48 protein-coding genes (1 of these 48 running past the window's edge) are annotated in these 57,671 nt (G+C 74.0%); 20 read left to right on the top strand and 28 right to left on the bottom strand.

The window, feature by feature from the left end; genetic code table 11:
• The 3 genes from V2S66_RS22855 to V2S66_RS22845 form a co-directional block, all read right to left on the bottom strand.
• Positions 1–328, bottom strand: the 5' portion of a protein-coding gene (locus tag V2S66_RS22855; RefSeq protein ID WP_330797910.1) for an MBL fold metallo-hydrolase. Its footprint begins 302 nt before the window's first position; 328 of the gene's 630 nt are visible here — the first part of the coding sequence; it begins with the start codon at positions 326–328; its stop codon lies beyond the left edge, outside the window.
• Positions 325–1,410 carry an S-(hydroxymethyl)mycothiol dehydrogenase gene (locus tag V2S66_RS22850; protein WP_330797907.1) on the bottom strand — a complete coding sequence of 362 codons (1,086 nt, stop codon included), beginning with the start codon at positions 1,408–1,410 and terminating at the stop codon, positions 325–327. Before V2S66_RS22850 ends, V2S66_RS22855 begins: the two co-directional genes overlap by 4 nt.
• Positions 1,411–1,720: 310 nt before the next feature.
• Positions 1,721–2,389: a Type 1 glutamine amidotransferase-like domain-containing protein gene (locus tag V2S66_RS22845; protein WP_330797905.1), complete on the bottom strand. Its 669-nt coding sequence runs from the start codon at positions 2,387–2,389 to the stop codon at positions 1,721–1,723.
• A 152-nt stretch (positions 2,390–2,541) separates the two neighbouring features.
• Between V2S66_RS22845 and V2S66_RS22840 the strand changes: the two genes are divergently transcribed.
• Positions 2,542–3,882, top strand: coding sequence for a YncE family protein (locus V2S66_RS22840; RefSeq protein WP_330797903.1), 1,341 nt, complete (start codon positions 2,542–2,544; stop codon positions 3,880–3,882).
• Positions 3,883–3,982: 100 nt separating this feature from the next.
• Here V2S66_RS22840 and V2S66_RS22835 read toward each other — a convergent pair whose 3' ends face one another.
• Positions 3,983–5,086 (bottom strand): AI-2E family transporter, encoded by a 1,104-nt coding sequence (locus V2S66_RS22835; protein ID WP_330797901.1) that lies wholly within the window; start codon positions 5,084–5,086, stop codon positions 3,983–3,985.
• A 440-nt stretch (positions 5,087–5,526) separates the two neighbouring features.
• Positions 5,527–5,688 carry an ABC-2 transporter permease gene (locus V2S66_RS22830; protein ID WP_330797899.1) on the bottom strand — a complete coding sequence of 54 codons (162 nt, stop codon included), beginning with the start codon at positions 5,686–5,688 and terminating at the stop codon, positions 5,527–5,529.
• Positions 5,689–5,979: 291 nt separating this feature from the next.
• On the opposite strand from V2S66_RS22830, the gene V2S66_RS22825 reads away from it, so the two are divergent.
• The 4 genes from V2S66_RS22825 (at position 5,980) to V2S66_RS22810 (ending at position 10,807) form a co-directional block, all read left to right on the top strand.
• Positions 5,980–7,833: a glycoside hydrolase family 15 protein gene (locus V2S66_RS22825; protein WP_330797897.1), complete on the top strand. Its 1,854-nt coding sequence runs from the start codon at positions 5,980–5,982 to the stop codon at positions 7,831–7,833.
• Positions 7,834–8,160: 327 nt separating this feature from the next.
• Positions 8,161–8,370, top strand: a complete 210-nt coding sequence (locus V2S66_RS22820) for a ferredoxin (protein ID WP_330797896.1) — start codon at positions 8,161–8,163, stop codon at positions 8,368–8,370.
• Positions 8,367–9,608, top strand: coding sequence for a cytochrome P450 (locus tag V2S66_RS22815; protein ID WP_330797894.1), 1,242 nt, complete (start codon positions 8,367–8,369; stop codon positions 9,606–9,608). Before V2S66_RS22820 ends, V2S66_RS22815 begins: the two co-directional genes overlap by 4 nt.
• Positions 9,605–10,807 (top strand): NAD(P)/FAD-dependent oxidoreductase, encoded by a 1,203-nt coding sequence (locus V2S66_RS22810; RefSeq protein WP_330797892.1) that lies wholly within the window; start codon positions 9,605–9,607, stop codon positions 10,805–10,807. The genes V2S66_RS22815 and V2S66_RS22810 overlap by 4 nt, the downstream gene beginning before the upstream one ends.
• A gap of 123 nt (positions 10,808–10,930) precedes the next feature.
• Here V2S66_RS22810 and V2S66_RS22805 read toward each other — a convergent pair whose 3' ends face one another.
• On the bottom strand, positions 10,931–11,488 hold the full coding sequence (locus tag V2S66_RS22805) for a hypothetical protein (protein ID WP_330797891.1): 558 nt from the start codon (positions 11,486–11,488) through the stop codon (positions 10,931–10,933).
• Positions 11,489–11,935: 447 nt separating this feature from the next.
• On the opposite strand from V2S66_RS22805, the gene V2S66_RS22800 reads away from it, so the two are divergent.
• Positions 11,936–14,455 (top strand): DUF7617 domain-containing protein, encoded by a 2,520-nt coding sequence (locus V2S66_RS22800; RefSeq protein ID WP_330797889.1) that lies wholly within the window; start codon positions 11,936–11,938, stop codon positions 14,453–14,455.
• Between the two features lie 90 nt (positions 14,456–14,545).
• Here the strand turns inward: V2S66_RS22800 and V2S66_RS22795 are convergent, their stop codons facing one another.
• From V2S66_RS22795 to V2S66_RS22775, 5 genes are all read right to left on the bottom strand, one after another.
• Positions 14,546–14,893, bottom strand: a complete 348-nt coding sequence (locus V2S66_RS22795; protein ID WP_330797887.1) for a hypothetical protein — start codon at positions 14,891–14,893, stop codon at positions 14,546–14,548.
• 54 nt (positions 14,894–14,947) lie between these two features.
• Positions 14,948–15,505: a telomere-protecting terminal protein Tpg gene (tpg, locus tag V2S66_RS22790; protein ID WP_330797885.1), complete on the bottom strand. Its 558-nt coding sequence runs from the start codon at positions 15,503–15,505 to the stop codon at positions 14,948–14,950.
• A gap of 6 nt (positions 15,506–15,511) precedes the next feature.
• Complete coding sequence (gene tap, locus V2S66_RS22785; protein ID WP_330797884.1) at positions 15,512–17,785, bottom strand: telomere-associated protein Tap; 2,274 nt, start codon at positions 17,783–17,785, stop codon at positions 15,512–15,514.
• Positions 17,786–17,896: 111 nt separating this feature from the next.
• Positions 17,897–19,324 carry a DUF2252 domain-containing protein gene (locus tag V2S66_RS22780; protein WP_330797882.1) on the bottom strand — a complete coding sequence of 476 codons (1,428 nt, stop codon included), beginning with the start codon at positions 19,322–19,324 and terminating at the stop codon, positions 17,897–17,899.
• A 15-nt stretch (positions 19,325–19,339) separates the two neighbouring features.
• On the bottom strand, positions 19,340–19,771 hold the full coding sequence (locus V2S66_RS22775; RefSeq protein WP_330797880.1) for a DUF7144 family membrane protein: 432 nt from the start codon (positions 19,769–19,771) through the stop codon (positions 19,340–19,342).
• 588 nt (positions 19,772–20,359) lie between these two features.
• Between V2S66_RS22775 and V2S66_RS22770 the strand changes: the two genes are divergently transcribed.
• From V2S66_RS22770 to V2S66_RS22755, 4 genes are all read left to right on the top strand, one after another.
• Complete coding sequence (locus tag V2S66_RS22770; protein WP_330797878.1) at positions 20,360–20,791, top strand: Asp23/Gls24 family envelope stress response protein; 432 nt, start codon at positions 20,360–20,362, stop codon at positions 20,789–20,791.
• A 153-nt stretch (positions 20,792–20,944) separates the two neighbouring features.
• Complete coding sequence (locus tag V2S66_RS22765) at positions 20,945–21,193, top strand: hypothetical protein (protein WP_330797875.1); 249 nt, start codon at positions 20,945–20,947, stop codon at positions 21,191–21,193.
• 234 nt (positions 21,194–21,427) lie between these two features.
• Positions 21,428–23,440 (top strand): serine/threonine-protein kinase, encoded by a 2,013-nt coding sequence (locus tag V2S66_RS22760; RefSeq protein WP_330797874.1) that lies wholly within the window; start codon positions 21,428–21,430, stop codon positions 23,438–23,440.
• A gap of 378 nt (positions 23,441–23,818) precedes the next feature.
• Positions 23,819–24,664, top strand: coding sequence for a transglycosylase SLT domain-containing protein (locus V2S66_RS22755; RefSeq protein WP_330797873.1), 846 nt, complete (start codon positions 23,819–23,821; stop codon positions 24,662–24,664).
• A 195-nt stretch (positions 24,665–24,859) separates the two neighbouring features.
• Here V2S66_RS22755 and V2S66_RS22750 read toward each other — a convergent pair whose 3' ends face one another.
• The 5 genes from V2S66_RS22750 to V2S66_RS22730 all read right to left on the bottom strand — a co-directional run bounded on the left by V2S66_RS22750 (position 24,860) and on the right by V2S66_RS22730 (position 30,803).
• Positions 24,860–25,351, bottom strand: a complete 492-nt coding sequence (locus V2S66_RS22750; RefSeq protein WP_330797871.1) for a peptidylprolyl isomerase — start codon at positions 25,349–25,351, stop codon at positions 24,860–24,862.
• Positions 25,352–25,472: 121 nt separating this feature from the next.
• Positions 25,473–27,152, bottom strand: coding sequence for an IPT/TIG domain-containing protein (locus V2S66_RS22745; RefSeq protein ID WP_330797869.1), 1,680 nt, complete (start codon positions 27,150–27,152; stop codon positions 25,473–25,475).
• A 178-nt stretch (positions 27,153–27,330) separates the two neighbouring features.
• Positions 27,331–28,353: a TolB family protein gene (locus tag V2S66_RS22740; RefSeq protein WP_330797867.1), complete on the bottom strand. Its 1,023-nt coding sequence runs from the start codon at positions 28,351–28,353 to the stop codon at positions 27,331–27,333.
• Positions 28,350–29,762 (bottom strand): MFS transporter, encoded by a 1,413-nt coding sequence (locus V2S66_RS22735; protein ID WP_330797864.1) that lies wholly within the window; start codon positions 29,760–29,762, stop codon positions 28,350–28,352. Before V2S66_RS22735 ends, V2S66_RS22740 begins: the two co-directional genes overlap by 4 nt.
• Positions 29,763–29,915: 153 nt before the next feature.
• Positions 29,916–30,803 (bottom strand): glycosyltransferase family 2 protein, encoded by an 888-nt coding sequence (locus tag V2S66_RS22730; RefSeq protein ID WP_330797863.1) that lies wholly within the window; start codon positions 30,801–30,803, stop codon positions 29,916–29,918.
• Positions 30,804–31,210: 407 nt separating this feature from the next.
• Between V2S66_RS22730 and V2S66_RS22725 the strand changes: the two genes are divergently transcribed.
• The 7 genes from V2S66_RS22725 (at position 31,211) to V2S66_RS22695 (ending at position 41,104) form a co-directional block, all read left to right on the top strand.
• On the top strand, positions 31,211–32,284 hold the full coding sequence (locus V2S66_RS22725) for a Gfo/Idh/MocA family protein (protein ID WP_330797861.1): 1,074 nt from the start codon (positions 31,211–31,213) through the stop codon (positions 32,282–32,284).
• A gap of 156 nt (positions 32,285–32,440) precedes the next feature.
• Positions 32,441–33,442 (top strand): NAD-dependent epimerase/dehydratase family protein, encoded by a 1,002-nt coding sequence (locus V2S66_RS22720; RefSeq protein WP_330797859.1) that lies wholly within the window; start codon positions 32,441–32,443, stop codon positions 33,440–33,442.
• Positions 33,385–34,596: a DegT/DnrJ/EryC1/StrS family aminotransferase gene (locus V2S66_RS22715; protein WP_330797857.1), complete on the top strand. Its 1,212-nt coding sequence runs from the start codon at positions 33,385–33,387 to the stop codon at positions 34,594–34,596. The genes V2S66_RS22720 and V2S66_RS22715 overlap by 58 nt, the downstream gene beginning before the upstream one ends.
• The gene (locus V2S66_RS22710) at positions 34,593–35,465 is read left to right on the top strand and encodes a NeuD/PglB/VioB family sugar acetyltransferase (RefSeq protein WP_330797855.1); all 873 of its coding nucleotides are present in this window, start codon (positions 34,593–34,595) and stop codon (positions 35,463–35,465) included. The genes V2S66_RS22715 and V2S66_RS22710 overlap by 4 nt, the downstream gene beginning before the upstream one ends.
• Positions 35,462–36,577, top strand: a complete 1,116-nt coding sequence (locus V2S66_RS22705) for a DegT/DnrJ/EryC1/StrS family aminotransferase (RefSeq protein WP_330797853.1) — start codon at positions 35,462–35,464, stop codon at positions 36,575–36,577. The genes V2S66_RS22710 and V2S66_RS22705 overlap by 4 nt, the downstream gene beginning before the upstream one ends.
• A 106-nt stretch (positions 36,578–36,683) precedes the next feature.
• Positions 36,684–40,034: a DUF4082 domain-containing protein gene (locus tag V2S66_RS22700; protein ID WP_330797850.1), complete on the top strand. Its 3,351-nt coding sequence runs from the start codon at positions 36,684–36,686 to the stop codon at positions 40,032–40,034.
• A 23-nt stretch (positions 40,035–40,057) separates the two neighbouring features.
• Complete coding sequence (locus tag V2S66_RS22695) at positions 40,058–41,104, top strand: glycosyltransferase family 2 protein (protein ID WP_330797848.1); 1,047 nt, start codon at positions 40,058–40,060, stop codon at positions 41,102–41,104.
• Between the two features lie 38 nt (positions 41,105–41,142).
• On the opposite strand, the gene V2S66_RS22690 is transcribed toward V2S66_RS22695, so the two are convergent.
• Positions 41,143–41,859 (bottom strand): hypothetical protein, encoded by a 717-nt coding sequence (locus tag V2S66_RS22690; protein ID WP_330797847.1) that lies wholly within the window; start codon positions 41,857–41,859, stop codon positions 41,143–41,145.
• A gap of 107 nt (positions 41,860–41,966) precedes the next feature.
• Between V2S66_RS22690 and V2S66_RS22685 the strand changes: the two genes are divergently transcribed.
• Positions 41,967–44,009, top strand: coding sequence for an O-antigen ligase family protein (locus V2S66_RS22685; protein ID WP_330797845.1), 2,043 nt, complete (start codon positions 41,967–41,969; stop codon positions 44,007–44,009).
• The gene (locus V2S66_RS22680) at positions 44,009–44,989 is read left to right on the top strand and encodes a glycosyltransferase family 2 protein (protein WP_330797843.1); all 981 of its coding nucleotides are present in this window, start codon (positions 44,009–44,011) and stop codon (positions 44,987–44,989) included. Before V2S66_RS22685 ends, V2S66_RS22680 begins: the two co-directional genes overlap by 1 nt.
• Here the strand turns inward: V2S66_RS22680 and V2S66_RS22675 are convergent.
• From V2S66_RS22675 to V2S66_RS22630, 10 genes are all read right to left on the bottom strand, one after another.
• The gene (locus V2S66_RS22675; protein WP_330797841.1) at positions 44,922–45,614 is read right to left on the bottom strand and encodes a class I SAM-dependent methyltransferase; all 693 of its coding nucleotides are present in this window, start codon (positions 45,612–45,614) and stop codon (positions 44,922–44,924) included. The genes V2S66_RS22680 and V2S66_RS22675 overlap by 68 nt on opposite strands.
• Before the next feature lie 116 nt (positions 45,615–45,730).
• Positions 45,731–46,552 (bottom strand): glycosyltransferase family 2 protein, encoded by an 822-nt coding sequence (locus tag V2S66_RS22670; RefSeq protein WP_330797839.1) that lies wholly within the window; start codon positions 46,550–46,552, stop codon positions 45,731–45,733.
• Positions 46,549–47,748 (bottom strand): right-handed parallel beta-helix repeat-containing protein, encoded by a 1,200-nt coding sequence (locus V2S66_RS22665; RefSeq protein ID WP_330797838.1) that lies wholly within the window; start codon positions 47,746–47,748, stop codon positions 46,549–46,551. Before V2S66_RS22665 ends, V2S66_RS22670 begins: the two co-directional genes overlap by 4 nt.
• Before the next feature lie 15 nt (positions 47,749–47,763).
• Entirely contained in the window at positions 47,764–49,404 is a 1,641-nt protein-coding gene (locus V2S66_RS22660; protein ID WP_330797836.1) for an oligosaccharide flippase family protein, read from the bottom strand.
• 38 nt (positions 49,405–49,442) lie between these two features.
• Positions 49,443–50,441 carry a YveK family protein gene (locus V2S66_RS22655; RefSeq protein WP_330797834.1) on the bottom strand — a complete coding sequence of 333 codons (999 nt, stop codon included), beginning with the start codon at positions 50,439–50,441 and terminating at the stop codon, positions 49,443–49,445.
• Positions 50,442–50,533: 92 nt separating this feature from the next.
• Complete coding sequence (wecB, locus tag V2S66_RS22650; RefSeq protein WP_330797832.1) at positions 50,534–51,748, bottom strand: non-hydrolyzing UDP-N-acetylglucosamine 2-epimerase; 1,215 nt, start codon at positions 51,746–51,748, stop codon at positions 50,534–50,536.
• 3 nt (positions 51,749–51,751) lie between these two features.
• Entirely contained in the window at positions 51,752–53,008 is a 1,257-nt protein-coding gene (locus V2S66_RS22645; protein WP_330797830.1) for a nucleotide sugar dehydrogenase, read from the bottom strand.
• Positions 53,008–53,778 carry a WecB/TagA/CpsF family glycosyltransferase gene (locus tag V2S66_RS22640; RefSeq protein WP_330797828.1) on the bottom strand — a complete coding sequence of 257 codons (771 nt, stop codon included), beginning with the start codon at positions 53,776–53,778 and terminating at the stop codon, positions 53,008–53,010. Before V2S66_RS22640 ends, V2S66_RS22645 begins: the two co-directional genes overlap by 1 nt.
• Positions 53,775–55,004 (bottom strand): hypothetical protein, encoded by a 1,230-nt coding sequence (locus tag V2S66_RS22635; protein WP_330797826.1) that lies wholly within the window; start codon positions 55,002–55,004, stop codon positions 53,775–53,777. The genes V2S66_RS22640 and V2S66_RS22635 overlap by 4 nt, the downstream gene beginning before the upstream one ends.
• 408 nt (positions 55,005–55,412) lie before the next feature.
• Positions 55,413–56,012: an acyltransferase gene (locus V2S66_RS22630; RefSeq protein ID WP_330797824.1), complete on the bottom strand. Its 600-nt coding sequence runs from the start codon at positions 56,010–56,012 to the stop codon at positions 55,413–55,415.
• Between the two features lie 170 nt (positions 56,013–56,182).
• Here V2S66_RS22630 and V2S66_RS22625 point away from each other — a divergent pair, with 170 nt between their 5' ends.
• On the top strand, positions 56,183–56,785 hold the full coding sequence (locus V2S66_RS22625) for a dTDP-4-dehydrorhamnose 3,5-epimerase family protein (RefSeq protein WP_330797987.1): 603 nt from the start codon (positions 56,183–56,185) through the stop codon (positions 56,783–56,785).
• On the opposite strand, the gene rfbA is transcribed toward V2S66_RS22625, so the two are convergent.
• The gene (rfbA, locus tag V2S66_RS22620; protein ID WP_330797822.1) at positions 56,755–57,669 is read right to left on the bottom strand and encodes a glucose-1-phosphate thymidylyltransferase RfbA; all 915 of its coding nucleotides are present in this window, start codon (positions 57,667–57,669) and stop codon (positions 56,755–56,757) included. The genes V2S66_RS22625 and rfbA overlap by 31 nt on opposite strands.
• Positions 57,670–57,671: the final 2 nt, after the last annotated feature.

The following is a 57,671-nucleotide window of genomic DNA, read 5'->3' as shown; positions in this document are numbered from 1 at the left end:
CGTCCGCCAGTTCGCCGTCGGGCGACCGCTGCGGGTGCGTGAGCCTCCACAGCGGCAGGTCCTCCGGGTGCAGCAGGATCGGCGCCCCGGTGCGGGCGGCGAGGGCGGGCGCGGCGCCGATGTGGTCGTCGTGGGCGTGCGTGCACACCACGGCCCGCACGGTGCGGCCGCCGACGGCGGCCGCGACGGCGTCGGCGTCGTGCGCCGCGTCGACGACCAGCACCTCGCGGTCGTCGCCGACGATCCACACGTTGTTCTCGACGTCCCAGGTCCCGCCGTCGAGCGAGAACGTGCCGGTGGTGACGAGGTGTTCGACGCGGGCGCTCACAGCAGCACCACCGACCGCAGCACGTCCCCGTCGTGCATCCGCTGGAACGCCTTCTCGATGTCGTCCAGTTCGATCGTCTCGGTGACGAAGGACTCCAGGTCGAGCCGCCCCTGCAGGTACAGGTCGATCAGCATCGGGAAGTCGCGGCTGGGCAGGCAGTCGCCGTACCAGGAGGACTTCAGCGCGCCGCCGCGGCCGAAGACGTCCAGCAGCGGCAGTTCGAGGGTCATCTCCGGGGTGGGGACTCCGACGAGCACGACGGTGCCGGCCAGGTCGCGGGCGTAGAACGCCTGCCGGTACGTCTCCGGGCGGCCGACCGCCTCGATCACCACGTCGGCGCCGAACCCGCCGGTCAGCTCCCTGACGGCCTCGACCGGGTCGCTCTCGCCGGAGTTCACGGTGTGGGTGGCGCCGACGCGCACCGCCGTCTCGAGCTTGCGGGCGTCGATGTCGACGGCGATGATCCGGCCGGCGCCGGCCAGCCGCGCCCCGGCGATCGCCGCGTCGCCGACGCCGCCGCAGCCGATCACCGCGACGGAGTCGCCGCGGCTGACGTTGCCGGTGTTCAGGGCGGCGCCGATGCCCGCCATCACGCCGCATCCGAGCAGCCCGGCGACCTGCGGCGGGGCGGCCGCGTCGACCTTGGTGCACTGCCCGGCGGCCACCAGCGTCTTCTCCGCGAAGGCGCCGATCCCCAGCGCCGGGGAGAGCGGGGTGCCGTCGGCGAGGGTCATCTTCTGCGTGGCGTTGTGGGTGTCGAAGCAGTACCAGGGCCGGCCGCGCCGGCAGGCCCGGCAGCGGCCGCACACCGCACGCCAGTTGAGGACGACGAAGTCGCCCGGCGCGACCTCCTCGACGCCGGGGCCGACCTCCTCGACGACGCCGGCGGCCTCGTGGCCGAGGAGGAACGGGAACGCGTCGCTGATGCCGCCCTGCTTGTAGTGCAGGTCGGTGTGGCACACCCCGCACGCCTGGACCCGCACCACCGCCTCCCCCGGCCCCGGGTCGGGAATGACGACGGTCTCGATCCTCACGCGCTCGTTCCTGCCCGGCGCGACGACGCCGCGTACTTCCTGAGTCATGGGCCGCTCACCTCTCTGTGACGTTCCGTGATCTCGTCATCATCCCCCAGCAGGGGTGCGTTCCGCCCCGGGACGCACCCCGGACGCGCCGCCGGCGTTCAGCGCCGCGGCAGCCTCGCGGTCAGCGCGTACCGGGTGGTCTGGGTGGCGCCCTGGCTGTCGTCGCTGACCGGCAGCTGGCGCAGCCGGCTGCCGGGGGTGCGGTCGCCCCGGGGAGGGGCGGTCCGCGGCGGCGGCGAAGGTGAGGTTGGCGGTGGCGCGGCCGCCGGGCGCCACGCGCAGGGCGGCGGGCAGACGGCCTGGTCCCGCCTCACGGGTGGAACCGCCACCTGCCTTCGGAGAGGACCTCCTGGGTGTCGCCGCTGATCCGGATGGCCGTCTCGTCGTCGAGGAAGTAGATCGGGAAGTCGGCCCGTTCGACGATGCGGTCGGCCCAGGCGTCGTCGCGTTCCGCGAAGTGCGGCGAGTACAGGTGGGGTTTGAGGTACCAGTCGAAGAGCCCGAGCGGCGGTTCCACGGTGGTCGCGCCCAGCCGGTGCAGATCCTCGGTGTCCCCGATGACCTCGGCGGAGCGCTCCGTGAGGTTCCGGCTGAAGATCATCGCCCCCGCGCTGACCCCGACGTAGACACGGCTCTCCAGCGCGTCGAGGAAGCCGTCCCGCAGGCCGTTCCGGGTGATGCTGCGCGCGAGGTGGTAGTGGCTGCCGCCCTCGACGTAGATCACGTCGGCGTGCCGCAGCCGCTCCAGCACCAGCTGCGGCGGCAGGCCGTTGAGCTCCAGCACGTCGAACTCCTGCCAGCCCAGGCCGTGCAGGCGGCCCATGCCCTCGACGAGCCAGCTGTGGTCCCCGGGCTCGGCGACGGACGCCGTGGTGACGTACACGATCCTCGCCGCCCCGAAGGGTCTGCCCAGCATGTCCCGGGCGGCGCCCAGCAGGGTCTCGTTGCTCAGCCCGGTGGAAGTCAGCAGTAGGTTCACCAGGAGAGCCAACCACGACCCGCCCGTCCGGACAATGCACACCCGGCCGGCCGGCCCGGCAGCGTTGTCAGTGCTCCCCCGTAGTCTTCTGATCACGCGGGGGGACCGCCCTCCGCGGCATTCGTTCGAGGGGGTACAGGACACCTATGTCCATGCAACGGACATTACTGGGGGCCTCGTTCGCGGTCGTCGTGGCGACGGGATCGCTGCTGGCGGCGGGGGCGGCGCCGGCGGCTGCCGACGGGACGGCGGCATTGCCGCTGAGCTCGTACGGGAACGTCGTCGTCGACGGCGTGCACCGCCACTTGCTCATCAGCGACCCGCAGAGCAGCAAGATCGTGGTGACGGACTACTCGGGCACGGTCGTCGGTCAGGTCACCGGCGAGCCAGGCGCGCAGGGCCTCGCGCTGTCGCCGGACTCCGGCACGCTCTTCGCCGCGCTGCACAGCGGTGACGCGATCGCCGCGATCGACACGGCGACACTCACCGAGTCCGCGCGCTACGCCACCGGCGCGGGCACCGATCCGGCCCACCTGGCCATGGTGGGAAGCACCCTGTGGTTCGGCTACGGCGACGGCGGCGCCGGCCGGATCGGCTCGCTCGACCTGTCCGCGGCCGAGCCGCACGTCACGCTCGACCCGTCCACGGGCTACCAGTTCTACGCGGCGCCGGTGCTGGCGTCCTCGCCGTCCGCGCCGGGCGTCCTGGTCGCCGCGGACGCCGACAGCAGCCCGCCGACCGTCACCGTCTACGACGTCTCCTCGGGCACGGCGGTCACGAAGGTGTCGGTGCACGATCCCGGTTCCTCCCCGAGCGGGACCGGCGACATCTCCGACATGGCCATCACCCCTGACGGCAAGGAGCTGGTCACCGCCAGCGGCGCGCCGTACTTCCTGCAGGTCTTCAAGCTCGCGGACCTGTCGGCGGACGGCACCTATCCGACCGGCCCCTATCCCGACGCGGTGGCCATCGCCCCGGACGGCACCGTGGCGGCGGGCGTGGACGCGTCGTACGACGACGACGTCTACACCTTCGCCCAGGGCCAGGGCACCCCGGAGCACGGCTACGAACTGGGGCAGTTGCTGCTGCCGGCCGGCCTCGCCTGGGACCCGAGCGGCACCGCCCTGTTCGCCCTCACCGCGGACGGCTACGGCGGGCCGATCTCGCTCCAGGTGATCGGCGCGCCCGACTCGCCGAGCACGGTGACGATCACCGCCCCGGCCACCGCCAGGAAGGGCCACGCCCTGACCCTCAAGGGCAGGCTCACCTCGCAGCTCCCGGTATCGGCGGGCAGCAGGGTGACGCTCACCCGGACCGACTCCGCGAACCCCGGGGGCACGGTCGTCACCACGGTTCCGGTGAACGCCGCCGGCGCCTGGAAGGCAGCCGACATACCGCTGGTCAGGGGGACCGCGGTGTACCGGATCGACTACGCGGGCGACGCCACGCACGGCGCGGCCTCGGCCACCGTGGCGGTCACGATCACCAAGTGAGCGCCGGCGTCCCGCCGCCCGGGGCCGGGCGGCGGGACGTCGCCGGGGAGGGTTGCGCCCCACCGTGGGCGTCAGGAGCCTCGGCCGTGACGCGGCGGCGTCAGGAGGCGTCGGTGCGCGGGAAGACGTACTCGTCGAGCAGGATGCCGAGGGCGACGGCCGCGGGGATGGCCACCAGGCCGCCGATGATGCCGAGCAGCGAACCGCCGGCGAGCACCGCCACCACCGTCACGACCGGGTGCACGTCCACGGCGAACCGCATGGCCCGCGGCATGATCAGGTAGTCCTCGGCCACCCGGAAGCCGATGTAGAAGGCGGCGGTGGCGACGGCCACCGGCAGGGAGGCGGTCAGCGCCACCAGGCTGACCACGATGCCGCCGACGGTCGAACCGACCACCGGCACCATGTCCATCACCGCCACGAAGAAGCCGAGCGCCGCCGCGTAGGGCACGCCGATGACCTCGCACCACACGAAGGTGGCGACACCGGCGATCACCGAGGTCGCGATGTTGCCGAGCATGTACCGGCCGACGCGGCTGAGGATGGCCTCGGTGACGGTCTCCACCCGGGGCCGCTTGGTGCCGGGGACGAAGCGGTAGAAGAACTGCTTGATCGTGGGCAGCGCGGCCATCACGTACAGCGTGACGGTGATCACGATCACGGCGGAGGTGATGAGGCTGACCACCAGCTGGCCGGCGCCCAGCACGCCGCCGGCCAGCTGCGAGGCGCCTCCGGAGCTGAGCTTCGACTGCGCCTTCTCGATGACGTGGTAACGGTCCTCCAGCCGGCCCAGCGTGGAGTGGTGGTCGTGCAGCTGCTGTCGCCAGCGGGGCACGGCGTCGCTGAGCGCGTTCACCGCGTCGGTCACCGGCGGGACCATCAGGGCAAGGAACCCGGCGAGCAGCCCGGCGAACCCGGCCACCACCACCAGCACCGACCAGCCGCGGCGCAGCCCCCGGCGGCCCAGCCAGGCGACGACCGGTTCCAGACTGACCGCGATGAACACGGCGAGCATCAGGAGGGTCAGCAGCGCGCTGAGCTTGAGCACGGTCTGCACCAGGAGCCACGCCAGGGTCCCGCCGAGGGCGAGCCCGAAACCGATCTGGAACCAGGACCGCTGGCCTGCGGCCGCCCTGACGACAGCGGGCACCCGTGGCGCGCGCGCGGCGCGGTCGGCGTCCGGCCCGGAGGGCCCGACCTGCACGGACGGCGCCGACTGCCGGTTTCGCCCGGCCGGCGCAGCGGGCTCGCGCGGTTCGGCGGGTGCCGGCGGACCCGCCGGCTCCGACCGCTCCGTCGGCGCGACAGGCCCCGACCGCTCGGCCGTCTCAGCCGCCGGCAGGAACGGTCCGTCCTGCGAGGACGGTCCGGATCTCGCCGACGACGACCTCGGCACCGCGTTGGCCGGCGTGTCGGACATGGCCCTCCCCTTCACGATGGTGTGCGTCCGAGCCGGTCCACGATGCGGAGCCCGGGGCCCTGCGGCCGACAGCACGGCGTCGCGTGCCGTCTACCCCCGCCCGCGACGCCGACGCAGACTGATCGACGCTGCCCGATGCGGTGCGCCGCGCGGGGCGGCGTGCGGCACCGCGCGGCGCGCCGCCTGCGGTCACAGTGCCACGTCGGAGTGCAGCCGGGCGGCCGTCACACCCGCATCCGGCGCACCGCGAGCGCGGTGCAGCCGAGGAAGAGCGGCGCGACGCCCGCCGGCACGCCCACGTGGGTGAGCAGCCGGCCGGACGAGTCGCCGGAGATCGCCACCCGCGGGCCGTCGACGAGATACGTCATCGGCAGCAGCGGGTGCACCGCCCGGCCATACCGGCGGCTCCGCAGGCCAGGGGGCCGCCGCCCGGTTCCGCTCGCCGCGGCTCGGCGCGTCAGCCGCACCGTACGGGCGTACGCTCGAAGCAGAGGCGATCCACGACCGCGCGCGAGGGTGCGCTGCGGGGAGGGAGCGGGCCATGCGGCTGTTCGACGGTGAGGTGGCGCGGACCGCGCCCCGGTACGGGGACGACGAGGGCACGGACAGCCGGTCCGCCGGGGTGCGCGCGGGTGCGGCGGCGAGAGGCAGGAGGCGGGGCTGACCCGGGCGACGCCATGGCCTTCGAGCCCATCGGACCCGGCGGAGCGGGAGGCGAGCCGTCCAGCCGCTATCTCCCGGTCGCCGAGCACGGCCTGATCGGTGACCTGAGGACGGCCGCGCTGGTCGGCACCGACGGCACCGTCGACTGGTACTGCTGCCCCCGCTTCGACTCGCCCAGCGTCTTCGGCGCCATCCTCGACGCGGACCGCGGCGGCCGGTTCGAACTCGCCGCGGACACGCCGGCCAGGACCCGGCAGTTCTACTTCCCCGACACGAACGTGCTGATCACCCGGTTCTTCGCGGCCGACGGCGTCGCCGAGATCCAGGACTTCATGCCGGTCGTGGACGAGGCGCGGCAGGGTGGCAGGCACCGGCTGATCCGGCGGGTCATCTGCGTACGCGGCACCCTGCCGTTCCGGGCGCGGGTGGCGCCGCGGTTCGGCTACGGAGCCGACCGGCACACGGCGGAACTGCGGGACCACGCCGCGGTGTTCCGCTCGCCGTCGCTCACGCTGGCGCTCACCTCGACGGTGCCGATGGAGTGCGACGGACAGGACGTCACCTCCCGGTTCAAGCTCCTCGAAGGCGAGTCCGCGGTGTTCGCGCTCGACCACTCCGGGGCCGGCGACGAGGACTGCGTCCCGCGGGACTGCCCGCAGTCCGAGGCGGAGGACGAGTTCGAGTCGACCGTGCGGTTCTGGCGGACCTGGCTGCACCAGTCGAAGTACCACGGCCGGTGGCGGGAGATGGTGCACCGTTCGGCGCTGCTGCTGAAGCTGCTCACCTACGCGCCCACCGGCGCCTTCGTCGCCGCGCCGACGACCAGCCTGCCCGAGGGGATCGGCGGCGAGCGCAACTGGGACTACCGGTACGTGTGGGTGCGTGACGCCGCCTTCTGCGTCTACGCGATGCTGCGGCTCGGCTTCACCGACGAGGCCGCGGCGTTCATGACCTTCCTCGCCGAGCGCGGCAAGGGCGCTCCCCACCCGGCGGAGGGTCCGCTGCAGATCATGTACGGCATCGACGGCCGCAGCGAGCTGCCCGAGACGGAACTGCCGCACCTGGAGGGGTACATGGGCTCGGCGCCGGTACGGATCGGCAACGCCGCCACCGGCCAGCTGCAACTCGACATCTACGGCGCGCTGATCGACTCGGTCTATCTCTACGACAAGTGGGGCAGCCCGATCAGCAGCGCCCACTGGGACCAGGTCGCGAGCATGGTGGACTGGCTGTGCGACCACTGGGACCAGCCGGACGAGGGCATCTGGGAGTCCCGCAGCGGCCGCCGGGACTTCGTGTACGCGCGGCTGATGTGCTGGGTGGCGATCGAGCGCGCGATCCGGTTGGCCAACCGCCGCGGCCTGCCCGCGGATCTGACCCGCTGGCAGCGCAACCGCGACGAGATCTACCGGCAGATCATGCGGCGCGGCTGGTCCGCGGAGCGCGGCGCGTTCGTGCAGCAGCTCGACGGCGACGTCCTGGACGCCTCGGTGCTGATGATGCCGCTGGCCAAGTTCGTCTCGCCCAACGACCCCAAGTGGCTGGCCACGCTGGACGCGCTCAGCTCGGACCTGGTCTCCGACTCGCTGGTGTACCGGTACGACCCGGGCGTCAGCCCGGACGGTCTGCGCGGCACCGAGGGCACCTTCTCCATCTGCTCCTTCTGGTACGTCGAGGCGCTCACCCGGGCCGGCCGCACCGAGCAGGCCCGGCTGGCCTTCGAGAAGATGCTGACGTACGCCAACCATGTCGGCCTCTACGCCGAGGAGATCGGCCGCACCGGGGAGCAACTCGGCAACTTCCCGCAGGCGTTCACCCATCTGTCGCTGATCAGCGCCGCCTTCAACCTCGACCGCGCGCTGGGCTGAGCCAGGGTCGCGCGCCGACTTCCGGCGGGAGCCCGCCGGGATTCGGCCGACCTGTCGCGCGCCGCGGCGACCCCGCGGCCCCGCCCGCCGGGCCGACCGGCCGCGCCGTGCGCCGGCGCACCCTCGGTTCCGCCCTGATCAGGGGGTGCGGGAAGGCTCCGCCGGGCGCGTCCGCGAGCTGCGGGCGGCGGTTCCTCGGCGTGGCCGGAAAGGTGGCCTTTACATCCATCAACCACGCGCCCTCGCGCACCGCAGCGTTAGCGTTGCTCACGGTTACTTACCTCAGGCAAGTATCCGCCCGTCCATCCCGCCCCCAGGGAGGAACCCATGCGGATAACCGTGGACACCGACAAGTGCTGCGGAGCCGGCCAGTGCGTCCTGGCCGCACCGGAGATCTTCGACCAGCGCGAGGACGACGGCATCGTCGTCCTGCTCACCGAACATCCGCCGCAGCACCTGCGAGCGGCGGCCGAGGAGGCCGCGCAGGTCTGCCCGGCCGGCGCGATCACCCTGGCACTCCAGGAGGCGCACTCATGACCGCGCCCGCCACGCACGAGACCGAGGACGCCACGCCGTTCACCGCCCGGCGCGCGCCCGGCTGCCCCTTCGACCCACCGCCCGCCCATCGCGCGCTGCTGCCGGACGGCGACCGCCCGGCCGCGCCGCCCACCCGCGTCAGGCTCTGGGACGACAGCACCGCCTGGCTGGTGGCCCGGCACAACGACCAGGTCGCGCTGTTGCGCGACGAGCGGATCAGCGCCGACAGCCGGCGCCCCGGGTACCCCTCGGTGAGCGAGGCGAGCCTGGCCACCCGGGCGCACAACCGCACCTTCATCACCATGGACGAGCCGGAGCACAACGAGGAGCGGCTCCGCTTCACCGGCGCCTTCACCGTGCGCCGCATCGAGGGCTTGCGTCCGCGGGTGACCGCGCTCGTCGACGGCCTGCTCGACGCCATGGCGGCCGCCGGGCCGCCCGCGGACCTCGTGCAGGCGTTCGCGCTGCCGCTGCCCTCGCTCGTCATCTGCGAGCTGCTGGGCGTCCCCTACGCCGACCACGGCTTCTTCCAGCGCTGCAGCCGGGTGCTGATCGACATGCGCAGCACCCCGGAACAGGCGCTCGACGCCTCGCAGGAGCTGGTCGACTACCTCACCGGCCTCCTCGCCGCCAAGCAGCGGAACCCCGCGGACGACCTGCTGAGCCGGCTGGCGACCGAGTACGTCGCCACCGGGATCGCCACCCGCGACGAGTGCGCCAAGCAGGCCAGGCTGCTGCTCATCGCGGGGCACGAGACGACCGCCAACATGATCGCGCTGGGCACCTGCGCGCTGCTGCGCCACCCCGAGCAGCTCGCCGCCGTACGGGACGGCGACGAGCAGCAGGTGGCGGGCTCCGTCGAGGAGTTGCTCCGCTACCTGACCATCGTGCACCTGGGCCGGCGGCGCACCGCGCTCGCCGACATCGAGGTGGGCGGGGTGACCATCCGCGCCGGCGACGGGGTGATCTGCGCGAACGACCTCGCCAACCGCGACCCCGAGGTGTTCCCCGACCCCGACCGGCTCGACGTCGGACGGCCCGCACGCCGCCACCTGGCCTTCGGGTCGGGCCCGCACCAGTGCCTGGGGCAGAACCTGGCCCGGCTCGAACTGCGCCTCGCCTACCCGGCGTTGCTCCGGCGCTTCCCCGGTCTGCGGCTGGACCAGGAGTTCGCCGAGATCGCCTTCCGCGACGAGATGCTGGTCTACGGCGTGCACGCGCTGCCGGTCGCCTGGTGACCGGCCGGACCGCGTATCCGGCCCGGGTGGCGGTCGTCGGTGCCTCGGCGGCGGGTCTGGCCTGCGCGGAGGGCCTGCGCCGCCAGGGCTTCGACGGCAGGGTGACGCTCGTCGGCGAGGAGCGCGAGCCGCCGTACGACCGCCCGCCGCTGTCCAAGCAGCTGCTGTCGGGCGCCTGGCCGGCCGACCGGCTGCTGCTGCGCGACGCCGCCGCACTGGACGCCCTCGGTCTCGAACTGATGCTGGGCCGGCGGGCCGTGGCCCTCGACACGCGCCGGCGGGAGGTGGTGCTCGACGGCGGCCGCAGGATCGGCTGCGACGCGGTGGTGGTCGCCACCGGGCTGCGGCCCCGGTGGCTGCCCGGCGCCCAGGGGGTGCACGGCGTCCATGTGCTGCGCACCCTCGCCGACGCGGTCGCGCTGCGCGCGGCGCTGTCCGGCGGCGGACGCCTCGTGGTGGCGGGCGGCGGGTTCATCGGCGCGGAGGTGGCGGCCGCCGCGCGCTCGTCGGGGTGCGAGACGACCGTCGTGACGCCCGCGGAGGCGCTGCTCGCCGACGCCGTCGGCCCGCGGATCGGCGCGCTGCTCACCGCGGTGCACCGGGAGCACGGGGTGCGCGTGGTGACCGGCGCGCGGGCCGGCGCGCTGATCGTGAGATCCGGCCGGGTCACCGGTGTGCGGCTGGGCGACGGCCGCAGGCTGCCCGCGGACACCGTGCTGCTGGGCGTCGGCGGCACTCCGAACGCCGAGTGGCTGGCGGGCAGTTCGGTGCCCACCGGCGACGGCGTGGTCTGCGACGAGGCGCTGCGCGCCGCGCCCGGCGTCTGGGCCTGCGGCGACGTGGCGGCCTGGCCCGATCCGTACGGCGGCGCACCGCGGCGCGTCGAGCACCGCACCAACGCCTCCGAGCAGGGACTCGCGGTGGCCAGGGCGCTGCTGGCCGGCGACGGCCCGGTCACGCCGTTCCGCTCGGTGCCGTACCTGTGGTCCGACCAGTACGGGCTGCGGCTCCAGGTCTACGGCCGGCCGCGCGGCGCCGACCGGTTCCGGGTGGTCGACGGCGACCCGGCCGAGCACCGGTTCACCGCGCTGTTCGGCCGCGGCGGCCGGGTCTGCGCGGCAGCGGGGATGGGCCTGCCGGGTCCGCTGCGCGCACTGCGCGCCCTGGTCGCCGAGCGTGCGGCCTGGCCCGCCCGCTGACCGCCGGCCGACCGTCCCCGCCGGGCGCCCGGCCTCGGGCGTCGTCCGGCGGAAACGGGCCGCGGCCGCCACCGTCGTGGTGGCGGCCGCGGCCCGCGGCTTCCGTGGCGCCGCGCCGACGCGCTACTTGCCCACGCGCGGCAGGTCGTTGAGCCGGCCGGGCAGCGCGGTGCCCGTCTGCTGGGCCCGCATGAGCGCGACGACCGCGCCCGCTCCGGCGAGGACCAGGCTGAGCCAGAAACTGAAGCCGTGGCTGCCGGCCGGTCCGAAGTCGGAGTGCGCGAAGATCGCGATCAGGTAGAGCACGAACCCGGCCGCGAAGGCCAGGAACGCCAGCACCCGGGCGGGGGCGGGCAGGTTGACCGTCGGCGCGAAGAGGCCGACGGCCAGTGCGACCGCTCCCAGCACGGTGAGGACCATCGCGAACCACGCGATGAACAGGCCGTGGTCGAAGTGCCAGGCGCTCCGGGTCACGGTGCCCAGATCCATGCCCAGCACCTTGCCCAGGTCCCAGGAGTAGTAGTCGAAGAACGAGAAGACGAACACGACGAACCCGATGCCGAGGAGCACCCAGTCCAGCGGGTTGACCGTCGCCGGGTCGAATGAACTCCGGGACGCACCGCGCGGGTCGGGCACCGGAGTCGGCGCACCGGGTGGTGGCGGCGGCACTTCGTGCGACATGGTGGATCGTCCCCCTCTTGACACTGCGCGACATACCTGCGAGGGCCCGAGAGTAGCGCCAAGTCGCCTGGTGCGTAAGCGTTTTGGCCGGTCATGCTGCCAGTGGGTCACCATGTCCGTTCCGGTGCGCGGGCGCGCTCGCGTGGCACGAGTCGGCCACGCGGACGGGCGGGACACGCGGGTGGTGAACGGCCGCCGGTGCGGCGTGGGGAAGGGTGCGCCCCGCGTGCGCGGCGGAGCGCGGGAGCAGAACCGGACGACGGGCGATCGGCGCCGGCCGCGAAGGCGGCAGGAAACCGTCACATCGGACCAGTTCGCCTCATCGGCTCACTGATTCGGCGCAATAGGATGATCTGCCCACCGCGCGTCCCTACGGTGTTCCGGCGGACTCGCCGAGACGTCCGCACGTCCGAGACGAAGGTGGGGACCTCCTTGTTCAGATCCCTCTTGTCCGACACCCGACGCCGGCCGCCGCTGCTCCGGGCGGCCGTCGCCGTGGGCGCCGTCCTGATGGCCGTCGCCGCCGGTTCCGTGCAACCCGTCGCCGCCCGCGCGGCGGCGCAGGACGCGAGCGCCTCGACCCTGACCAAGTCCGTCCGCGACGTCACCCGGCCCGGCAGCACCACGGCGGCGCACGGCGACACCGTGGGCTGGACCATCGGCTACCACGGCGCCGGTTCCGGCGCCCCCTCCCCGGCCACCGTCACCGACCCGGTGCAGGGCGCGGGCACCGCCCAGACGTACGTACCGGGCTCGCTGCACACGCCCCCCGGCTGGACCCCGTCCTGGTCCACCGACGGCGCCGACTTCACCTCGACCGACCAGGGCGCCGCGACCGTCGCGGTACGCGCGTCGAATCCCGAGGTGAGCGGCGCAGGCACCGCCGTACGCGGTGGCCTGCTGCCTCCGGTGCAGGCCGCTGCCCGCTCCACCGGCGGCGACGGCTTCACCCCCGTCCTCTACCGCGCGCCGTCCGGCGACGTGGAGGCGTGGAACATCTACCACCACACCGGCCCCGCCGCTCCGGTCGTCGTGTGCAACGACCTGTCCACCGGGCAGCAGTGCGACGGCGGCCCCTGGCCGCGGCCGCTCAACACCACCGCAGGTCCGCTGGGCAGCGGCAACACCGGAAACGTCTACAGCCCGCTGACGCCGCAGTACGTCACCGACCCCGGACGGCCGGGCGTCGTGTACTACCCGGCCGTCACCGCCACCTCCGTCGGGGTGGGCTGTCTCGACATGGGCGCGCGGGCCGACTGCGGTTACGTGCAGCTGCTCGCCTCGGGCGGCAGCCCGTCCAGCGCCAACGGCCTGGCCGGGCTGGTGACAACCGGCGGCGACGTGTACGGCGTGGCCAGCACCGGCCAGGTGCTGTGCATGGTCATCGCCAGCCGGACCCCGTGCGCCGGGCAGCCCTTCGCGGCCGTCGTGCCGCCGAACCACGACCTGCCCGGCAGCTCCTACGCCCTCTACCAGGGCGCCACGGTGGTCGCCGCCGGGAAGGTCTTCGCGTCGTCCGCACCGCAGAACGGGTCCACCGCCGCCGGGCCGCCCGCGCTCGGCTGCTTCGACCCGGCGACCGGCGCCGTGTGCGCCGGCTGGGCCACCCCGCACCCGGCCGGGACGAGCAGCGCGCAGTACACCTACAGCGCGTACGCCAGGTACGACACGAGCGGCGCCGCCGACGGCGTGTGCACCACCGACAGCAGCGGCGTTCCCGTCACCTTCTGCTACACGCTCGACGGCGCCGCGACGGCTCCGGCCGCGACCGGGCTCGACAGCCTGGCCTCGGGCGTGCTCGTGTTCAACCCCGAGGTGGTCACCGCGGGAGGCGACACCCGAAGCTACTTCGCGGTGTGGGGCGGGCCGCTGCCCGGCGACACCGTGTGCTGGAGCTGGACGCACGCCCAGCCCTGCGCCGGCTTCCCCGCGGTGGCCGGCCACCCCACGGTGAACGGCGGGGCCACCCGCGACTACGGCTACACCTACGACGCCACCACCCGCTGCCTGATCGGACTCGGCGACGCCGGCGTGCTGTTCTCCATGGACCCCTCGACCGGCGCCTCCCCCTGCGTGCACAGCGGCGCCTCCGTCACCCTGCACCCCGCCGACTTCTACTGCGACGGGGAGTCGGGGCACGTCCAGGCGTACACCGCGGCCCGGCTGGAGGACTTCGACGTGTCGCACGCCGACCTGTCCGCCTCCACCGTCTCGGTGACCGACCCGGACGGCTCGGTCGTCGCCGCACCGGCGCTCGCGCCCGACGGGACCGTCGACCTGTCCGGCATCTCCGCCGCCGGCCACCCCTCGATCACCGTGACCGTGCAGCTGGTGCTCACCGGCACCGGTGACTTCACCGACACCAACCATCCGGCGCTGAGCGTGGCCTTCCAGGGCGACGACCCGCAGGTGTGCCTGCGCACCGTCGTCGGCGCCGACTGTGCGACCGCCCAGGTCAGCGACACCGCGACGGGCGCGGACACGACCGGCGACCTCACCTCGCCGACGGTGGCGGTGGCCGTGGAGCCGGGGGCGCAGTGCCGGCCCGTGGTGACGGTGAACAAGGAGATCTGCACGGTGTCGTCCGCGCAGCGCTGCGGTCCCGACGGCACCGGGCCGTGGGCGAAGAACAGCCCGGTCGGCCTCCTGCACCTGCTGGGGGTCGCGTACTGGCGCATCACCGTCACCAACTCCGGGCCGGTCGGCGCGGCGGACGTGACGGTCGACGACCCGACCACCCCCTCCTGCCACAGCGCCGCGGGCGTCTTCGCCCTGCCGCCCGGCGCCAGCCGGCAGGTCTACTGCAGTTCGTTCCTCATCGCGCTGCCGATGAGGAACACCGCGTCCGCGACCTACCTGCCGGCGCAGGCCCCGGGCGGCACCCCGCCGACCACCTCGGCGCCCTCGTCGGCCGTCGCCTGCTCCCTGCTGTGCATCCTGGCGGGTGACACCCGCACCCGTACCTGAGCGGGCGGCCAGCGGCCGCACCTTCCGACCCCTGACCGCCCTCCGAGGACCGACGTCCGCCCCCTGCCCCCACCGGCCCGGGGGCGGACCCTAGGTCACCGCGCCCGCCACCGCGCCGGCCAGGCCGCAGAGCAGGGCCGCGGCGCCGAGCGCCGCCAGGGTCCGCCAGCCGGCCCGGGGCGCGGAACCGCGGAACACGGCGAGGCCACCGAGCGCGAGCGCGCCCGCCACCACCACGCCCAGCAGCGCGACGGCCAGCCAGCCGCACAGCGCCGAGACGCCCACCCGGACGTAACCGCCGTCCCCGGTGCGCTGCACGGAGAGCACGTCGCCGGGCGACAGCGGCTGCGAGATCGCCGCATCCGGGTCCAGCGTCCTGCCGTCGTCGGAGCGGAAGACGCCCTCGCACCGCCGGTGCCGCTCCCTGGGCGCCCCCACTCAGCTCTCCGCGCTCCGGCCCCTCTGGAAGTCCGGTTCTCAGAAGTGCGTTTCTCAGAAGTCCAGTTCGAGGTAGTCGATGTCGCCGAACTCCACCGCGAGGCCCTGGGCGCGGCGGCCGCGGTCCTTGAAGTAGACCTCCTGGAGTCCCTCCGCGGCGATGGCCTGGAGCTGCTGCTCCGGGACGCCGGCGGCCTGCGCGTCGAAGAGGCGGGCGGCGTAGGCGGGCGGCAGGTGCTGGGTGATCCGGCGCATCCGGCTGTCGTCGGTGGAGCCGGGCGCGGCGGTGAAGCCGAAGCGGGCCCGGGTCTCGATCACGATCCCGGTGGCGGTGGCGGCGCGCTTCCTGGCGCGGCTGCGGACGCGGGGCTGCCAGTCCTTGCGCACCTCGCGCTCCAGCCGGGCCGCGAGGTCCTTGCGGGGAGTGCGCAAGGCGCCCTTCACATACCGCTCCACGGTGCGCTGGGAGACGCCGAGCCGCGCGGCGACCGCGCGGGTGGAGCCCTTCTCGCTCTTCACCAGGAACCGCATCCGCGCGGGCGCGGACTTGGGGACCGGGCGCGTCGCGGTGGCCGCGGAGGCCCGGTCCAGGCTGTCGCCGATGATGCCCATCCGGCCCTACTCCCCGTCGTCCTCGGTGCGGTCGCCCTTGATGTGGCGGGCCGGGTTGTGCTGCTGCTCCATCAGCTCCACGGCCCAGTACAGCTCCCTCGTGCCCTCGTGCTTGACCATCCCCGGTGACACGCCGAGCCGGAAACCCCCCGGCGCCGGCTTCCCGGCCGCGTCGTACGGCAGCACGTCGAGCGGCGAGGGGCCGCGGGACGGGTAGACCACGCAGTCCGACAGCAGCGCGACCGGCGTCAGCGCGTCGGGGCCGAAGCCCACCTGCCCGGCCGGGCCGGGCCGGGACTGGGTGGCCAGTGCGGTCCTCACCAGTTTCCTGTGCATGTTGACGCGGGCCGCCGAGATGACCGCCGCGCGGATGTCGGGTCGCCAGGTGGGGCGCTCCAGCGCGGGCCACCGCTCCCCCGGCCGGTAGGACGCGCCCTGCGGACGCTCGCGGAGCTTGCCGATGCCGCCCTTGACGGTGGACTTGATCGCCGAGAGCACCGCCGCCATCCCGGGGTCGGCGTCCTTGTGTTCCTGCATCACGGTGAGGAACTCCGCGGGTGACAGGCCGGCCACCACCCCCAGATCGGCCATCGTCGCCTTGTACGCCTCGGCCAGCCGCTTGTACCAGGGGTCGAGGTACGGGCCGGCATCGCGCCGCACGTACGCCTCCGCGGGCGCGATCACCACCGGCAGCCGGAAGGTGTCGACGAGCTCCTGGGCGTACGCCACGGTCGGCGTCGCGTACCAGGCGGGACCGGTCGGGCGGCCGCCGTGCGGGGTGAAGGGGCTGGGCAGCCGGGGGTCGATCCCGATGCCGGACAGGTCCACCAGCCAGCAGCCGGGCAGCTGCCGGTCGAAGCGCGGCGACCGTACGTGCTCCGGCCCGGACAGCCCGACGACGAGCCGGTTCGCCGCGGCGAGGAAGGCGGTGTTCACGTCCACGCCGACCGCGTACGGCTTCGCGCACTCCTCGTCGGTGAGCAGCTGCGGGTCGCGGACCCAGTCGAACGCCTCCTCGTCGAGGACCTCGTGCTCGGCCCGCTGGTGGGCGCGGGGGAACAGCGCGGTGACGACGGGGTGTTCGTCCGGCGCCTCCGGCGGCGCCGGATCGACGGCGGTGGTCAGCGAACCGGGTACCGCGCCCGGCACCCACGCGCCGGTGGCCTCGTCCTGCACCGCGCGGGTGGGCGGCCGCAGGCTCGACATGAGTTCCAGGCCGGCGACCGCGGTGGAGCCGCGCGGGGTCAGCACCCGGCCGGCGTAGGCGGCGAGCACCCGGGCGAGTTCGGCCGGCGGCAGCTCACCCGCCTCCCGCCAGGCCCGCGCGTCCAGGGCGTGCCAGGGCAGCACGGCAAGCTGGACGCACCTGCGCTGCTGCCCCTGCGCGGGCCGGTAGACGCGCGCCCACGGGCCGAACCCCCGCTTGGTCAGCTGCCACTTCGCGCGGGCGATCTGCCGGACGACCTTGTGGTCGTCCGGCAGGCGCATGTCCCGCCGGTCGGCCAACTCCGCCGGCAGGCCGAGCCGTTCGGCGGCGCCGGCGGTCAGCACGACCAGCGGGTCGGCGTCCCTGCCCGAGCGGTGCAGCCGCAGCGCGCCCAACTGCGCCTGCGCCAGCGTCCATTCGACCAGCTCGGGGACGGTGCCGGCCGGGCACTCCAGCACCAGGCCGCCGGCGCAGTACAGCGATCCGTCGCCGTCCAGCACGCCGAGCGGACCGTGCGCGAACCGCGGTTCGGCGGTGGCCGGCGCCGGGGCGGACGCCGCACCGGGCGCGCGGCCGGACTGCGACGCCGCGGGCCTGCCCGCCGGACGCCGCACCCGCGGCGCGGCCTCGGGCGCCTCGGGCGCCACGGCGACGGCCGCCGCCGCCTCACGCGCGTCGGGCGCCTGCGGAGCCGCGGCGGCGGGAGGCGCGGGCGGCGTCACAGGCGGTGACACGGCTGCGGACACCGGTGCGGCTGGGGGGTTCGGTGCGGCTGCGGGGTTCGGTGCGGCCGGGGCGACCGGCACGGCTTCGGGAACGCGTGCGGCCGGGTACCGCTCCGCCCACGCCTCCAGCAGCCGCAGGTACGGGCCGCGCCGGGGTGCGCGCGGCTCGCTGCGCCCGCTCTCCCAGTTCTTGATCGTCTGGGTGGTGGTCTGCAACTTGCCTGCCAGGCGCGCCTGGGTGACGCCGGCCGCCTCGCGCAGCCTCGCCCGCTCCGCGGGCGGCGGCAACTGCGGCTCGCCGGCCAGCAATTCGTCGACCAGCGCGAACAGCTCTTCCTCCGTGGGCATGCGCGCACCCTAGCAGAATTAACCCCCGATTTAGCCATGGGCGGGCACGCGGCGGCGGGAGCGTCCACCGGACGGCGGACGCTCCCGTGCCACCGGGGGAACCTCGGCGGCTCAGCCCGCCCGCGCTTCGACCCGGCCGCTGTCGACGGCCTTGACCAGTGCCTTGTAGTCCTTCTCGTTCTGGTCGGCGTAGGTCTCGGCGAACTCCACGAGCGCGCGGTCGAAGATGTCGCCGCCGCCGAGGTAGGAGGCGATGGCGATCCGGTCGCCCGAGCGGGCGTGCGCGCGGGCCAGGGTGGCGCCGCACAGTTCACCGAAGGCCTGCATGCCGGCCGGCACCATCACCTCGGGCGTGGCGATGCCCTTCCAGTCGTGCAACTGCCGTACGTAGAAGTCCCGTTCGACGCCGTCGATCCCCTCGACATGCTCCCAGCCGAGGAAGATGTCGGTGGTGGCCTGCATGAGCCGCTGGCCGCGGACCACACGCTCACCCTCGCTGCGCCGCCCCTCGTCGCCCAGGTGCTCCGCGAGCACGGACGCGCCCGCCTCCTTGGCCTGGAGCAGCAGCGGGTCCTCGTCGTCCCTGCCCAGCAGCAGCACGATCCAGCAACGGGTGCCCACGCTGCCGACGCCGACCACCTTGCGGGCCATGTCGACCACCCGGTACTGCTCCAGCAGCCACTGCCGGTCCGAGGGCAGGGTACGTCCGTAGCGGGTGATCAGCTCGCGGATGCCGCGTTCCAGCAGGTCGCGCTCGACGCCGGGGAGCAGGTCCTGCATCGGCGTGACCAGCGGCGGGTCGGCGGCGATGCGGAGTCGGCCCTCCACCACCTCGGTCAGTTTGCGGTACGCCTGCATGCTGTCGCGGGTCCGCGCCTTGTCGACGGCCCGTTTCCAGCCGCGCTTGGCGCGGTCCCCCATCCGCGGCGCGAACCGTTCCCGGACCCATTCCTCGTCGAAGCTCGCGTACCACACCGGGAGATGGCCCATGCCGGCGAAGTGCCGCACCTGCTCGCGGTAGGAGCGCACCGTGGCGCGGACGATCGCCGCGCGCTCGCGGGCGCCGAAGCCGTTGGCCCGGCCCGCGATGACCAGACTGGCCGTCAGGCGTTTGACGTCCCACTCCCAGGGGCCCGGGTGGGTCTCGTCGAAGTCGTTGATGTCGAACATCATCCGGCGCTCGGGTGAGGCCAGCAGCCGGAAGTTCAGCAGGTGGGCGTCGCCGCACAGTTGGGCGTGGATGCCGGTGACCGGGGTGGCCGCCAGGTCCATCGCCATGATGCCGGCGGCGCCGCGGTAGAAGCGGAAGGGCGACTCGGTCATCCGGCCGTAGCGGATGGGGACCAGTTCCGGCACGCGGGACGCGGACTGCGCCTCGACGACCTCCACCACGTCCGGCCGGCCGCTCGGCGGGTCGAACGACGCGTGGGAGGAGCGGGGGACGGCGGCCCGGGCGGCCTTTCCCAGCGCCGCCCGGTCCTGCGCCGAAAGGTGGCGCCGCCCGCCCTCGTCCGGGTCCGCCGCGTTCTTCTTCGCCATCACGGCGCCCCGGTGTCAGACCGCTCGGGAATGCCGGCCGGGGCCCACGCACAGCGCCCAGATGATGAAGGCGTCGATCGCGATGATCACGATCGCCCACAGCGGGTAGTGCGGCAGCCAGACGAAGTTCGCCAGCATCGAGAGGGAGGCCAGCACGACTCCTATCACGCGGGCCCAGAAGGAGCCCTGGAAGAGCGCGATGCCCGCCATCAGAACCATCGCACCCAGGACGACGTGGAGTACGCCCCAGCCGGTCAGGCTGAAGTTGTACGCGTAGTTGCGGGTGACGACGAAAACGCTGTCCTTCGCAATGGCCGAGATTCCCTCGAAGATCGCCATGGCGCCGCTGAAAATCATCAGCACCGCGGCGAAAGTGATCCAGCCCGACGCCCAGCGCACTTTTCCCTGGCTGTCGGCGTCGTCGCGCCGCATTTGCGCAGTGGTCATTTCCGGGACCTCCCGAACGCGCTCACCCCCGACCGGGCGTCAGTTGACGCCCCATGTGATACATATTGGCATGAATTCACCCGAATGGCAGTTCACGCCGAACCCGCCGGTCAGGGCACGCACGGCGGTCCGCTCACGGGTGCACCGGAGCGCCGCCGCGCGCCGGGGAGCCGGGCCCGAGGCGCTCTGCCCCGGCGTGAGCCCGTGGGCGCCGGGCGCCCCTCGTACGGGTACGCGTCCATCCCCCGGTCCACCCTGCCGTGGCGGCCGCTGTGGACCGCGCGCGCCGCCCGGGGCGTCCGCTCGGCCCGGCTCGTCCGCTCGGCCCGGTTCGACCGGAGCCCCCGGGCGTCGATGACCGTAAGGAGTCGTGTGCGGACTCTCGGTGGCGAGGCACGCGGGGCGGCCGCGACCGCCCCCGCATCGGTGGACGACGGCGCGGACGCGGGTGGAGATGCGGGGTGCGGACGCCGGTCGCACAGTGGGATGAGGGCGGCTGCGGGCCGATGCCCGGCCCCCGTTGCACGGATGCAGCGCCGACGTGCGGACCGTGCATCCGAACCACCTTCCAGAGAAGGGGAATTCCCCATGGCAGAGACGGACACCACGTCAACCAACCGCTCCTCCCGGCAGAAGGACGTCGCCGGGAAGACCGTCATTGCCGATACCGTCGTCGCCACGATCGCCGGCATCGCCACCCGCGAGGTGGACGGCGTGCACGCCATGGGCGGCAGCGCGAGCCGCGCCATGGGAGCCGTCCGCGGCACGGTGACCCGCCAGGCCGACCACACCCGCGGTGTGAAGGTCGAGGTCGGCGAGAAGCAGGCGGCGATCGACCTGGAGGTCGTCGTCCTGTACGGCACGGAGATCACCGACGCGGCCGCCGCGATACGGTCGCACGTCGCCTTCGCCATCGAGCGGATGACCGGCCTCGAGGTCGTCGAGGTCAACATCAACATCCGTGACGTGCACGTGCCCGGCGACGACAGCGACGACGAGGAGGACGCCCGCGTCCGGTGAGCCGGCCGGCCCTTCGAGGGCCGGCTCACCCCTTCTCGCGAGGGGGCCCTGCGGGCCGTCGCCGGGCAGGCGCGGTCCGCGGGGTCGTGGTTCGGCCGGTGTGGCCGGTTTCCGCCCTGGTGGGCACGGCCCATCGGGCGCACCGTCGAACATGTGGGACAAACCGCGTGCGAGGAGTGCGGCCGCAGCGAGGTCCGGGTCCGGGACCTCGGGCTGCGCCGTCCCCTGAGGCTGTGCGGGGACTGCCTCGCGCACGCGGTCGCGGCCTGGCGCGCCGAGGACCCGCCGTCGATCGGCGACATCCTGGAGGACGCCCGGCGCGGCCGCCACGGTCCGCTGCGGCCGCCGCCGGAGGCGGACGAGGAGTCGCGCCGCAGGCCGCCGGACGCGGAGGCGAGCTGACGCCGGAGGCGAGCCGACGGCGGAGCCGGCAACCGGAGCGCGGCCGCCCACGACGGGCCCGCCGGTCCGCGCGCTGGTGCGCGAGCCCGTTCAAGTGACCCCCGGTGCCGCCGGGTTGGCTGGGGCACTGCGCGCTTTGCGCTGGTCACGAGGCTACCGGACGGTACTTCGGGTTCCGGAGGACAATTCGCACGGCGAGCACGCGCGGCGGCACGCTGGGGCATGATGACCCCCATGGCAAGCAAGGAAGGGGACGGACCCCACCCGTCTCCGTTACCGGGCACGGTCGCCGGCAGGTACCGCGTGTCCGCGCGGCTCGGCCGGGGCGGCATGGGCACGGTGTGGCGCGCCACCGACGAGTTGCTGCACCGTCAGGTCGCCGTCAAGGAACTCCATCTGCACCACGAGGGCCTGACCGCGCGGGAGTTCGCGCTGCGGCGGGAGCGCGCGCTGCGCGAGGCGCGCAGCGCCGCCCAGATCCGGCATCCGCACGTGGTCGTGGTCCACGACGTGGTGGAGCACCAGGCGCACCCGTGGATCGTCATGGAGCTGATCGACGGGGACTCCCTGGCGGGCATCCTGGAACGCGAGGGGCCGCTGGAGGTACGGGAGGCGGCGCGCCTCGGTGCGGCGATGGCCGCGGCGCTGCAGGCCGCGCACGACAAGGGCGTCCACCATCGGGACGTCAAGCCCGCCAACGTGCTGGTGGAGCGCGGCACCGGGCGGGCGGTGCTGACCGACTTCGGCATCGCCAGGGTCTCCGGGACCTCGACGATCAGCGAGACCGGGGCGTTCGTCGGCTCGCCCGAGTACACCGCGCCCGAGCGCATGTCCGGCCGCGACGCGGGACTCGCCTCCGACCTGTGGTCGCTGGGCGTCCTGCTGTGCGCGGCGGTGCTCGGCCAGTCGCCGTTCCGCCGCGACTCGATCGGCGAGATCGTCCACGCCGTGGCCATCGACGACATCGTGCCGCCCGCCTCGCTGGGCGCCCTGCAACCGGTGATCGCCCGGCTGCTGGACCGGGACCCGGAGGTCCGCCTCGGTGCGGAGCAGGCGCACGCCGCCCTGAGCGCACTCGCGCGCGGCGCGGCGCCGCCCGCCGCCCGGTCCGGGGACTGCCGGGGCAGGGAGCCCGCGCCCGATCCCGCCGGCACGGGCGCCCGGGCACCGCACCGGCCGGCCGAGGAGGCGCCGGACGGGCGGACCCTGCACCTCACCGAACCGCACACCGGTCCCGCGCGGAGCGCGCCGACGCCCGCCGGCCCCACGCGCCCGGCCGGCCCCTCCCACTCCGATGCCGCCGCCGACGCCGACCACGCCGACGACGAAGAAGCGGCCGCGACGCGAGCGGACGCCGCCCCGACGCGAGCCGCGCCGGACGTGCCGGCCGTGGAAGGCGTCTTCGAGCTCTCCGGGACCGCTGACCCCGCCGTACGCGCCGGCGCCACCCGGGACACCGAGGCGGGGCTCAGAACCGGGACCGTAAGGACCACGCCGAGGTCGCACCGCGCCCGGCGGCGGCGGCGCGCGCGGGCGGAGACGACGGCCGTCGGGGTGGTGGTGATCCTGGCCATCGCCGCCGGGGCGGTCACGACCCTGCTGATCGCGCACCGCGGGCAGAACAACGCCCGCGCGGGCGCCGGCGCGAGCAACGGTCCTGCCGACCACGGCGGCGGTCCTCCGCCAGGGCCGCCGGGGCCGGGCGGGCCGGGCGGGCCGGGCGGCGGACCGCCGCCGTACGACGCCTCGGCGCCGCCCGGTTACGGGCCGCCACCGGGGGCGCCCGGGACACCGCCGCTGCCGCAGGGCTACCGGCTCTTCCGCGACCCGGCGCACTTCGCCCTCGTGCTGCCCGAGGGGTACGTGCCCGACGCGGCGGCGGCGAGGTCGTACCGGTCACCGGACGCGACCGCCGCGCGCCGGCTGCGGCTCGCCGAGCAGGACCGGCCGGCCGCGGCCCAGAGCGCCTACGCCGCGTTGCGGGCCCGCGGGCAGCACGGACCCGCGACCTACCCCGGCTACCGGGGCGGATCGGTGACGGCGACGGTGCAGCACGGCAAGCAGGCGGCGCTGTGGGAGTTCACCTACGACGGCTCGGGACGCGACGCCGGGACGCGGCTGATCCAGGAGGTGCTCTGGTCGGAGAACGGCCGCACCTACGAGCTGACCCTGTCCGCGCCGGCGGCGCGCGCCGCCGAGGGCCGCCTCGTCTTCGAGACCGTGCGGGCCACCTTCTGGCCGGGCTGAGCCGGGCCTGAGCGCCTCGGCGGAGCCGGGCCCGCGGGCCCGGCCCGCGCCGTCGGCCGGCGTGGAGCGCCGCCGGGCCCGACCCCCGCTGACGCCCTCCTCCGGCATGCCCGGAACCGGTCGCACAGAGCGCATGAGCGGTGACCTTCCGCGCCCTCCGGGGCGCCCCCGTGTGAGGCCCTCTATAGGACCCACGTCACATACGAAGCCGCTTAGTACACCCCCTCCACCGCGCTTCCGCTCAGGGAGGCGGGTGCCGGACACCGCGCGGTACCTCTCGCCGCACGCCTACGGAATTGTCCGTAGATGCGGCCTTTGACCCTTGAATCCGGAACCTTTAACAATTCTCGGGTCCCCAAGCGAAAGAGGTAGGCCGGAATGCGGTTCCCGAAGAAGCTCCCCACGTCCTCCCAGTTCCAGCGGCTGTCGAAGAAGCACAAGATCACTGCCGCGGGCGCTGTCGCCGCAGCCGCGGTCGTTCTGACGGTCACCGGTCTGGAAGCGACCGCAGGGGCCGGATCGGCGAGTGCCGCAGGCGACGCCACCGGAAACCCGGCGCCCACCACCCACAGCCTCAAGGCCGTCGACGCGTCGGCGACCGTGGCGCCCAAGAAGGCCGTCGACGACGCCGCCAAGCACAAGGCGGACGCCGCCGCGGCCGCGAAGAAGAAGGCCGCGCGGGCCGCGGCCAAGAAGCACGCGATCGCCGCCGCCGCGAAGAAGGCCGCGGCGCACCAGAAGGCCGTGGCGCACAAGAAGGCGGCCGAGCACAAGAAGGCCAAGGCCGCCGCTGCCGCGCGGGCCGAGGCGAAGGCCGCCGCCGGCCGCTCCGCCCACCGCGTCCAGCTCCACCTGCACGCCGCGAAGGCACCCGCCGCCGCGAAGCCCGCCGCGAAGACCTACGCCAACGACCTGGACGGCTGGATCCGCCAGTCGCTGGACATCCTGCACGCCAAGGGCATACCGGCCAGCTACGAGGGCATCCACCGCAACGTCCTGCGCGAGTCCAGCGGCAACCCGCAGGCGATCAACCTCTGGGACGTCAACGCCCAGAACGGCATCCCGTCCAAGGGCCTGCTCCAGGTGATCGACCCGACCTTCAAGGCGTACCACGTGGCCGGCACCAGCTGGAACATCTACAACCCGGTCGCCAACATCACCGCCGCCTGCAACTACGCGGCCGACAAGTACGGCACGATGGACAACGTGAACTCCGCGTACTGATCCGGCTCGCGCCGGCCAGCACCCCAGGGCGACGCTGCGCCCGACCCGCCGACCCCGGCGCCCCTGCGCGGGCGCCGGGGTCGGCGCGTCGCGGGGACGCCGCGGGCCCCCGCGGTGTGTACCGCGGGGGCCCGGTGGTGCGGGTGGTGCCGGTCCTACTGGTGAGTGGTCGAGCGTGGTGTGCGGGACGCGGTGCTACGCGACCGTGCCGGACTCGGAGATGACGATCTTGGAGGAGGTGCGGCCGCTCTGGCTGCCCTTGCTCTCGATCGTCTTCACCAGCTCGGAGCCCTCGACGACCTCGCCGAAGACCACGTGCTTGCCGTCGAGCCAGGGGGTCTCGACGGTGGTGACGAAGAACTGCGAGCCGTTGGTGTTCGGACCCGCGTTGGCCATGGACAGCAGGAACGGGCGGTCGTGGCGGAGCTGGAAGTTCTCGTCCGCGAACTTGTTGCCGTAGATGCTCTTGCCGCCGGTGCCGTCGCCCCGGGTGAAGTCGCCGCCCTGGAGCATGAAGGACGGGATGACACGGTGGAAGCCCGAGCCGGCGTAGCCGAATCCGTTCTGGCCGGTGGCCAGCTCGCGGAAGTTCCGCGCGGTCTCCGGGACCACGTCGTCGAACAGCCGGAAGACGATCCGCCCGGCGGGCGCACCGTCGATGGTGATGTCGAAGTACACATTTTCCATGGGCCCATCCTGACATCTCCCGCGAGCCGCTCTGACAGCCGCCATGCCCGTACGGGATTCCGGGCATGGCGGCGGGGTCGCGCGGCCGCTCGCGGCAGGGGCCGCGGGCGGGCCGCCGCCGTCAGTGGCAGGTGATGATCAGCGAGGTCACGACGGTGCAGGTACGGGTGGCGCGGTCGTTGCCCGGCACCGGGTCGGCGGGGCCGCTCGCGGTGCGCGACGCGGTCAGGCTGTACGGCAGGCCGAGGGTGAGCGGGCCCACCGGCACGGTGAAGCGGCGGGTGACCGACGCGCCGCTGTGCAGCCCGGACGCGGAGCAGGTGACCGCGGTGGCGCTCGTGGCGCAGTCGCCGGAGGTCGCGTGCATGACCGCGGGCAGCGGCACCGTGACGGTGGCGGTGTCGGCGGTGTCCGGGCCGTGGTCGGTCAGCGTCACGGTGTAGACGATGCGGGCGCCGAGCAGCGCCGGCGCCGGGTCGGCGGTGAGGGCGACGGAGAGGTCCGCGTGCCGGTCGGCCGGGATGTACGCGTAACGGTCGGCCGGGGTGGCCGCGCTGGTGCCGCCGGGCGTGGTGACCTGCACGTCGACGCTGCCCGCGGCGCCGGCGGGCGCCACGGCGGCGCAGGCGTCGTCCGTGCAGGAGACGCCGGTGGCCGGGCTGCCGCCGAAGGTGACGGCGGTGCCGCCGCTCAGGCCGGTGCCGGAGACGGTGACGGGCGTGCCGCCCGCCGCCGGCCCCGAGGCCGGGCTGACCGAGGTGACCGCGGGCACCGGCGCCGGCGGCGCGGGCGGCGACGAGATCGCGACGCCGAGCGGGCTCGGGCCCACCGCGGTGGTGGCGGTGACCGCCGCGGTGGCGGTGTCCACGGCGGAGACGGAGCCCGAACCGAGGTCGGTGACGTACAGCCGGCTGCCGTCGGGGGTGAGCGCCAGCGCCTGCGGGTTGGCGCCGACCGGGATGTCGGCGCCCTGCGTGCCGGTCACGGTGTCCAGCACCGACACGGAGCCGGCGGAGCCGTCCGCGAGGTAGGCGGTGCGGTCGTCGGCGCCGATCGCGACGGCGTAGGAGGGGTGGGCGGTCGGCAGCGTCGCGGTGACCGTGTCCGTCGCCGTGTCGATCACCGACAGGGTGCTGCCGGAGAGGTCCGCCACATAGGCGTGGACGCCGTCAGGAGCGACGGCGACGGCTATCGGGAAGCTGCCCGCCGGGAGGGTCGCGGTGACCGTGTCCGTGGCGGTGTCGATGACGGACACGCTGCCGCTGCTGGCGGCGACGTAGACCTTGCTCCCGTCCGGGGTGACGGCGACGGCGTCGGGGCCGGCGGCGACCGGGACGGTCGCCGCGACCGTGGCGGTGGCCGCGTCGATGACGCTGACCGCGGCCGCGCCGAGGTCGGCGACGTAGACGCGGGAGCTGTCGGGGCTGACGGCCGCGGCGGTCGGGCTGGCGCCCACCGGGACCGTGGCGGTGACGGAGTTCGTCGCGGTGTCGATCACGGAGACCGTGTTGGGGCCGATGTCGGGCACGTAGACGTGGGCGCCGTCGGGGGCGGCCGCGACGCCCTGCGGGCCGGAGCCGACCGCGATGGTGGCGGTCACGGTGTCGGTCGCGGTGTCGACGGCGGACACCGTGTTGTCGCCCGCGTTGGCGACGTACGCGGTGGCCGCCGCCGGTGCGGCGTGGGCGGCCGGGGCGGCGAGCGCGGTGAGCCCGGCCAGGGCCAGCGCGGTGGCCGTGGCGGCGGCCGCGAGGCGCGGCCGTCTGCGACGGGTCGGGCGCGTGTGCGCGCGGGTGGTCATGGGTGGGTGTCCCCCCTCGGATCGCCCGCGGCGGCGGGCGCCTGGCGGGCCCGGCAACCACCGCGGTGCGGTTCGTGACGACAACGACCGGGGGCGCGCGCGGACACGGGTCGACAGCGATTGATTTTCCGCCAACTCACCCTGGGATGAGGTCAGTTGACGGTCCACGTCGGAGGGTCTAGAGAGCCGCGGGCGAGGAGGCGTCGCGGATCAGCAGCCGGGCCGCGCCGCTGCCGTCCGCGGGCACGCTCCACAGGTCGGTGCTCTTCACGTCGCCCTCGTGCGGCAGCGCGTAGGCGACCGTGCGGTCGTCGAGCCAGGCGGCCTGATCGTCGACGCTGCGGTGTTCGGCCAGCGGTGTCTGCTTCAGGGTGCGCAGATCCAGTACGTACTCGTGCCACAGCGAAGCGCCCCCGAGGATGCGCTTCTTGAAGGCGATCCGCGTGCCGTCGGGCGACAGCGACGGGCACTCGACGTTCTGCACGCCGACGGAGACGACCGTACGGTGCGCTACCGAGCCGCGCATCAGGTACGTGTGGCCGCCGGTACCGAGCGTGGCGTAGAAGGTGTCGTCGTCCGCGGCGAAGGTGACTCCCCAGAAGTTGTCGTCGACGGCGTGGTAGCGGCTGCCGTTCAGGGTGATGGCGAAGTCCTCCAGGTTCGACTGGAGTTGCCAGGTGCGGGTGTCGACGATCGAGGTGCGGGTGGAGAAGAAGGCGGCCCCGTAGGACTCGCCGCCGACGAACACCGTCCAGGCCACCAGGTGGCCGCTCGGCGAGACCCGGGCCCGGCTCGGGGTGCCGGCGAGCGCGAAGGTGTGCTCGGTGTGCAGGGCGGCGTCGGTGACGACGGCGCGGTTGGTCTGGGAGACGACGCCGAGCCCCGACTGCAGGCAGACTCCGGTGCCCGAAGCGGCGTAGAAGCGGGCGCACTTCAGCTGCGCGGCGGTGCGGGCCGCGCCGGGCGCGGCGGCCGGCACCGCGGCGACCTCGGTGCGGTGCGGGCCGGGCGCGGAGTTGACGAAGGCGATGCGGGCGCGCTGGTCGAGGCCGACGCCGCCCGCTGTGACGGTGGGATCGCCGGCCCTGGCCTGGTTCGTGTCGGCCGCGCGGGAGGCCGCGTGCAGGACGAAACCGGTGCCGAGCCCGGCCAGCAGCAGCACGGACACGACGAGTACGAGCAGGCGGCGCTTGGGCGTCATGAAATCCTCGCGGGGGTGGTGCGGACGGCGGTGGGTGACCGCAGGACGACGCCGGCGACCGCGGCGCCCAGCAGCAGCGCGACCGCGGAGCCGAGCAGCGCCCTGCTGTCGCCCCACACCGTCCAGGCCGCGCCGAACGCCAGCGAGCAGCAGAACCGGGCGAGGGCCTGCCCGGTGCCGACCAGCGCCAGGCCGCTGCCGCGCAGCGCCTCGGGCACGACGTCGGCGACCGCCGCGGGCAGCACGCCGTCGGTGGCGGCGTAGAAGGACCCGTGCAGGGCGAGCACGAGATACGGGAGCGCGGGTACGCCGGGGGCCCACAGCAGCAGCGCGTAGGCGGCGAGCAGGCCGGCGTGTCCGGCGAGGAAGACGGTGCGCCGGCCGATCCGGTCGGCGAGCACGCCCGCGGGCACGGCCAGCAGCAGGAAGACCGAGGCGGTGCCGAGCGGCAGCAGCGGGAACCACTCCTCGCCGATGCCCGCGCGGTGCTGCAGCAGCAGGTAGACGAAGGCGTCGCTGACGGTGGTCAGGCCGAGCAGCACCGCGCACAGCGTCAGCGCGCGCAGCCGGGGCAGGCGCAGCAGCCGGACCGCCTCGCGCAGGTCCACCGGGGTCGCCGGGGCGTCCGGAGCAGCCGGAGCGGACGCCGAAGCCGGGGCGGGGGGCGCGGCCGCGGTCACCGGTTCCGGTGGTTCGGCCGCCTGGGCCGGTACGGGACCGGCGGGGCGCGCGCTCGCGGCGCGGCCGGGGACGAAGAGCACGAGCACGACGACGCCGAGCACCGCCACGCAGGCGCTGACCCCGAAGACCGCGTCGTAGCCGTCGGTGGCGGCCCGCAGGATCAGGAAGGCGGTGACCGGACCGAGGACGGCGCCGGTGGTGTCCATCGCCCGGTGCACGCCGAAGGCGCGCCCCCGGTGCTCGGCGGGAGTGGACAGCGAGATCAGCGCGTCGCGCGGCGAGGTGCGCAGCCCCTTGCCGGTGCGTTCCAGGGCGAGGACCACGCCGAGCGGCCCGAGGCCGTGCACGAGCAGCAGCAGCGGCTTGCACAGGGCGGACAGGCCGTAGCCGATCCCGGCGATCAGCTTGTGGTCGCGCACCCGGTCGGCGAGATGGCCTCCGGTCAGCTGGACGAGCGCGCTGACGCCGTTGTAGACGCCGTCCAGGGTGCCGAACCCGAGCGGGCTCAGGCCGAGCCCGACCACCAGGTAGAGCGGCAGGACGGCGGTGACCATCTCGGAGGAGACGTCGGTGATGAGACTGACCGCTCCGAGGGCCAGCACGACCGGCGCGACGGCGGGCGCCCTGCGCCGGACCGCGGCGCCGGCCTTCCGCCCGGTCCGGCCGGCCCGCCCGGTCCGTTCCGCGGAGTCCTCGCGCGCCGGTGCGGCGCGATCCGCCAGATACATGGTGCTCCCCCTGCCCTGCCCGGCCCTGATCCGGGCTGCGTCGCCCTGTGCTCGTCCGCCGGTGTCCCCGCACCGGCGCCTGCCGCGGCGCCGCCCGCCGCCGGTCCCCCGACCGTCGGCGCGGCCGGCGCCGTTCACGCCGCGCACCGCCGCTCAGCCGGTGCGACTGCTCTCGTCGCGCTGCCAGGTCCCGAAGTCGCCCGACTCCACCGCCCGGCGGGACCTGCGGCGGGCAATGACCGCCGCGGCCAGGAAGACGGCCATGTGCGGCAGCAGCCAGGGCCGTCCGAGCAGCAGCGTACGCAGGTCCGCCGTGGAGGTGCGGGCCGAGGGCGGCGCGGACGGCTCGGCGGCCGCGCCCGACTCGGCGGGGGTCGCGGCCTGGTGGCGCTCCAGCTGGTGGCTGGAGGTGTCCGCCCTGACCCGGCGGCGGATCAGGTCCGCCCAGGTGCGCGGCGGGAGGACGGTGACCCGGGCCTCCTCGACCACGCGCCGCTCGTGCGGCCCGAAGGCGAGCGAGGCGGCCAGGTCGTCGGCCATCAGCGGCGGGAGGTCCGCGATCCGCGCGTGGCCGGCCTCGGACAGGGCGATCACCCCGCGGCCGAACAGGCCCTCGCGCACGGCGGGAAGCAGCTGCCACACGCGGTAGTACGCGCGCACCCGCCAGGCGCAGCCGGCCAGCGGCAGGTCACGGCCGGGGGCAGCGGCCGGCACGCCCGCGGCCGGGTCGACGGCGTCCGCGAGCACGCGTACCCCTGCCGCGTCGATCACCACATCGGCGTCCACGTACAACCGCGGGTAGCCGCGGGCGTGTTCGTCGCCCGCGCGCAGGGCCGCGTGCTTGGAGGGGACGGGGATCTCCACGACCGTGACGCCCGGACGCGCGGCCTCGCGCGCGGTCGCGTCGGTGCAGCCGTTGCAGACGACGACGATGTCGAACTCCCCCGGCCCGTCCGCGGGTTTCGCCCCGGCCGTGAGGGCGTCGAGGAGCCGGCCGATGACCTGTTCCTCGTTGTGGGCCGGGATCACGATGCTCGTCACGGGGTGAGTATGCAGCCGGAAACGGTCATGTTGCCGTGTGTTTCGCCCTTTTCTCCCCCGGGCTTGAACGGGTGCTCTAGATTGGGCGACGCGCAACCGGTTTGGGCGGAGTGAGCGGTCCGTCCTGGCCGTCGCCGTTCGATCGCAGACATCGCAATCGCAGACATCGCAATCGCAGGCATCGCAAGCTCAGTGACGCACATCGCAGGTATCGCAAGGGGAAGCGAGCGCGATCGCATCCGTGCCCGGCGTGGGGACGCCGTGCCGGTGAGGCGCGCGAGAACACCGGGGTGGGGGGAATCATGGCTGCTGCACGGGTACGGGTCTCGTCCGGTACGGCACGCGGTGACGGCCTCCGCCGGGGTGCCCCAGAGCCGGCCGACGGGGACGAAGGGGAGACGGACACCGTGACGGACAGGACTGCGGCAGACTCAGGGACGGCGGCGCTGGGCGTCGCCGTCGTCGGTGCGGGGTACTGGGGCCCCAATCTGGTGCGCAACTTCCAGTCCAGCCCGCACTTCCGGCTGCGCTGGCTGTGTGATCTGGACGTGGACCGGGCCCGCCGGGTGCTCGGCGGCTACTCCACCGTGCAGGCCACCGCGGACTACGCGGCGGTGCTCGCCGACCCCGAAGTGGACGCGGTGGCGGTGGCGACGCCCGCGGGCACCCATCTCGAGGTGGCACTGGCCGCGGTCAGGGCGGGCAAGCACGTGCTGGTCGAGAAGCCGCTCGCGGCGACGTACGCGGACGGCGCGCGGCTGGTCGCCGAGGCCGAGGACCGCGGGCTGACGCTGATGTGCGATCACACCTACTGCTACACGCCCGCCGTGGGCAGCATCCGCGAGATGGTGCGCTCGGGCGAGCTGGGCGAGATCCACTTCGTGGACTCGGTGCGGATCAACCTCGGCCTCGTCCAGCGGGACATCGACGTGATGTGGGACCTGGCGCCGCACGACCTGTCGATCCTGGACTTCATCCTGCCGGAGAGCGTGGAGCCGGTCGCGGTCGCCGCGCACGGCGCCGACCCGATCGGCGCCGGCCGGGCCTGCGTGGCGTACCTGACGCTGCAGCTGAACACCGGCGCGATCGCGCACGTGCACGTCAACTGGCTGTCCCCCACGAAGGTCCGCACCACCATGGTCGGCGGCGCCAAGCGCACCCTGGTGTGGGACGACATGAACCCCGCGCAGCGCCTGGCGGTGTTCGACCGCGGTGTCGACCTGGCCGCCCCGGAGGAGATCGGCCCGAACGAGCGGCGCGAGATGCTCGTGTCGTACCGCTCGGGCGACATGGTCGCGCCGGCGCTGAAGGAGAAGGAGGCGCTGCGGGCGATGGTCGACGAGTTCGCCGCGGCGATCACCGAGCGCCGCCCTCCGCTGACCGACGGCCGGGCCGGGCTGCGCGTGCTCGACATCCTCGAAGCGGCGTCACGGAGCCTGGAGTTCCGCGGCGCGGTGGTGGGTCTGCGCGCCGGGCACTGAGCGCCGGGCGGGTTCTCGTCCGGGTCCGGCGGTCAGCCGGGCCCGGTCCCGGACGGCGCATGGCGCCGGTCCGGCTCCGCGGGCTCCGGCGGCCGCATCCGGCGCTCCGCCCGGCGGGGCATCCATCAGCACGACACGTTTCTCCGTGGGGGGAAGTTGAGCTCGGTACGAGGCAAGAAGATCCTGGTCACCGGTGGTGCGGGCACCATCGGCTCGCATCTGGTCGACCAGTTGGCGCGCGGCGGCGCCCGGCACGTCGTGGTGCTCGACAACTTCGTCCGCGGGCGGATGGCCAATCTGGCCGAGGCGATGCCCACCGGGGTGGTGGAGGTCGTCGAGGGGGACATCCGCGACGCGCAGACCGTCACGAAGGTCACCGAGGGCGCCGACCTGGTGTTCCACCTGGCGGCGATCCGCATCACCCAGTGCGCGGAGGAGCCCCGGCTGGCCAACGAGGTGCTGGTGGACGGGACCTTCAACGTGCTGGAGGCCGCGGCCGCGGCCGGCGTCGGCAAGGTCGTCGCGTCCTCGTCGGCCTCGGTGTACGGCCTGGCCGAGGAGTTCCCGACCACCGAGCGCCACCACCCGTACAACAACGACACGTTCTACGGCGCGGCGAAGGCGTTCAACGAGGGGATGCTGCGGAGCTTCCACGCCATGAAGGGCCTGGACTACGTGGCGCTGCGGTACTTCAACGTGTACGGGCCGCGGATGGACATCCACGGGCTGTACACCGAGGTGCTGATCCGCTGGATGGAGCGGATCTCCTCCGGGCAGCCGCCGCTGATCCTCGGGGACGGCACCCAGACGATGGACTTCGTGGACGTGCGGGACATCGCGCGTGCCAACCTGCTCGCCGCCGAGTCCGACCTGACCGACGTGGTGTTCAACGTGGCGAGCGGCGTCGAGACGAGCCTGCGGGAGCTGGCCGACGGGCTGCTGGAGGCGATGGGGGCCTCCGGCCTGGAGCCGGAGCACGGCCCCGCGCGGTCGGTGAACGGGGTGACCCGGCGGCTCGCCGACACCTCCGTGGCGGCCAGGGACCTCGGGTTCACCGCGCGGATCGACCTGCGGACCGGACTGCGGGACCTGGTGGAGTGGTGGCGCGCCGAGCGCGCGGCCGGCACCGCGCCCGGCGGATCGCCGGCCGCACGGTGAGCGGGGCCGGCGGGCAGCAGCCCGAGCGGGTCCCGGTGATGAAGCCGTGGCTCGGCGAGGAGGAGGCCCGCGCGGCGGCCGACGCGGTGCTGTCCGGATGGGTGGCGCAGGGCCCGCGGGTCGCGGAGTTCGAGCGGGCCTTCGCGGCGCGGGTGGGCGCCGCCCACGCGGTCGCGGTCAGCTCCTGCACGACCGCGCTGCACCTGGCGCTGGTGGCGCTCGGCGTGGGCCCCGGCGACGAGGTCGTGGTGCCGTCGCTGTCGTTCATCGCGACCGCCAACGCGGTGCGCTACGTGGGCGCGCAGCCGGTGTTCGCCGACGTCGAGGAGGCCACCGGCAATGTGACGCCGCAGAGCGTGGACGCCGTGCGCACGCCCGCGACGAAGGCGGTGATCGCCGTCCACCAGGGCGGGGTGCCCGCCGACGTGCACGCGCTGCGGGAACGGTGCGCGCGGTGGGGTGTGGCGCTGGTCGAGGACGCGGCCTGCGCGATCGGCTCGACCGTCGGCGGCCAGCCGGTGGGCAGCGGCGCGCTGGTCGCGGCGTGGTCCTTCCATCCGCGCAAGGTGGTCACCACCGGCGAGGGCGGCATGCTCACCACCGACGACGAGCAGTGGGCGCAGCGGCTGCGCAGGCTGCGCGAGCACGGCATGAACGCCTCCGCGGCGCAGCGGCACGCCAGCAGCACGCCGGTGCTGGAGAGTTACCTCGAAGTCGGCTTCAACTACCGGATGACGGACATCCAGGCGGCCGTCGGGCTGGTGCAGCTCGGCAAGCTGGACGTGATGATCGCGCGGCGGCGGGCGCTGGCCGAGCGCTACGGCGAGCTGCTCGCCGACGTCCCGGGCCTGGTGCCGGTGCGCGACCCGGCGCACGGCGCGTCCAACTTCCAGTCGTACTGGGTGCTGCCGGACCCGGGCTTCCCGGTGGACCGCGACGCGCTGCTCGCGGCGCTGGCGCAGGCGGGGATCTCCGCGCGGCGCGGCATCATGGCGGCGCACCTGGAGCCGGCGTACGCGGGCCATCCGCACGGGCCGCTGCCGGTCACCGAGCGGATCAGCCGTGACTCGCTGATCCTGCCGCTGTTCCACACCATGACCGACGAGCAGCAGGACCGGGTGGTCGCGGTGCTGCGGGAGCAGGCGAAGCGGTGAGCGGCGGCCGGCAGGCGGACGCGGGCGTTTCGGCGGCCCCCGCGGCGGGCGGCGACGGGCCGCGGGAGCTGCTGATCGTCGGCGCCGGAGGCTTCGCCCGGGAGACCGCGCAGGCGGTGCTGGCGCTGGCCGCGGCCGACCGCGCGGCAGGACGCCCGGAGCGGCTGCGGCTGCTGGGCCACTTGGACGACGACGCGGCGCTGCACGGCGTCGACGTGGACGGCACGCCGGTGCTCGGCGGCTGCGAGCGGGTGCACGACCTGCCCGCGGCGCAGGTCGTGGTCTGCGTCGGGAGCCCGCGCGACCACGCGGTCAGGGCCCGGCTGGTGCGCCGGCTGGGCCTGCCGCGGGAGCGGTACGCCACCGTCGTCCATCCGACGGCCTCGGTGGCCCGCTCGTGCACGGTCGGACCGGGCTCGGTGCTGCTGGCACACTGCGTGCTGACGGCGGCGGTCGAGGTCGGCGCCCATGTCGCGGTGATGCCGCACACCGTGCTCACCCATGACGACGCGGTGGGCGACTTCGCCACGATCGCCTCCGGCGTGCGGCTGGGCGGCGGGGTGCGGGTCGAGCGCGGCGCGTACGTCGGTTCCGGCGCGCTGGTGCGCGAGTACACGGTGATCGGCGGATGGTCGCTGGTCGGCATGGGCAGCGTGGTGCTCGGCGACGTGCCGCCGGGCGAGGTGTGGGCGGGCACGCCCGCGCGCAGGCTGCGCGCCGCGGGTCCGGCCGAGCTGGCCGAGTCGGCGGAGCCGCGGGAGCAGGGCGCGGACAGGGAGTTCAGCGGCGCGGCCGGCCGTACGGCCGGCCGCGGAAGCGGCGGGACCGGCCCGGGGCCGGCGACAGGGATGGGGACTCCAGGCATATGAACCAGATACCACTGGTCGACCTCAAGGCGGCCCACGCCGAGGTCGCGGAGGAGGTGCGCGCCGGCTTCGAGCGCGTGCTGGCCGCCACCGCCTTCGTCGGCGGTGAGGAGGTCGGCGCCTTCGAGCGGGAGTACGCCGCCTTCGGCAAGGTCGCGCACTGCGTGGGCGTGGCCAACGGCACGGACGCGCTGGAGCTGGCGCTGCGCGCGAGCGGCGTCGGGCCGGGCGACGAGGTGGTGCTGCCGGCGAACACCTTCATCGCCACGGCGGGCGCGGTGGCCAGGGCGGGCGCCACGCCGGTGCTGGCGGACTGCGCGCCGGACTCGTACCTGATGGACGTGCGGGCGGCGCTGGACGCGGTCGGCCCGCGGACCCGCGCGGTGGTGCCGGTCCACCTGTACGGCCAGTGCGCGGACGTCGCGGCGCTGGAGGCGGCGCTGCCGCCGGGGGTGGCGATCGTGGAGGACGCGGCGCAGAGCCAGGGCGCGACCCGCGCCGGGCGCTCCCCCGGCTCCGGGACCATCGCCGCCACCAGCTTCTACCCGGGCAAGAACCTCGGCGCGTACGGCGACGCCGGCGCGGTGCTGACCGACGACGCGGAGCGCGCGCAGCTGGTCAGGGCGCTCGCCAACCACGGCGGCACCGCGAAGTACCGGCACGACGTGGCCGGTTTCAACAGCCGTCTCGACGGGCTGCAGGCGGTGGTGCTGCGGGCCAAGCTGGCCCGGCTCGCCGACGGCAACCGGGCCCGGCGGGCCGCCGCGGCGCGCTACGACACGCTGCTGGCCGACCTGGTCGGGGCCGGCCGGGTGACACTGCCGGTGACCGTGCCGGGCAACACGCACGTGTGGCACCTGTACGTGGTGCGGATCGCCGGCGCCGACCGCGACGACGTGGTCGGCAAGCTCAACGCCGAGGGGATCGGCGCGGGTGTGCACTATCCGGCGCCGGTCCACCTGACCCCTGCCTTCGCCCATCTGGGCCACCGCAGGGGCGGCTTCCCGCACGCGGAGGACGCCGCGGGGCGCATCCTCTCGCTTCCGCTCTTCCCGCAGATCACCTCCGACCAGCAGCAGCGAGTCGTGCAGACGCTCGCCGACGCCCTGCGCTGACCCCGCGCGGCGCGGCTCCGGCCGCGCCCCGCAGGTCGGCTGCCGGGCCCTCCGGCCGCACCGAGCCGGGCCCCCTGTGCACCACCGGAACAGTACAGAGGTACAGATGTACAGAAAGAGCAGATTCCTCAGGGGCCTCCTGTGCGCCCTGGTCGCCGCGATCGTCGCGGCCGTCCTCCCGCTGGCCGTCTCCTCCGGCGCCTCGGCAGCCGATCCGTGCGGGTCGGGCTCCAACCCGATCGTGTGCGAGAACTCCAAGCCGGGCAGCCCGATGGAGGACTGGTACGCGCCCAACGCGTACGGGAACGTGGAGGGGTTCACCAACCAGGTGAGCTACCAGGCGGGCGACACCGTCCAGTTCAAGGTGCAGTCGCCGATCCCGTACCACGTCGAGATCTACCGGCTCGGCTACTACGGCGGCGACGGCGCGCGGCTGATGTCCACGGCCGCGCAGGCGGCGGCGACCTATCCGGCGAACTTCACCCGGGACGGCACGCCGGGCAGCCCGCCCGACAACACGGTCGTCGACGGTGAGCCGCACGGCAAGGCGCTGAACTGCAACACCAACACGGCGGGCCTGATCGACTGCGGGAACTGGCCGGTGACGACGTCCTGGACGGTGCCGGGCGACGCCGTGTCGGGGCTGTACATCGCGAACTTCGACCAGACCGACGGGAACGGCCTGATGCCGTACCCGTTCGTGATCCGCAACGACGGCAGCCACTCCGACATCGTGGTGCAGACCGACGACGAGACCTGGCAGGCGTACAACAAGTGGGGCGGCCGCAACCTCTACGACGGCAACGGTCCGGCTCCCGACGGGCGCGCCTACCAGGTGAGTTACAACCGGCCGCTGGACATCGGCGGCGACAACGGCGTCTACGGCTCCGAGTTCGAGATGCTGTCCTGGCTGGAGCGCAACGGCTACGACGTGAGCTACCTGGCCGGGCTGGACGCCTCCACCCGGCCCGCCGACCTGCTCAACCACAAGATGTTCATGTCCTCCGGCCACGACGAGTACTGGACCCAGGACCAGTTCACCAACGCGCTGAACGCCCGCAAGGCGGGGGTGAACGAGACCTTCTTCAGCGGCAACGAGGTGTCCTGGAAGACCCGGTTCTCGCCGAGCATCGACGGCACGAACACCGCGAACCGCACGCTGGTCTGCTACAAGGAGACCAAGCTCGAGATCGCCCAGCCGGACGGCATCCCGGACCCGGCGGCGAACGTGTGGACCGGGGCGTTCCTGGACCCCGGCAGCGCGGCGAAGGGGGAGCCGTTCCAGCCGCAGAACATCCTCACCGGTTCGCTGTTCACGGTGAACGGCTACCGCAGTGACGCGATCACCGTGCCGGGCGCCTACGCCAGGCTGCGGATGTGGCGCAACACCACGGTGGCGAACCTGACGCCGACGCAGACGGCGACGTTCCCGACCGGCACCCTCGGCTACGAGTGGGACAGCGACATCCCCAACAGCGGCACCCGGCCCAGCGGGCAGATCGACCTGTCGTCGACCACCGTCGACATCACCGACGGCAAGTACCGGCTCGACTACGGCAACACGTACGGCAACGGCACGGCCACCCACAACCTGGTGGAGTTCCGCGACCCCACGTCGCACGCCCTGGTGTTCGGCGCCGGGACCGTGCAGTGGTCGTGGGGGCTGACCAACGTGCCGATCGGCGACCCGGCGGACACCGTCGTCACCGCGGACAAGCGGATGCAGCAGGCCACCGTGAACCTGATCGCGGACATGGGCATCCAGCCCAGGACGCTGCAGAGCGACCTGGTCGCGGCGAGCGCGTCCGCCGACACCACGGGTCCCGTGGTCACCGTCACCAGCCCGGCGGTGGGCACCACCGTGCCGGCGCTGCGGCCGGTCACCCTCACCGGCACCGCCACCGACGCCGGCGGCGTGGTCGCCCGGGTGGAGGTCTCCACCGACGGCGGCGCGACCTGGAACGCCACCACCGGTCTGGGGTCGTGGAGCTACTCGTGGACGCCGACCACCACCGGCACCCCGCAGATCAAGGTGCGGGCGGTCGACGACAGCGTCAACATCGGCGCCGCCGTGAACGTGCCGATCACCGTCGGCCCGCAGCAGTGCCCCTGCACGGTCTGGCCGGCCACCGCGGTGCCCTCCGTGGTCAACAGCGGTGACGGCGGCGCCGTCGAGCTGGGCGTGAAGATCCGCACCACCGCCCCCGGCTCGGTCACCGGCATCCGGTTCTACAAGGCGCCGTTCAACACCGGCACCCACACCGGCAGCCTGTGGACCGCGTCCGGGCAGCGGCTGGCGACGGGCACCTTCACCAGCGAGACGGCGTCCGGCTGGCAGCAGATGAACTTCGCCAGCCCGGTGCCGGTCAAGGCCAACACCACCTATGTCGCCTCGTACTTCGCGCCGGGCGGCGGCTACTCCTACGACGCGAACTACTTCACCGCCGGTGCGGCCGGCCTGGCGCCGCTTACCGCCCTGAAGAGCGGCACGGACGGCCCGACCGGGGTCTACCACTACGGTTCCGCCGGCGGCTTCCCGACCTCCGACGGCGGCGCCACCAACTACTGGGTGGACGCCGTCCTGGACACCTCGACGGCGAGCACCGTGCCGCCCGCGGTGAGCGCCACCTCGCCGACCGACAACTCGGTGAACGTGTCCATCACCACCCCGGTGACGGCGACCTTCAGCGAGCCGATCGACACCGAGTCGCTGGTCTTCTCGCTGCGCGACAGCAACGGCGACAACGTGCCGGGCGCGAAGACCTTCGGCGCGGCCAACAGCCTGACCTTCGCGCCCTCCACCGAGCTGGCGCTGAACACCACCTACACCGCCTCGGTGCAGGCGGACGACCTGTGGGGCAACCACATGGCGTCGCCGACGACCTGGTCGTTCACCACCAGCGCCAACCCGCCGGCGGTGACCTGCCCGTGCAGGCTGTGGAGCCCGACGACCACACCGGCCACCACCGACATGACCGGTGACCCCAACTCCGTGGAGCTGGGCACCCGGTTCAAGTCGGCGGTCAGCGGCTACGTCACCGGCGTCACCTTCTACAAGGGCACGGGCAACACCGGCACCCACACCGGCAGCCTGTGGACCGCGGACGGCACGCAGCTGGCGACCGGCACCTTCTCCAGCGAGACCGCGTCGGGCTGGCAACTGCTCAGCTTCGCGCAGCCGGTGGCGATCACCGCGGGCACCTCGTACGTGGTCTCCTACCACGCGCCGAACGGCAACTACGCGGTGGACGGCGGCTACTTCGCCGGGGCTCACCAGTCCTATCCGCTGACGGCCACCGCGGACACCGCGGGCAACCAGAACGGCCTGTACCGGTACGGCTCCGACACGGTGTTCCCGAACGGCAGTTACGGGTCCGCCAACTACTGGGTGGCGCCGATCTTCAGCACCACCCCGCCCCCGCCGCCGGCGGACGGCACCACCACAGAGACGCAGTAGTCCAGCAGACGGGCAAACCATCGATGAGCAGTGTCAGCGTCGTCATCCCCTGCTACAAGTACGGCCATTTCCTGGCCGACTGCGTCGGCAGCGTGCTGGACGAACAGGAGGACCTCGACGTCAGGGTGCTGATCATCGACGACGCGTCACCGGACGACTCGGCGGAGGCCGCCCGCAAGCTGGCGGCCTCCGACCCGAGGATCGAGGTGCGCGTCCACGAGCAGAACAAGGGCCACATCGCCACGTACAACGAGGGCCTGCTGGAGTGGGCCGACGGCGACTACGTGGTGCTGCTGTCCGCCGACGACCGGCTGGTGCCCGGGGCGCTGGTCCGGGCCGCGGCGCTGCTCGACGCCCATCCCGAGGCGGGTTTCTGCTACGGCAGGCCGGTGCGGTTCCAGCACGGCGGACCGCTGCCGGCGGCCCGCACGGCGGGCACCGGCAGCGCCGTCTACCCCGGCCGGTGGTGGCTGGAGCGCAGGTTCCGCGAGGGCACCGGCTGCATCACCTCGCCGGAGGTGGTGGTGCGCACCTCAACTCAGCGCGCGGTCGGCGGCTACGACCCGGCGCTGCCGCACTCCGGCGACATCGAGATGTGGATGCGGCTGGCCGCGCACGCCGACGTCGGCTACGTGCGCGGCGCCGACCAGGCGTACTACCGCGTCCACGGCGGCAACATGTCGACCACGGACTTCGGCGGGCAGCTCGACGACCTGCGGCAGCGCAGGGCCGCCTTCGAGGCGGTGCTCGACAAGTGCGCCGGGCAGCTCACCGACGTGCCGCGACTGTCGCAGGTGGTGCACACCCGGCTGGCCCGGCAGGCGTTGCGCCGTGCCTGCCGGGCCTACGACCGGGGGCGTACCGGCGTGGTGCCGGTGGACGAGCTGGTCGCCTTCGCGCGGGACTGCCTGCCGACGTTCGCCGCGCTGCCGGAGTACCGGGGGCTGCGGCTGCGCCGCCGGGTCGGCGCGAGAGCCATGCCGTATCTGCAGCCGCTGGTGCTCTCGGCGGTGGCCGAGCGGGGCCGGGAGTGGCTCTGGTGGCAGTCCTGGAAGCGCCGGGGCCTGTGATGCCGGTGGTGCGCGACGCCCCGGAGCGGGGCGGCAGGTCAGCGCGGCGCGGGCACCGGGTGGCGGCTGCGGCCCGCGCCGCCGAACGGCCGGCGCCGCAGGCCGCGTCGCGGCGTGCGGCCGTCCTCGCGACCGGCCCGGCGTGCGGCCCTGCGCAGCAGGGAGCGGTCGGTCCACAGCGTGCAGAGCGTGCCGCCGAGCAGGCCGATCAGCCCGACCCCGGCCAGCGCGCGGCTCCTGGACCCGGTCATCAGCACCGCGTTGGGCGGTACGAGGAGCTGGACGCTCATCCGCGAGACGGGCGCGACGTGCTGGGTGTCCTGCAGGAGGTTCACATGCTCGGTGTAGACGGTGATGATCCGGTGGACCATGGCGTCGGCGGTGGTCGGATCGGGCTGCTCCGCCTGGATCTGCAGCGAGGGGATCACGTAGGCCGGTGTCACGCTGGTGCCGCTGTTGCGCGGCAGCAGCCGGTGGACGCCGGTCACGCCCGCCGCCCGCAGTTCGGCCGCGCCGGCCGAGGACTGGAGCTGCTGGACCACCCCGTAGGAGACGAAGGCCACCGGCGGCAGCAGGTTCGCGTACTGGTTGGGCTGGTTGCCGGTCACCGGCGGCCGCAGCACGACCACCGCGGAGCTCTGGTACTCCGGGCGGGGGTGCAGCTCGTGGTAGGCGCCGGCCGCGGTCAGCACCAGGGCGAGCAGCAGCACGTACCAGCGGCGCAGCAGAGCGCGCACCACGTCCTCCGGACCCACAGGGCCTCCTCCTGTTTGTACCGATACTGGCAGTACGCGGGGCGCGCTGCCACCGCATCGGGAACCTCGGCGGCAAGTGGCCCGAAGTCCGCCCGCGGGAGGGCCGCATGACGCTCGGTGAGATCCTCGGCGTGCTGGGCCGCCGCTGGTACGTGATGGTGCCGCTCACGCTGATCGGCCTGCTGAGCGGGATGTACCTGTACACCTCGGTGCCGGTGGCCTACGAGTCGCAGAGTTCGGTGTCGCTGCTGGACTCCACGGCCGCGGCCAAGCCGGCCCCCGCGTACGGCAACCCGATCGCGAACGCCGGCGGGTCGCTGGTCGTCACCGCCGACGTGCTGATCAGGGCGCTGCAGTCGAGCGACGCCGCGCACGACCTGCGCCAGCTGGGCGTCACCGACACCTACACGGTGGGCTTCGCCGCGAACACCTCGGGACCGCTGCTGTCGCTGGCCGTCACCGGCACCGACCGGACCAAGGTGCTCGCCGAGACCACCACCGTGACGAACTTCGCGGGCGAGCAGCTGCGGGCGCTCCAGCAGGCCGCCAAGATCGCGCCGCAGTACTACGTGAACGCCACGCCCATCGTGCTGCCGCAGACGCCGGTCTCCCGGCTGAAGAGCCGCTACCAGCTGGTGGCGGCGGTCGTCATCGCCGGCACCGCGGGCGGTTTCTTCCTGTCCTTCGCCGCGGAGAGCCTCGGGGTCGCCCGGCGGCGCGCGCGGGGCAGGGAGCCGGCGCCGCCCCGGCGCGGCCGGCGGGCGCGCAAGGGCCTGCTGCACCGGCCGCTCGACTCCACCACCCTGCTCACCGGCTACCTGGCGCTGGCCTTCTTCATCCCCTCCAACCTCGACCTGCCGGCGCTCGGCGGCGTCGGCACCCCCGCGAACGTCTTCGCGCTGCTGGGCCTGCTCTGGTACGCGGCGTCCTGGCTCAGCGGCCGGGTGCGGCCCGCTCCCGGCACCCGGGGGCCGCGGCTGGTGATGTGCGTGCTGGCGGCGGCGGTCCTGCTCGCCTACGTCGCGGACGCCTCGCGCAGCAGCTCGCACGAGGAGGTGCTGGCCGCGGACCGCGGCCTGATCGGGCTGCTGGTGTGGGTGTCGCTGGTGGTGCTGACCTCGGCCGGCATCCACGAGCGTGAGCGCCTGGACACGCTGCTGCGGCGGATGGTGGTGATGGCCAGCGTGGTGGCGGCGATCGGCTACTACGACTTCTTCACCGCGACGAACATCGCCGACTCCTTCCACATCCCCGGGCTGCAGTCCAGCGTCTCCGGCGTGCGCACCCTGGACCGGGGCTCGTTCACCCGGCCGCGCTCGACGACCGCGCAGTCGCTGGAGTTCGCCGGGATGCTGGCGATCCTGGTGCCCTTCGCGGTGCAGCAGGCGTTCGACCCGGTGCGCAAGCACGCCGGCGTGGTGCGCCGCTGGGCCCCGGTGCTGCTGATGGGCGGCGCGCTGCCGCTCACCGTGTCGCGGACGTCGATCATCGGCGCGGTGATCGTGATCCTGGTGATGCTGCCGCGCTGGAAGCCGCAGCGGCGCTGGGGGGCGATCGGCGTGCTGCTGGTGTCGGTCGGCGCGTTCAAGGTGATCATCCCCGGGCTGATCGGGACGATCACCACGCTGTTCTCCACGTTCCTGTCCAACTCCGACAGCAGCACCCAGGCGCGCACCGTGAAGTACTCGGCGATCGTGCCGTACCTGCGGGAGCATCCGCTGTTCGGGCGGGGGTTCGGCACCTTCACACCGGACCTGTACTTCTTCACCGACAACCAGTACATGCTGTCGCTCGCGGAGATGGGGCTGCTCGGCCTGGTGGCCATGTTCTGCCTGTTCTTCGCCGGCATCCACCACGGCGGCGCGATCCGCCGGCTGGCCCGCACCGAGTCCGACCGGGAGCTGGGGCAGGCGTTCTTCGCCTCGGCGATGGTCGCGCTCGTCATCAGCGCCACCTTCGACGCGCTGATGTTCCCGATGTTCGCCGGGATGTTCTTCGTGACCCTCGGCGCCGGCGGCAGCTACGTCGGCTTCGCGCGGCGCGCCGCGGCGGCTCCAGGAGACCTCGCGCCGGCCTCCGTCGAGGACCCGGCCGGCGCCGCGGGCGACCGCACCGACCGTACCGACTCACCCCAACTCGTGGAGTCCTGATGTCCCTTGCCCCGAAGGCCGCAGGGCCGGTCGTGGTGCTCGCCGTCACCTGGAACAGCGCCGCGCTGCTCCCGGACTTCCTGGCGGCCCTGCCGCAGGGCATGGCCGGCGTGGACTACCGGCTGGTGGTCGCCGACAACGACTCCGCGGACGACACGGTGGCGGTGCTGCGCGCGCTCGCGCCGGACGCCACGGTGGTGCAGACCGGCCGCAACGCCGGGTACGCGGCCGGCATCAACGCGGCGCTGGCCGCCGCCGCGCGGTGGGAGAGCGGTGTCCGGGCGGCCGTGGTCTGCAACCCCGACACCCGGATGCGGCCGGGCTGCGGCCGGACCCTGCTGGACGCGCTCGGCGAGGAGCTCCCGGACGGCTCCCGCGTCGGCATCAGCGTCCCGGTGCTGTACGAGGCGGACGGCGCGACGGTGTCGCGCACGCTGCGGCGCGAGCCGACCGTGCTGCGGGCACTGGCCGAGGCCGTCATCGGCAACCGCAGGGCGGGCCGGTTCCCGGCGCTCGGCGAACTGGTCACCGACCCGGCCGCGTACACCGCCGCGACCCGCGCGGACTGGGCGACCGGCGCGCTCATGGCGCTGTCCGCCGAGGTCATGGCCGCGTGCGGGCCGTGGGACGAGTTCTACTTCCTGTACTCCGAGGAGACCGAGTTCTGCCTGCGGGCCAGGGACAGGGGATTCGCCACCCGGTTGGCGCCGGCGGCCGCCGCGGTGCACGAGGGCGGCCAGTCGCGGGTCTCCCCCCGGCTGTGGACGCTGCTGGTGCTCAACCGTGTCCGGCTGCACCGGCGGCGGCACGGCGCCGCGGCGGCCGCCGCCTTCTGGGCGGCGGTGCTGCTGCGGGAGACCTCGCGGTCGGTCATCGGCAAGGCGCCGAGCCGGGCGGCGCTGCGGGCCCTGGTCAGTCCTTCGAGGCTGCGGGAGCGTCCTGGCCCTGCTCCGTCCGCACCGCGATCAGCGACTTCGTGACGCCGAGCACCCGCTCGCCGAGCAGCAGGTCGCCGGGGAAGAGGTAGCGCATCTCGGTCCTGGTGAGCAGCTCGATGCCCACCACGGCCGCCATGCCCTCCTCCGGGCTGCCGGGGCGGCTGTGGGTGAGCGGCCAGCGCCGCACCAGCCGGGCGCGCGCGGCCAGCGGCAGGAACTGGAACCCGGGCGCGACGAAGTGCGGCTCGACCGGGAAGTAGCGGTACGGCGTCTGGATCCAGTGCAGCGGGGCCAGCAGCCGGACGGCGGCGGCGAACCGCTGCCGCTGGCTGTGGCCGCCGACGTGCTCGATGGTGGAGTTGGAGAAGACCAGGTCGTGGCGGCCGAGCGCGGCGGCGACCTCGGGGTCGGTGACGTCGGCGTTCTCCGCGCTGATCCAGTCGGGCAGGTCGGCCGGGTGCGGTTCGAGGTTGATCAGGTGGACGTGCTTGGCGCGCAGGGGCGCGCGCAGCCACATGTCGGCGGTGCCGCCGAGGTCCACCACCGTCATGTCCTCGATGGCGGGGAACAGCCGCCGGAACCTCTCCCAGCGGGATATGCGCAGGCGTTCGCCGATCGATCCTGGGGCGTCGACGAAGCGGTTGCGAAGGGCGCGGGCGTCGGGCATCGGGTGTACCGCCTGGGGTGAGGGCGCCCGGAGGTCCGGGCGTGGGTCGGGATGACGGGGACGGGGATGACGGGCTCGGATGACGTGGGACGCGGCGCGCGGGCTGCGCGCCGCGGCTACCACTGGGTGAAGAAGCTCGTCGGGTTGACGAGGTAGCGGACGGTGATGTGCGGGATGTGCCGGATACGGCGGCCGCGCGAGTAGCGGCGGACGAACTCCCAGTCCTCGCGCGGCATCACCCCCTTCTTCCGGTACAGCCAGCTGAACCGCAGGGCAGGGGTGCGGCGGGCGACGAAGGCGTTGATGTCGACGAACGACTCGTCGGCGTTGCGGCGGCGGTCCCACGGCACCGACAGCACGTCGTGCTCGGTGCCGTCGGGCAGCAGGCGCTGCACCGCGGTGTAGACGGCGTCGGGGCCGTCCGGCGCCTCCAGCACCTCCAGGGCGGTGGCCAGGTGGTCCGGTTGCCACACGTTGTCGTCGTCGAGGAAGGCGACGTAGCGGGAGCGGGTCAGCCGCATCGCGACGTTGCGCACCACGCCGCAGTCACCGGAGTTCCTCTCCATGGAGACGGCGAACAGCCTCGGGTCGTCGGGGAGTTCCGGCAGGTCGCCGGCGCCGTCGTCCACCACCATGACGACCTGGTCGCGGTAGCTCTGGGCCAGCGCCGAGCGCACCGCGACGACCAGCGCCTCGGGGCGCCGGTAGGTGGGGATGGCGGTGACGACGGTGGCTTCGGGGACGGTCGGCAGGGTCGTCGCGAGGCGGGCGATCTCGGCGTTCGCCAGCCGGCGCAGCCGCACCCCGGAGGGCGCGAGCAGCACCTTGTTGCGCAGCTCGAAGAGCACGATCCAGCCGAACGCCCTCTTGAGCACCGTCCAAGGCAGCCGCGCCGCGGTGCGCAGGGGGCCTCTGCCGGCCGGGTCCCGGGCGGTCACGAGGTCGCCCCTGGGGCGACCGGTCTTCCGTCGGACATGTGGTTGTCGCTCCAGACGTTGCCTGAGCCACCCGCGTTCCAGGCGGCGACGGGGCCGTATCCGCCGGAGCCCGGGTGGTACTGGGTGGAGAACGTGTTGCCGGTGACCTTGATGCCGGTCGCGCCGGGACCGCCGGCGTAGAGCGCGTACGCGCCGCCGGCCAGCCAGTTGTCCTGCACGGTGACGTTCAGCACCGCGCCGGTGTCGGCGAACAGGCCGATGCTGCCGGAGGCGCCCTGCTCGACCGGCGTCGGGTTGAGCAGCGTGTTGTGCCGGATGGACAGGCCGCCCTTGCCGCCGCCGTCGCTGATCACCGCGTTGGTGTGCTGCCACTCGCCGCCGAGGTTCTTGAACGGCGTGACGTCGTGCACGTAGTTGTCGTGCAGGTCGCCCTGGCCCATGGACAGGGCGTCGCCGAAGACCGACACGTCGCACCAGCCGACCTCGATCGAGCTGGTCCCCATGTTCGACACGGCGTAGTCCACGCCCCCGTTGTCCGGGCCCTTGCCGGCCACCGCGGTGATCGTGGTGTGCAGGATGCGCAGGCCGCTGTAGCCGGAGCGCAGGTTGATCCCCCACCAGTTGTCGGAGGTGATCCTGCTGTCGATGACGGTGACGTCGTTGGCGTAGATGTCGAGGGAGCCGGTGATGTCCCAGCGGCTGATGACCATCCCGTCGGTCTTCACCGACATCGCGCCGGTCGCGTGCGGCTTCATCGGCAGCCGGGGCCCGGTGGTGTGGGCGCTGGGGAAGCCGCAGCTCTCGAAGGTGGTGCAGGGGCCGCCCTTGCCCGCGGCGCCGCCGGTGGCCTTCGGGCGGTGGCCGGTGGCACGGGGCGTCGGGGTGGGGCGGCCGATACCGGAGGTCGCGACGCCGTCGCCGGCTTCGGCGGACCGGGCCGCGGACGGCGGGGCGGAGTCCACCGCCTCGGACTCTCCCGGGGCGCAGGTCAGCGCCTGGACCGGGCAGCGGGCCGCCGCCGGCTCGCGCTCGCTGGAGTGGGTGGCGACCACCACCGAGAGCACGGCGGCTAAAACGGTGCCCGCCGCGACCAGGGCGAGCGGCTTCCAGCGGTTGCGCGGGCCCCGCCGTCTGCCGGCGGGCTCGGACTCGGAATCGGACTCGGGACCGTGCGTGGGGCGCTGTGGTGCGGGCATGGCGTGCTACCTCGTTCAGGGTTCGGAGAGCGCGGTTCCGCGCAGGAAGTGACGGCTCGGCAGCACGCACAGCGCGTAGGCGGCGAGTGCCGTGAGGCCGGTGGCGGCGAGCGCGGGGCGGCCGTCGCCGAACTGCGCCCGAAGGCCCAGGACGACCGCGGCCATCACGGCGCCGCCGAGGAAGGGCCAGGAGCAGGCTCTGGCGATCCAGCGCACGCTGATCCCGGCCCGGCTCAGCGCCAGGAGGAAGAAGGGGACGACGACGCCGCCGGCGACCAGGACGTGGCCCTGGGCGACGCCGACGATGCCGTGCCGGTGGGCGGCGACGACGAGCACCGGGAACAGCACGGCCAGCCAGAGCGCCTGCACCCCGATCAGGGCGCGGCGCCTGCCGACCGCGACCAGGCAGTCGTAGCCCAATTCGCAGCCGATGCGGATCAGCCCGAGCGCCATCAGCCACGGCAGCGCCCTGGCCGCGGGCACCCACTTGCTGCCGTAGACGAGCTCGACGACCGGTGCGGCGAGTCCCGCGAGCAGCACGCACAGCGGGACGGTGCCGGTGACCAGGACGGCCAGCGCGCGGCTGAACCCGCGCGCGAGGCCCTGCGGGGTGCCGGCGAGCCGGGAGAAGCCGGCGAAGGACACCCGCCGGGCGGCCTCCGAGATGATCCGGACCGGCCAGCCGGAGACGTTGAACGCGAGGACGTAGAAGCCGAGGGAGACCTTGCCGAGGGTGGAGCCGACGACCAGGGTGTCGAGGTTGACCACGCACAGCGCGAGCAGGCTGGCGCCGGCCAGCGGCACCCCGAACCGCAGCAGCGCCCTGGCCTGCCGGGCGTCCCAGCCGAACTTCAGCGTGCCGGGGGCGGCGAGGCAGAAGCCGGTCAGCGCCACGGTGTTGCCCGCCACCGCTCCCCAGGCGAAGCTGATCGCGCCGGTGCCGGCGAAGGCCAGCACCAGCGTGACGGTGGTGCTGGTGACGAAGTTGGCCGCGTCGATCACCATGCGCCGGCCCTGGGCGAACTCGCGGGTGAGGAACCCGGCGGGCACCTGCGCTATCCCGTCGAGGATCACGCACAGGCACATCACCCGCAGCACGCCGGCTGCCTCCGGCGACCCGACGGTGCGGGCGACCGCGGGGGCGGCGGCGTAGAGCACGGCGTACAGCGCGGTGCTGGACGCGGTGCTGAGGGTCAGCACGGTGGGCGAGAACCGCCGCGCGTCGCCGTCCCAGCGGATGATGGCCAGCCCGACGCCGAGTTCGTTGGCGGCGAGCAGGACGAGCAGCACGGTCTGGGCGATGCCGTAGACGCCCCAGGCGGCGGGGCCGAGGGCGAAGCGGGCGAGCAGGATGCCGGTCACGAAGTTGCCCAGCCGCATGACGACGGTGTTGATCAGGCTCCAGCGGGCGGCGGAGCGGACCTTGCGGCCCAGCGACGGAGCGGCGGGCGTCCCGGCGGCGGGCGCCGCCACCGGCGTCCCGGGGGTTGCGGGGGTTGCGGGGGTCCCGCCTGCGGTGGCCTCGGGGGCGGGGGTCGTGTCGTCGTCGGGGTCCTGGATCGCCCAGGAGGGCACCCGCCGTGCCGGGCGGGGAACGTCGGCGGGCCGGTCGGCGGCCCCGCCGGCCGTGCTGTCAGTGGCGCGCGCCCTGTTCATGAGACGGCTCCTTGCCGAGCGGCTCCTGGGAAGCGGGGTCACACGAAACGGTGCGCTTCGCTGCCCGTCGCCTCGGTGTCGGTCGCTGCGGGGTCGTGGTCCGGCGAGGACCCGGAGCCCGGTACGGAGGGCGGCGCGTCGGAGCCGCGCTCGTCGGCGGCCCACACGTCGGACACGGCGGTGTCGAGCGGTGTGCCGTCGGCGGCCGAGCCGTCCGGGGTGCGGCCGCCGGAGCCGCGCCGGCCCGGTGTGCGGCCGCCGGAGCTCGACCAGCTGGGGGTGTGCCGGGCCGGCGCGGAGGACCGCTGCGCGTGCGCGCCGGCACCCTGCGCCGCCGCGCCCGCCGTGCCGCTGGCCGGCTCCACGCCCGGCGCCGCGGCGGCCTGCTCCGGCTCGCCCCGCCCGCCGGAGGTGCGGCGGCGGGTTCCGCGCCCGCCGGGGGCGCGCAGCCGGGCGTCCACGTAGAAGGTGGCGACCATGCTGACCACGATGCCCATCAGCGCGGCCAGCACCAGGTACTCGTACCGGGTCTTGTTCTGCGCGACCGGGTTCTGCGGCGGCACGATGGTGGCCATCCGGATCATCGCCTGGGACGTCACGGCCTGGTCGTCCTGGAACTGCCGGAGGCGTACGGCCGCGTACGAGGTGAGCAGCCGGTCGGCGGACAGCACCGCGTCCTTGTCGCTGCCGGTCGCGGTGAGCCACATCAGCGGGCCGAGCGCGTTGTCGGCGATCTTGGCCTCGGTGGGGCAGCTGACACCCTCGGACCGCAGATGCGCTATCGCGGCGTCGGAGTTGAGGTTGCGGGCCAGGCTGTCGGCCATGCCGTTCAGCGAGAGCTGCGTGCTCAGGAACGGGTTGCCGTTGAAGGCGACCGTGGCCTTCTGGGAGTTGAGCAGGACGACGGTGCTCTGCGACTTGTAGGTGACCGGGACCTTGACGTACGCGCCGGCCGTCAGCGCCACGGTGAGCAGCAGTCCGGGCAGCAGGACGTACCAACGCCTGCGCATGATCCGGACGATCTCTGCCAGATCCATGGACATCCCCTCAACGGCCCCGAGTTGCGTGATCAGCATATGGTGTGCGATGCCCCGACGAGGGGCATTCGGCCCGCGGCCGGATGTACGGCTCATTCCGTCCGTGCGGCGGGGCGCTCGGGTACGGGCAGGTCGGTGGGCCGGAGCCGGGCCGCGGCGGCGCCTCCGGTCAGCAGCACCTCGGCGATGCGGTCGCCCGCCCTGCCGTCCCACAGCTCGGGCCGGCGCGGCCGCGGCGGGTCGTCGAGCACCCGGTGGGCGGTGGCGACGATCCGGTCCGGGTCGCGTCCCGCCAGCACGTTGGTGCCTTCGGTGACGGTGACCGGCCGTTCGGTGTTGTCCCGCAGCGTCACGCACGGCACGCCGAGCGCGGTGGTCTCCTCCTGCACCCCCCCGGAGTCGGTGAGCACCAGCGCGGCGCCGTCCTGGAGCGCGACGAAGTCGAGGTAGCCGGCCGGCGGCACCAGGCGGACGCCCGCGGGCACCCCGGCGGCGGCGAGCCGGCCGGCCGCGCGCGGGTGCACCGGCAGCAGCAGCGGCAGCCGCTCGGCGACCGCGCCGAGCGCCTTGAGCAGGCCGGTGAGCACCGCGGGGTCGTCGACGTTGGCGGGGCGGTGCAGGGTGACCAGGCCGTACCGGCCCGCCGCCACCCCGTGCCGCGCGAGGGCGTCGCCCGCCCTGGCCCGGTCGAGGTTGGCGAGCAGCGAGTCGATCATCACGTTGCCGACCACGTGGATCTGGTCCTCGCGGTACCCCTCGGCGCGCAGGTTGTCCGCCGCGTCGGGCGAGGGGGCCAGCAGGTAGTCGCTGACCCGGTCGGTGACGACGCGGTTGACCTCCTCCGGCATCCCCCAGTCGCGGCTGCGCAGCCCCGCCTCGACGTGGGCGAGCAGCGGTCCCGCCTTGGCGGTGACCAGCGCGCAGGCGACGGTGGAGTTGATGTCGCCGACGACGACCACCGCGTCCGGCGCGGTCTCGGCGAGCAGCGGTTCGAAGGCGGTCATCACGCGCCCGGTCTGCTCCGCGTGGGTGCCGGAGCCGACGCCGAGGTAGCGGTCGGGCGGGCGGATGCCGAGGTCGGCGAAGAACACGTCGTTCATCGCCGGGTCGTAGTGCTGCCCGGTGTGGACCAGCAGGACGTCGGCGCCGCGGCGCTCCAGCGCGTCCATCACCGGCTTGATCTTCATGTAGTTGGGGCGGGCGCCGGCCACGCACACGATCCGCGGGCCGCCGCCGCCCGCCCCGGCGGCGGCCGGGTCCGAGCCGGCGGCCAGGTGGGTGCCGCCGGCCGGGTGGGTGTCGGCCATCGGTCAGAGCACCTCGATCGAGGGCCCGGACAGCCGCCTGCGGCAGTCGAGCACGAAGGAGGCGTGCTCCGTCACCAGGTCGTAGTCGAAGGCGTCGTGGTCGGTGAGCAGCACCACCACGTCGGCGTGGGCGATCTCCTTGCGGGTCAGCTCGACCCGCACCAGCCGGGGGTCGACGGCCGCGGTCTCCACCACGTGCGGGTCGGCGGCCCTGACCTTGGCGCCCATGTCGAGCAGCAGCTGGGAGATGCGCAGCGACGGCGACTCGCGCGCGTCGCCGGTGTTCTTCTTGTAGGCCAGGCCGAGCAGCAGCACCCGGGAGCCGTTGACCGAGCGGCGGCGCGTGTTGAGGGCGTCGATCACCCGGCGGGTGACGTACTCGGGCATGTGGCCGTTGATGTCGTTGGCCAGCTCCACGAAGCGGAAGCTCTGGCCGAGTTCGCGCTGCACCCGCCAGGACAGGTACGAGGGGTCGATCGGCAGGCAGTGGCCGCCGACGCCGGGTCCCGGGGTGAACTTCATGAACCCGAACGGCTTGCTGGAGGCGGCGTCGATGGCCTGCCACACGTCGATGTCCAGGTGCCGGGCGAACATCGCGATCTCGTTGACCAGCGCGATGTTGACGTGCCGGAAGGTGTTCTCCAGCAGCTTGGCCAGTTCGGCCTCCTTCGGGGAGCCGACCGGCACGGTGGTGTCGACCAGCGCGTCGTAGAAGTCCTGGACGGCCTTCAGGGAGGCCGCGTCGACGCCCGAGACGACCTTGGGCGTCTGCTGGAAGCCCCACACCGGGTTGCCGGGGTCGATCCGCTCGGGGCTGTAGCCCAGGTGGAAGTCGGCGCCCGCGGTCAGCCCCGAGCCGTCCTCCAGCAGCGGGCCGAAGAGGTCCTGGGTGGTGCCCGGGTAGGTGGTGGACTCCAGCACCACGGTGGCGCCGGGCCGCAGGTAGCGGGCCAGCGTGCGGGCCGACTCCTCGATGTAGCGCAGGTCGGGCACGCCCTCGTGCAGCGGCGTGGGCACGGTCACGACGGCGACGTCGAAGCCGCCGCAGTCCCGCGCCGCGTCGCTGGGCCGGTAGGAGCCGGCGTCCATCGCGGCGATGATCCGCTCGGCGGACACGTCCTCCACGTAACTGACGCCGGCGGCCAGTGACTTGATCCGCCGGGCGTCGACGTCGTACCCGACCACCTCGTGCCCGACCTCAGCGGCCCTGATCGCCAGCGGAAGTCCTACGTAGCCCTGTCCAACCACGACGACACGCATCAGCAACTCCTGTTCGCGGAACCCGCAGCGGGGGTGGGGCGGATGAGTTCGCGGGCCGTCATCAGCAGGAAGGCCGCGTTGGTGGTGAGATAGCGCCGGGCGAGCCGGCGGGGTTCCTGGAGCAGGCGGTACAGCCACTCCAGGCCGAGGCGCTGCCATCCGCGCGGGGCGCGGCGGGTGACGCCGGCCAGGATGTCGAAGGAGCCGCCGACGCCGTGCACGACGTGCACGCCGGTGCGGTGGCCGTGGGCGGCGGTGAAGATCTCCTTCTTCGGCGAGGTCATACCGAGGAAGAGCAGGTCCGCGCCGCTGTCGCGGACGGCGTCGGCCACCGCTTCCTGGTCGGCGTCGCCGAAGTAGCCGTCGCGGGCGCCGGCGACCTTCAGCGCGGGGTACCGCGCGGCGACCCGGCGGGCCATCTCGCCCAGCACGTGGTCCTTGGCGCCGAGGAAGTACACCGAGTACCCCTCGCGCTCCGCGGCGGCCAGCAGCCGGGTGAACAGGTCGATCCCGGCGACGCGTTCGGGCAGCCGGGCGCGGAGCAGCCGGCTCGCCCACACCACGGCCTGGCCGTCGGCGACGACCAGGTCGCAGCCGGCCACGGCGTCGCCCAGCCGCGGGTCGCGGCGCATGTTGACGAGCTTGGCGGCGTTGACGACGCCGACCTCGAGGCGGGCGCCGTCGCGGACCGCGGCGAGGCAGCGGTCCACGGTCTGGTCCATCGTCAGCGGGTCGACGCCGATCCCGAACAGCGTGACGCGCGCGGTCATCCGCGGGCCTCCGGGCGCGCGGCGGTGCCGGTGGCGGCGGTGGCAGTGCCGATGGCGGTGCCCCTGGCCGGGGCCGCCGGGGCGAGCCACGCGTGCAGCATCCAGCCGAACTCGTACGGCCGGCACTCGCGGTCGATCGCGGCCGGGCGGTAGAGCCGGTCGAGGACGCCGAGCCGGAGGCCGGGGACGACCCGGGTGGCCAGGCCGCGGGCGGCGCGGACGGCCTTGCGGTCGCCGCGGTGCACCTTGCGCCAGGTGACCCCGTCGGCGTCCCGGATCATCGGCTCCTCGCGTCCCGCGGCGGCGAGTTCGGGCGGTGCGGCCATCCAGGCCAGGCCGCGGCGGATCCAGCGGCCGTAGTCGCCGCCGCCGGCGTCCGCCACGTCGAACAGCGCGGTCGGCGCCATCGCGTGCTGGTGGACGCTGTAGACGGGGTAGCCCTCGATGGTGCGGCCGGTCCGCGCGTCGTAGTGCCACCACCACTGGCCGCCGTCGCCCTGCAGCTCGCAGATGCGGGCCGCGCAGGCGTCCGCTGCGGCGAGGGCCCGCGGGTCGTCGCCCGAGGCGTGGGCGCGGGCGAGGGCCTGCAACGGGTAGGTCTGGTCGGCGAAGCAGCTGACGTGCGCCCGGTACCAGGGGACCAGTCCGGGTCCTGTGGCGTGCGGGAACAGCGGGCTGTCGCCGATCCGCGCGGCCAGCAGCCGGTCGCGGGCCGCGGCGAGCGGCGCTTCGACGTCGGCGGCGCCGCGGGCCGCGGCGAGCGCGGAGAGCGCCCAGGCGGCCTCGACCGTGTAGCGGGGGCCGGTGCGCGCGTCGAGGGCGGCGAGCCGTTCCAGCGCGTCGGTCAGTTCCGGGTGGCCGGTGTCGGCGGCGGCCCAGGCCACCAGTGCGGCGTCGCCGAGGTTCGTCACCCCGGGCAGCCGCTGGATCAGCAGCCCGGTGAACTCCCGCGCGGTGTGGCCGCCGAGCACCGCGCGCTGCCGCTCGACCGGCAGCAGCCGGGCGCCGAGCACGGTGATCGCGGCGTACCGGGTGCTGGTGCCGCGGTCCTCCAGCGTGCGGCCGCCGCCGGGTGCGGCGACGGCGGCGCGGGTGAAGACGAAGGCGTCGTCCTGCGGCCGGTACATCGCGGGCAGTCCGGCCTCCGCCACCCCCAGCAGGCGATCGGCCAGTGCGTGCAGCAACGGATCCTCGCCGCCGAGCGCAGCGAGACGTGTCGTGGTCATCGTCCCCTCACAATGATCATGGGCATGGCGTGCCCGTGGTGCGCTCAGCCGGAGTGCGCGCGGCGTGCGCGCCGCGCTCCTCCCCGGCATGGAACGTCGGCCCCTCGGCGTGCGGTCGACACGCCAGGACCTGCTGGATCGTGCACACCAGCCCCCCTGGTCACTTGTTGCCCGGCGGCGCGCCGCACCCGGTGGCCGGTTCCGGTCATGACGCCGCCGACTGCCCCGAACCCCCGCCGGAGCAAGCCGATCCCCCGATCCGGCACGCAACGTGTGGAACACGATATGCCTACGGATATACGCCGATTGACGTTTTGCGGAAACCTGCCGCCGTCTGTTCACACCCGGTTCCGCTCGGCCCGTCCCACCGGGTCCGCGCGCCGGCGCGGGCCGGCGCTGCGGCCGGAGTCAGTCCCGCTCGAACAGCGTGCCGTCCTTCTCCTCGTACAGCGCGCCGGTGCGCGGGCACTCCCAGCCGCCCGGCTCGCCGTCGCGCGCGGTGAGCCGCTCGCCGGCCCGGCCGACCCAGCCGATCCGGCGGGCCGGCACCCCGGCGACCAGCGCGAAGTCGGGCACGTCGCGGGTCACCACGGCGCCCGCCGCGACCAGCGCCCAGCGGCCGACGCGCACCGGCGCCACGCACACCGAGCGGGCGCCGAGCGAGGCGCCCTCGGCCACCCGCACCGCCACCGGCTGCCAGTCGCCGCCGCGCTTGAGCCGGCCCTCGGGGTCCACGGACCTCGGGAAGTAGTCGTTGGTGAGCACCGCGGCGGGGCCGACGAAGACGCCGTCGGCCAGTTCGGCCGGCTCGTAGACCAGCGCGTAGTTCTGCAGTTTGACGCGGTCGCCGATGCGCACGCCGGGGCCGACGTAGGCGCCGCGGCCCACGCTGCAGCCGCTGCCGAGTTTGGCGTCCTCGCGGATCTGGGCCAGATCCCAGATCGTGGTGTCCTCGCCGAGTTCCGCTGTCGCGTCCACCTGCGCGGTGGGCTGAATCCTGACCGTCACGCCGACCTTCCCCCCAGAACGTCCCGCTTGTCCGGGTGAGCATAGGTCGTCGGCGGGCGGCGCGGCGCCGTTCCCGCGGACCCGAGCGCGGGGTGCGCCGCGGGGGTCACAATTGGGGCGCCGCCGGCCAGGGCCGGGTGGCGGGGGATCGAGAAAAGGGCGTGATGGCGTTGCGTGAGCTGGGGATCTCGGGGACCTGGGTGCATGAGCCCAAGGTGTACAGCGACAGCAGGGGGGACTTCCACGAGTGGTTCAAGGAGGCCGAGTTCGGCGGCGCGACCGGTCGCGGGCTGCGGCTGGCGCAGGCGAACTCCTCGACGTCCGTACGCGGAACGCTGCGAGGCGTCCACTTCGCGGACGTACCCCCGGGCCAGGCGAAGTACGTCACCTGCGTACGCGGCGCGGTCCTGGACGTGGTGGTGGACATCCGGGTGGGCTCCCCCACCTTCGGCAGCTGGGAGGGGGTGCGGCTGGACGACGTGGACCACACCTCGGTGTTCGTCTCGGAGGGCCTGGGGCACGCCTTCATGGCGCTGACCCACGACGCGACGGTGGTGTACCTGTGCTCCGAGGGGTACGCGCCGGCCCGTGAGCACGGCATCGACCCGTTCGACCCGGATCTGGCGATCGCCTGGCCGTCCGGCGTCGAGCCGCTGCTGTCGGACCGGGACGCCGCCGCGCCCTCGCTCGCCGAGGCGATGGACAAGGGGATGCTGCCGTCGTACGACGCGTGTCGGGCCTTCTACGCGGAGTCCCAGCGTCCGCTGCGGTGACCGAAGCCGGTGTCGGAGCCGCGGTGGTGGAGGAGTTCGAGCAGGTAGTGGCCGTAGCCGCTCTTCAGGAGCGGCTCGGCCAGCTCCCGCAGCCGGGCGTCGTCGATGAACCCGGCCAGCCAGGCCGCCTCCTCGATGCACCCGATCTTGAAGCCCTGCCGCTCCTCCACCACCCGCACGTACTCCGACGCCTGCACCAGCGACTGGAACGTGCCGGTGTCCAACCACACCGTGCCCCGGTCCAGCACCGAGACCGTCAACCGCCCCCGCTCCAGGTACTCCTGGTTGACATGCGATATCTCCAACTCACCCCGCGCACTGGGCGTGAGCTTGCGGGCCACCGCCACCACCTCGCTGTCGTAGAAGTACAACCCCGGCACCGCGTACCGCGACCGCGGACGCACCGGCTTCTCCTCGATCGACAGCGCCTTGCCCCCCGCGTCGAACTCCACCACCCCGTAGTCACCGGGATTCGCCACCGCGTGCGCGAAGACCACACCCCCCTGCGGCCGCGCGTACGCGGCCAACTGCCGCCCCAGCCCCGCACCATGGAAGATGTTGTCACCCAGCACCAGCGCCACCGGCTCATCACCGATGAACTCCTCACCGATCAAGAACGCCTCGGCGATCCCCGCCGGCCGCTCCTGCGCCGCGAAGGAGAACCGCAGCCCGTAACGGGACCCGTCCCCCAGCAGCCGCTCGAACTGCGACCGGTCCTCCGGCGTGGTGATGATCAGGATGTCCCGGACCCCCGCCGTGACCAGCGTCGTCAACGGGTAATAGATCATCGGCTTGTCGAACACCGGCATCAACTGCTTCGAGACCGCCATCGTGATCGGCCAAAGACGGGACCCGGTGCCACCTGCGAGCACAATTCCGCGCATGC

This window comes from Actinacidiphila polyblastidii (genome assembly GCF_036353415.1).
GTDB lineage: Bacteria > Actinomycetota > Actinomycetes > Streptomycetales > Streptomycetaceae > Actinacidiphila > Actinacidiphila polyblastidii.
The sequence above is the reverse complement of the archived record's forward strand: the minus strand, read 5'-3'. Positions and strand labels throughout refer to the sequence as shown.

Bases quoted from the DNA above. Each gene is read 5' to 3' on its own strand.
- V2S66_RS22850 (WP_330797907.1), bottom strand. From the start codon at position 1,410: ATGACTCAGGAAGTACGCGGCGTCGTCGCGCCGGGCAGGAACGAGCGC.
- V2S66_RS22840 (WP_330797903.1), top strand. From the start codon at position 2,542: ATGCAACGGACATTACTGGGGGCCTCGTTCGCGGTCGTCGTGGCGACG.
- V2S66_RS22825 (WP_330797897.1), top strand. From the start codon at position 5,980: ATGGCCTTCGAGCCCATCGGACCCGGCGGAGCGGGAGGCGAGCCGTCC.
- V2S66_RS22820 (WP_330797896.1), top strand. From the start codon at position 8,161: ATGCGGATAACCGTGGACACCGACAAGTGCTGCGGAGCCGGCCAGTGC.
- V2S66_RS22815 (WP_330797894.1), top strand. From the start codon at position 8,367: ATGACCGCGCCCGCCACGCACGAGACCGAGGACGCCACGCCGTTCACC.
- V2S66_RS22805 (WP_330797891.1), bottom strand. From the start codon at position 11,488: ATGTCGCACGAAGTGCCGCCGCCACCACCCGGTGCGCCGACTCCGGTG.
- tpg (WP_330797885.1), bottom strand. From the start codon at position 15,505: ATGGGCATCATCGGCGACAGCCTGGACCGGGCCTCCGCGGCCACCGCG.
- tap (WP_330797884.1), bottom strand. From the start codon at position 17,785: ATGCCCACGGAGGAAGAGCTGTTCGCGCTGGTCGACGAATTGCTGGCC.
- V2S66_RS22780 (WP_330797882.1), bottom strand. From the start codon at position 19,324: ATGGCGAAGAAGAACGCGGCGGACCCGGACGAGGGCGGGCGGCGCCAC.
- V2S66_RS22775 (WP_330797880.1), bottom strand. From the start codon at position 19,771: ATGACCACTGCGCAAATGCGGCGCGACGACGCCGACAGCCAGGGAAAA.
- V2S66_RS22770 (WP_330797878.1), top strand. From the start codon at position 20,360: ATGGCAGAGACGGACACCACGTCAACCAACCGCTCCTCCCGGCAGAAG.
- V2S66_RS22760 (WP_330797874.1), top strand. From the start codon at position 21,428: ATGGCAAGCAAGGAAGGGGACGGACCCCACCCGTCTCCGTTACCGGGC.
- V2S66_RS22755 (WP_330797873.1), top strand. From the start codon at position 23,819: ATGCGGTTCCCGAAGAAGCTCCCCACGTCCTCCCAGTTCCAGCGGCTG.
- V2S66_RS22750 (WP_330797871.1), bottom strand. From the start codon at position 25,351: ATGGAAAATGTGTACTTCGACATCACCATCGACGGTGCGCCCGCCGGG.
- V2S66_RS22745 (WP_330797869.1), bottom strand. From the start codon at position 27,152: ATGACCACCCGCGCGCACACGCGCCCGACCCGTCGCAGACGGCCGCGC.
- V2S66_RS22740 (WP_330797867.1), bottom strand. From the start codon at position 28,353: ATGACGCCCAAGCGCCGCCTGCTCGTACTCGTCGTGTCCGTGCTGCTG.
- V2S66_RS22735 (WP_330797864.1), bottom strand. From the start codon at position 29,762: ATGTATCTGGCGGATCGCGCCGCACCGGCGCGCGAGGACTCCGCGGAA.
- V2S66_RS22705 (WP_330797853.1), top strand. From the start codon at position 35,462: ATGAACCAGATACCACTGGTCGACCTCAAGGCGGCCCACGCCGAGGTC.
- V2S66_RS22700 (WP_330797850.1), top strand. From the start codon at position 36,684: ATGTACAGAAAGAGCAGATTCCTCAGGGGCCTCCTGTGCGCCCTGGTC.
- V2S66_RS22695 (WP_330797848.1), top strand. From the start codon at position 40,058: ATGAGCAGTGTCAGCGTCGTCATCCCCTGCTACAAGTACGGCCATTTC.
- V2S66_RS22685 (WP_330797845.1), top strand. From the start codon at position 41,967: ATGACGCTCGGTGAGATCCTCGGCGTGCTGGGCCGCCGCTGGTACGTG.
- V2S66_RS22680 (WP_330797843.1), top strand. From the start codon at position 44,009: ATGTCCCTTGCCCCGAAGGCCGCAGGGCCGGTCGTGGTGCTCGCCGTC.
- V2S66_RS22675 (WP_330797841.1), bottom strand. From the start codon at position 45,614: ATGCCCGACGCCCGCGCCCTTCGCAACCGCTTCGTCGACGCCCCAGGA.
- V2S66_RS22665 (WP_330797838.1), bottom strand. From the start codon at position 47,748: ATGCCCGCACCACAGCGCCCCACGCACGGTCCCGAGTCCGATTCCGAG.
- V2S66_RS22660 (WP_330797836.1), bottom strand. From the start codon at position 49,404: ATGAACAGGGCGCGCGCCACTGACAGCACGGCCGGCGGGGCCGCCGAC.
- V2S66_RS22655 (WP_330797834.1), bottom strand. From the start codon at position 50,441: ATGGATCTGGCAGAGATCGTCCGGATCATGCGCAGGCGTTGGTACGTC.
- wecB (WP_330797832.1), bottom strand. From the start codon at position 51,748: ATGGCCGACACCCACCCGGCCGGCGGCACCCACCTGGCCGCCGGCTCG.
- V2S66_RS22645 (WP_330797830.1), bottom strand. From the start codon at position 53,008: ATGCGTGTCGTCGTGGTTGGACAGGGCTACGTAGGACTTCCGCTGGCG.
- V2S66_RS22640 (WP_330797828.1), bottom strand. From the start codon at position 53,778: ATGACCGCGCGCGTCACGCTGTTCGGGATCGGCGTCGACCCGCTGACG.
- V2S66_RS22635 (WP_330797826.1), bottom strand. From the start codon at position 55,004: ATGACCACGACACGTCTCGCTGCGCTCGGCGGCGAGGATCCGTTGCTG.
- rfbA (WP_330797822.1), bottom strand. From the start codon at position 57,669: ATGCGCGGAATTGTGCTCGCAGGTGGCACCGGGTCCCGTCTTTGGCCG.